Origin of the sequence: Wenjunlia tyrosinilytica, from assembly GCF_014646055.1 — a bacterium.
GTDB lineage: Bacteria > Actinomycetota > Actinomycetes > Streptomycetales > Streptomycetaceae > Wenjunlia > Wenjunlia tyrosinilytica.
On record NZ_BMMS01000005.1, the window covers coordinates 230,687 to 286,750 of the forward strand.

Consider the following 56,064-nt stretch of genomic DNA (forward strand, 5'->3'; position numbering starts at 1 on the left):
TCCGAGGCAGGACCCCGGGTCGCCCCACCCACCGCCCCGGAAGCGGCGACCACTGGATCGGCGGCTTCCGCTGGTTCGGCAGCCTGCGCTTCCCGGGCTCCCGGATCCCCGGCCCATGGCCCCACGGCCCCGGGATCCCAAGTCGCGCAGACGTCACCCGGACCGGGCTCCGCCGCCGACGCGTCGTCCGCTCCCGCCACGGCCACCGTCCCCTCCGCCGCCCGCAGGGCCGCGGCCTGCGGGCTGTGGGCGGCCGCCGCCGCCGTGCTGGTCGCGGGCGCCCCGGGCGCCGGGGCGGTGCTCCAGGCCGAACTCCTGCGCGCCGCCCACACGGCGCGGCTCGCGGGACTCCTGCGCGCCGAGGCCTCGGCACTCCGGGTCGTCCGCGGACTGCGTGCCGCACGGGACCGGCATGACGGCCACCGGCTCGCCGACCTGGTGGCGGCGCTGCATGAGCTGCTGCTGACCACGGCCAGGCTCCGCGCCGCCGATCCCGACCCCTCGCTGATCGGCACCGCCCGCCGCGCCTACCAGCCCGGCGGCGCCCTGAAGGTCTACGGCATCTGCCGGGAGCCGGTCATCAGTGCCACCGGCTACGGCGGCGTTGTCACGCATCTCGTCACGGAGGACGGCCGCCGGTTCACGGTGTCCGACGTCAAGCCCGGGGGGCCCGCCCGCGCACGCGGGGCCGCCACGGCACCCGTCGCCCTCTGCACGGCGCTCGACCATTCCCAGCTCGCCCGCGGGGGCATGCTCGTCTCGGGTTCCACGGTCTCGCCGGACGGCCGTCTCGGCGCGGGCCGCGCGGTCCGCGCCAATCCCGTGCCCGGCCTGCCGTGGTCGTCGGGGCCGCTCGCCTCGCTCTTCGGCCGTCCTCTGGCCGAAGCGGTCGGCGCCCGCCTGGCGGGAGCGGGCGGCGGTGACCCGGAGCGGGCCGAGACGGAGCGTCAGGAACCCCTCGGCTGCGACCTCGTGGTCGTCGGACCCGCAGGGGACCACGTCCTCGCCCATGAGCTGACGCCGGACGCGCCCCTGATCAGGCTCGTTCCCGCCTCCTCGCATCCCGACCTGGCGCACACCGGGAATCTGCGCCTGCTCGCCTCCCGGCCCGGGATCCGGATCCGCGTGGTCGGACGCCCCGATCTCGACCGCACCGCGACCCTGCGCCCGCTGGCCGTGGGGCCGGTGCCCGGTGAGGAGGTGACGCTGCGCCTGCCCGAGGGCTGGCTGGGCCGCGCCGACCTCGGCTACGACCGGCTCCAGGGCTCGCATCTTCCGCCGCGTGACGCGGAGCCGGTGCACCAGCCACCCATCGGTCCGGGGCCGGACCCCCTGGCCGACTCACCGCTGTGGCGGGTGCGCCGGCTCGTGGAACTCGCCGTCACGGGCGGGCGTCGTGCGGTCGCGGAGGCCTCGAGGGGCGGGACCGCCTCCGGCGAGGGCACGGCGCTGCGCGGCGCCGGGTTCCGTTCCTCCGCGGTACTGGCGGGTGCCTTCACGGCCGAGGCCGACCGCCGCGGGCGCGATGCCTTCGGGCGGCTCACCGACCCCGATCCCGGCGACTACGCCAGGGCGTGGCTGGCCGTCACGACCCATCTCGCGGAGGCCGAACGAGCGCTCGTCCGCGCTTCCTGGACATCTTCCGCGACAGCTCTCGGGAGGGCTTCCGGAACACCCGGACCGGCCCTCGCCGCGACCTCCTGGGCCACGGAAGGAGTGGGCCGCTGAAACGAGCGCATAGGAGAAGGTGACGCCGGACGTACGCGGGTTCGGGACAACTTCCGTCCTCAACGGGCGGCGGCCGTCGCGGCGGCGGAGGATGGAGCTGTCGGTTCCGACTCCGTCTTCCTTGGGAGGCAGGTGTTATGAGCTTCTCCTCCGGCGAAACGTACACCGGCTCGCTGGGCGCCCTCGCGAACGCCGCTTGGCAGATGCTGCTGACGGCGGGCATCGCGGCGATCGCCCTGGGTGTCTGCGTCCTGGCCTGGCCCGGCGAGACCCTGCGGGTCGTCGGCATCCTGTTCGGTATCTATCTGCTGATCAGCGGTGTCTTCCAGTTGGTGGGCGCGTTCGGCCACCATGTGCCGACGGGTATGCGAGTGCTCCACTTCATCACCGGCGCGCTGTCGGTGCTGCTGGGGCTGATCTGCTTCCGCGGGGCCGCGGAGTCGCTGCTGCTGCTGGCGCTGTGGATCGGATTCGGCTGGCTGCTCCGAGGAATCGCCATGATCACCGTAGTGGTGTCCTCCGATGACGTTCCGGCCAGGGGATGGCAGGCGTTCTTCGGCGTCATCACCCTGATGGCGGGCATCGTGCTGATCGTCTCCCCGTTCACCTCGCTCGCGGCGCTCACCCTTGTGGCGGGCATCTGGCTGGTCGTCCTCGGCGTGGTGGAGGTGGTCCACGCCTTCCAGTTGCGCAAGCTCGGGACGAGCGCCGTGCCACCGGTCGGCACGGCGCGGGGCACAGGACGCACGCCCGGCACCGGACCGGCAACGGGCACCGGCCCCGCTTCGGCGCACTGACGGGATGGCACGGCGCTCCGCCGTCGCGGAGCGCCGTGCCGTGCCGTGCCGTGCCGTGCCGTGCCGTGCGGGTTGCATCGCGCACGTTGCACAAGGTGCGCCGGATTCAGCGGCTCTACCCGTCCCCCCGGTCGGTGATCTCGACGTGACGGGACTTCGCCTTCTCCACCTTGGGGACGGTGATGGTCAGCACGCCCTCGGACATGTCGGCCCTCACGTCCTCGGCGCGAACCTCTCCCGGAAGCACCACCCGGTACTCGAAGCGTCCGGTGCGGCGCGTACCGCGGCGCAGCACCCCCCTGCCCTCGCGCTCCTTGATCTCACCGGTCACGACGACCTCCTGGCCATTGACCTCGACGTCGACGTCCCTGCTCCCGACTCCGGCGAGTTCGACCTCGACCCGGTAGGCGTCATCCGTCTCGGTCACATCGGCCATCGGCGTCCAGGCGACGGCCGCGGCGCCGCTTTCGACCGTGGACTCGAGCAGTCCGCCGATCTGACCGAGCAGTTCATCGAATTCCGCGAGCGGATTGCGCGTCCAGACGACGCCGCTGGGCCTGCGCTGCATCGTTCCGGCCGACCGGACCCGTCTCACAGGAGTCCCCATCGCGACCACCCCAATCACTTCAAACATCCAGGTACATACAGGGCCATTTCCGGTTACCCGGCACTGGTGTCGCCACACCCACGCGGCGCGTTTTCCTTGGCCCGTGGAGTCGCACGCTCCCCGGTGAACACGCGGCCCGGCAGCCCCGTAACTACTGGGCAGGCGGACGCTCCGCCGCACGGGCCAGGGAGGTCTTCCACGGATGACTGTGCACCGCCACACCGCCGCCGCCACCGTCACCGCGATCACGCCGCTGCTGCTGACCGCCGTGGCGGCGGGCCCTGCCCTGGCCCATGGGGCTCCGACGGATCCGATGAGCCGGGCGGCGGCCTGCGGGCCGGTCGGGGGTGCGAAGGCCGGGTCGGCGGCCTGCCGGGCGTCCGTCGCGGCCAACGGCGGACGGACGTTTGCCGACTGGGACAATCTCAGGGTCGCCGGTGTCGCCGGCAGGGACCGCCAGGTGATCCCGGACGGCAAGCTGTGCAGCGCGGGCCTCGACGCCTACAAGGGGCTGGACATCGCGCGGGCGGACTGGCCCGCGACGACGCTGGGGGCGGGGCGCGCGTTCACTCTCTCGTATCGCACGACCATCCCGCACAAGGGAAGCTTCAGCCTCTACCTGACCAGGGACACCTATGACCCCACGAAGCCCCTCACATGGGCCGATCTGGAGTCACGGCCGTTCCTGACGGTGGCCGACCCGCCGCTCACCGGGGGCGCGTACCGCATCAAGGCGCGCATGCCGCAGGCGCGGGCGGGCCGCCATGTGCTGTACACGGTGTGGCACAACACCGAGACCCCGGACACCTATTACTCGTGCTCCGACATCGTGCTGTCCGGCGGCGCGGACGAGAACCCGGGCAGCACCGGTGCGGGCACCGACGGCAACGGCGGCTCCGACCGGAGCGGTTCGAGCAAGGACAGCACGGCCACGGGCGGCGCGGACACCGGCGGCGCGGGCGATGACGCGGCCGGAAAGGGCGCGTCCGACAACGGTGGCGCGCAGCCCGGCGACGCCGCTCCCCAACCGCCCTCCTCCCCTTCCGCATCGGACGGCTCAGCGGCCTCCCCCGCCGATCCCGTGCCACCCGCCGCCGCCCCGGCCGGCTCGGAGCGCGACTCCATGCCGATGGTCGCGGGGATCGCCGGAGCGCTCGCCCTCGCCGCGTTCGGCGTCTTCGCCGTCGTCCGGCGCCGGCGTTCCTGAGCGGTCCCGCTCACCCAAGTCAGGCCCTTGAACGGCAGTTTGGAGCGCGACCGGCGACTGCCGCGCCCCCGGAAGGAGTCCCGCCGTGTCCCACTCCATCGATACGGCCATGCTGCGCAGTGACGCGCACAGCCCGTCCTGGGCCGCGCTCAACCGCATGGCCCAGGGCGGTTCAGGGGAGGTGTACTCGCGTGTGGAGCCGCTGGAACGGCTGGACTTCTGCATCCCGTGCAACCCCTACTTCCCCACTCCCGAGATGTTCGAGCAGCTACGGGGATCGCTGGAGGGGATCCTCAAGTACTACCCGAGCGACGCCGACACGATCACCGCCGAGCTGTGCGCGCTCGTGGGGCTGAATCCGCAGACGGTCACGATGGGCAACGGCTCGACGGAGCTGATCACGTGGATCGACCGCCTGCTCGTGCACGAGAGTCTCGCGGTGCCGATCCCGACGTTCGGCCGGTGGACCGACCAGCCGCTGGAGACCGGCAAGCGCGTCGACATGTACCAGCTGCGTGAGGACCAGGACTTCGCACTGGACCCCCAGGCGTATGTGCGCTTCATCCGCCGCCGCGGCTCGAAGGTCGCCGTCGTGTGCAACCCCAACAACCCCGACGGCGGCTATCTCCAACGCCAGAAGGTGCTCTGGCTCCTGGACGAACTCTCCGACCTCGACCTGGTGGTGGTCGACGAGTCGTTCATCGACTTCGTCGACGAGGAGCCGGTCACCTCGGTCGCCGACCAGGCCGCCATCCGCCCCAATGTGATCGTGCTCAAGAGCCTGGGCAAGAACTTCGGCCTGCACGGCATCCGATTCGGCTACATGGTCGCCAATCCCGCTCTGGCGGGCACCGTCCGCCGGGCGCTGCCGAAATGGAATCTCAACTCGTTCGCCGAGACCGTGGTGTTCATGCTGAAGGAATACGCGGCGCAGTACCGGCAGAGTCTGACGCTGCTCGCGCGCGACCGCGCGAACATGTCGCTGGCCCTGACCGGGCTGCCGGGGCTGACCGTTTTCCTCTCCCAGGGCAATTTCATCCTGGTGAAGCTCCCCGATGGGGCGGACGGCGTCCGTCTGCGCGACTATCTGCTCGCCGAGCACGGGGTGTTCGTGCGCGAATGCGGCAACAAGCTAGGCAGCAGTAGCCAGTTCATGCGCCTGGTGGTCCGACCGTACGGCGATGTGGAACGCCTTCTGACCGGACTTCAGTACTACTTCTACGGAGCTCCGGCGCCCTCGCCCTACCAGCCGGTAGGCGCCTATCCTCCGCAGCAGGCGGCCCCCCAGGCCGCGGGGTGGATCTGAAGCACGGACGGGGCGGAGGACCGCCGGATCACGAAAAGGGAATTCCACCGGTCCCTTCCGGCGAAACCCATGCGAGAATGTATTGCCGGGCGACCGTCGGACGTTTGCCCGGAGCCGCCGATCCACTCACACACATCCCCGCACATACATCCACGACATGACCAGCACCGGTCCGTACGGGAACGCCGAGGGACCGCCGACGGATTCCGCCGCCCAGAGCGACTCCGCCGCCGCGGTGCTCTCTCTCGACGGCCGTGTCCGAGCTCTCAACGAGCGCATGGCCGCGGCACTGGGAGTCCGCGTCCACGAGAGCGAAGGACGGCTCTTCGGTGACCTGATGGCGTCGGACTTCCAGCGGACGACCGCGGAGTTCCTCGTCCACGCGGCCAGGGAGAGCAGCGACCCGTCCACGATGCGGGTGCTGGAGTTCCCGGGCGCGCACGGCACACCGCTCGCCTGCCTGGTCGAGGCCACCCGGATCACCCCTCCCGGCCAGGAGGCGTTCGTCCAGGTCAGAGAGGTCGACCTGCACGGGAGACTGGGCATGATGCTCGTCGCCTTCCGGCTCGTGGCCAAGCTCGCCGATGTGGCCCTGTGGGTGTACGCCGACAAGGAGCGGCGGCTGGAGTGGCTGGGAGGCTCCTTCACGCTCACCGCACTGGCCCCGGCGGCCGAGTTCTCCCTCAAGGAGATCCTGCGGCGGATCCACCCGGAGGACATCGCCGCGGTACGCGCAGTCATCCGCAGCTCGGAGGGGCAGTCGGACTGGACCCCGTTCCGCTTCCTCACCGACCGGGACGCCTGGCATCAGCTGGCCGTCCAGACCCACCGCGCGCGTCTGGGCCTGGACGGCCCGGAGCGGCTGGTCGGGGTCGTCCGCGACGACACCGAGCGGATCGCGCGCCAGAAGTCGCTCATGGACCAGCTGCGCATCGAACGCGAACGCGGTGAGCAGATCGCCGAGATCTCCTCCGCGCTGATCGGCGCCACCACCGAGGGCGAGCTGCGGCAGGTCGTGCTGGACCGGGTGGCGGCGGCTTTCGGCGGAACGGGCACCCTGCTGGCGTTCACCGACCACGACCGGCTGCGCGTCTCCTCCGGACCCGGCATCGACCCCCGGCTCGCCGCCGCCATGGACGGGATGCCGCTCAACGCGGAACGGCCTCTGACGTACGCCATCCGGACGGGAGAGCCGCAGTTCATCGCCGACCGGGCCGAGTACGCCGTCCGCTGGCCGCGGGCGCAGGAGATCCTGACGCTGACCGACGCCGCGGCCTACTCGATGATCCCGTTCGGCATCGGAGGGCGGCCGCTCGGCGGCTGGGTCGTGGCCTACAAGAACGAGCACCGCCCCTCGTCCGACGAGCGCGCGCTCATCCGGACCCTGGGCCAGCTGACCGGGCAGGCGCTGGAGCGTCTGAAGCTGCAGCAGGCCCGGATCGAGCTCGCCGCGGCGCTGCAGCGCAATATGCTGCCGCCCCCGCTGGACGTGATCCCCGGACTCCAGGTGGCCGCCCGCTACCAGCCCGCCCGCCACGGCCTGGACATCGGCGGCGACTGGTACGACGCGTTCCCCCTGCCCGACGGCACCGTGGCCCTGGTGATCGGCGACGCCGAGGGCCACGACGTGGACGCCGCCGCCTTCATGGGCCAGGTGCGCAGCGCCATCCGCGCCTTCGCCTCCCACGAGCCGGCGCCCGGAACGGTCCTCAGCAGGACCAATGAGTTGCTGCTCGCGATGGGCGCCCCGACGTTCGCCAGCTGCACCATCCTGCGCTTCGACCCCCGGGACGCCACCGTCACGGGAGCCTGCGCGGGCCATGTGCCCCTGCTGTGGACGCGGGCAGACGGCTCGCACGGGGACTTCGAGATCCATGGAGGGCCCGTCCTCGGAGTGCTGCACGGCGCCCACTACCCGGACGAGACCTTCTCGCTCGAGAGGGACACCACTTTGCTCCTGGTCACGGACGGGGTGCTGGAGGGCCCGGACCGCAGCCTCGACGACGGGCTCGAGATGGCCGCCGCACTGGCGGCGCAGGCCCAGCGGGAGGGGCTGGACCCCGAACGGACCGCGGACCGCGTGCTCGGTGCCGCCATCAGCATCGGCCATGTCGACGATGCCGCGGTGCTGGTGGCACGCAGGAGCCCGGCGGCCGTCTCCTAGTCCCGCGCGGGACAGGGACCGGGGACGCCCGGTCGGCCCTGTGCGGGCTCGTTCGTCCCGCGCAGTGGCTGTTCGGTCCAGATGACCTTGCCCTCGGCCGTGTACCTGGTGCCCCACCGCTCGGCGAACTGGGCGACGAGGAACAGCCCCCGTCCTCCCTCGTCCGTGCTGGTGGCCCGGCGCATGTGCGGGGAGGTGTTGCTGCTGTCGCAGACCTCGCAGATCAGCTTGTCGTCCCGCAGCAGGCGCACCCGGATCGGGCCGTCGGCGTAGCGGATGGCGTTGGTGATGAGCTCGCTCAGGATCAGCTCGGTGCTGAAGGCGGTCTCCTCGTCCACCTGCCACTCCTCCAGCCTGCCGGTGACGTCGGCGCGGACACGGCCGACGGCCGCCGGGTCGGAGGGCACCTCCCACTCGGCGATCCGGGACTCGTCCAGCACCCGGGTGCGGGCGACGAGCAGCACCACGTCGTCGCTGGAGCGGGCGGGCTCGAGTGCGTCGAGCACCGACCGGCAGGTCTCCTCCGGAGTGCGGCCGGGGTGGGCGAGCGCCTTGCGCAGGAGTTCGAGACCGGTGTCGATGTCCCGCTCGCGGTGTTCGAGCAGTCCATTCGTGTACAGGACCAGCCGGCTTCCCTCGGGCAGCCGCAGCTCGGCCGTCTCGAAGGGGAGACCGCCCAGCCCCAGGGGTGTGCCGACCGGCAGGTCGGGGAAGTCCACCGACCCGTCGGGGCGCACGAGCGCGGGCAGGGGATGGCCCGCCCTGGCGAAGGTGCAGATCCTCGAGACGGGATCGTAGATCGCGTACACGCAGGTGGCACCGGTGACCTCCACGCCGGTGTGGCCGGGGGCCTCCTCCTGGTCGATACCGGTGACGAGCTCATCGAGGTGGGCCAGGATCTCGTCGGGCGGCAGGTCGAGGGAGGAGAAGTTCTGCACGGCGGTGCGCAGACGCCCCATCGTGGCGGCGGCGTGCAGGCCGTGGCCGACGACATCGCCCACGACCAGGGCGACCCGGCGGCCGGAGAGCGGGATGACGTCGAACCAGTCCCCGCCCACGCCGGAGTGCGCGGGCAGATAGCGGTGGGCGACGTCGAGGGCGCTCTGCTCGGGCGTACCGCGGGGCAGCAGGCTGCGTTGCAGTGTCACCGCCATGCTGTGCTCGCGTGTGTAGCGGCGGGCGTTGTCGATGCACAGGGCCGCGCGGGCGACCAGTTCCTCGGCGAGCGAGAGATCGGCCTCGTCGAAGGGGCGGGGCTCCTGCGAGCGCCAGAAATTGGCCATGCCCAGCACGACGCCGCGGGCGGACAGCGGCACCGTGATCAGTGAGTGCAACCCGAATTCGACGATGCGCTTGGCCCGGTCGGGGTCCTGCTCCTGCCAGCCGGAGAACAGCGTCAGATCGGGCTCGAGCACGGCGCGCCCGCTGCCGAACCCGAACGCCTGAGGCGTGGAGGGCACAAACTTGATCAGCTCGCCCAGCGGGTACAGCGGCTGGTCCTGCCGGATGCCGCTGACCGCCGTGCGGCGCATCGAGGTGCCCGTCGCCGCGGTCGGCTCCCCGCCCTTGAGGACGGTGTCCACCAGGTCCACGGTGACGTAGTCGGCCAGGCGCGGGACGGCGACCGCCGTCAGTTCCTCGGCGGTCCGGACGACATCGAGGGTGCTGCCGATCCGCCCGCCCGCGTCGTACAGCAGCTTCAGCCGTCTGCGGGCCGCCTCCGCCCTGTCGGACAGGGCGCGCAGCTCGGTGGAGTCCCTGATCGTGGCCACGCTGCCCGGCGGGCCGCCGTTGCCGCTGGTCGGCCGGTGGTTCACGGCCAGCAGCCGGTCGCCCGAGGGCTGCACCTCGTCCGTGGCCTCGCGCCCCGAGGCCAGGAGACCGGCCAGGGATGGGGCGAGGCCGAGGTCGGTGACGCTGCGGCCCTCCGCATCCGGCGGCAGGTCGAGGAGCCTGCGCGCCTCGTCGTTGGCCAGCAGGAGGCGGCGCTCGTCCCCGACGATGAGCACGCCCTCGCGCACCGCGTGCAGGACGGCGTCGTGGTGCTCGTACATGCTGGTCATCTCGGCGGGGTCGAGGCCGTGCGTCTGGCGGCGCAGCCGCCGGGTGACCAGGGCCGCGCCTCCGGTGGCCAGGGCGAGGGCGGCCGCCGCGGCGCCGAGGACGACCGGCAGCTGCCGGACGACGACACCGCTCACCTTGTCGACCGTGATCCCGGCGGAGACCAGCCCGGCGACGGACCCATCGGGCCTGGTGACGGGGACCACCGCGCGCACGGACTTGCCGAGGGTCCCGGTGTAGGTCTCCGTGAACGAGCGCCCGGCGGCGGCCGGGGCGGTGGTGCCGAGGAAGTGCTTGCCGATCAGGGCGGGGTTGGGGTGGGTGTAGCGGATGCCGTCGGTGGTCATCGCGACGATGAAGTCGACGTCGGAGTGCCTGCGCGCCTCCTCGGCGCGCGGTTGCAGCACGACGGACGGCTCGGGGCGGTCCAAGGCGGCCACGATGCCCGGGGAGTGCGCGAATGTCTCCGCGACGGCGAGCGAGCGGTTGCGGGCCTCCTGCGTACTGTCGTGGCGGGACTCCAGGACGAGGGCCGCCACGGCGGCCACGACGAGCAGGACAACCACCACCGCCTGCAGGACGAACACCTGCCCGGCAACGCTCCGCACCCCCAGCCGCGCCCGCAGACCCTCCGGCCCACGCGGCACGGACGGCTCACGTCCCTGATGCCGGCCGCGGAGCGAGGGGGTTGGCACAGCCCGGAATCGGCCCACGGATCGGACCATAGGCCATGTCTAACACCGGGGGCCACCCCGAGTCGACCGCGACTGCGAGCCCCGAGCCTCGGTGCCCGGCGGGCGCGCCGGAGATCCCAAGCCGACGCCTCCGGCCGGGGGCATGGCGCCGGCGCCGTGCCCCGTCGACGGCGCAGGTCCGTCGCCGCCTGCGTGCGGGCGTGGCGGTGCCCACTCCCGGGGCACTGGGTGCCCCGGGAGTGGGCACCGTCGGTCAACGAGGTGTTACGCGGCCCATGGCCGCCTCCGCGGTGCGGAGGGGGATCCGTCGGATCAGACCCTGCGAAGGCGCGGTACGTCGTTCCCCGCTCGCGGTTCGCTGCCCGCGGCGATTCGGGAACTCGGGCTCAGCCCTGGCCCGCGCCGTTGTGGTCGGCCGAGCCGCCCGAGGCAGCCGCACCCGCGGCGTCAGCGCCGCCGTAATCCGCACCACCGGCGTCAGCGCCACCGTCATCCGCGCCACCGGCATCGGCACCGCCGACAGCCGCGCCACCGGCATCGGCACCGCCGACAGCCGCGCCACCCGCGTCAGCGCCACCGTCATCCGCACCACCAGCAGCCGCACCACCCACGTCAGCACCACCGGCAGCCGCACCACCGTCATCCGCGCCACCGGCAGCACCGCCAGCAGCCGCGCCACCGTCATCCGCACCACCGGCGTCGGCGCCACCGTCATCCGCACCACCGGCGTCGGCGCCACCGTCATCCGCGCCACCGGCGTCGGCGCCGCCGCCGTTGCCGTTGCCGATTTCGGCGCCCAGTGCCTGAAGCGCCGTGGTCACCGGCTGGAAGAACGTTACGCCGCCCTGCTTGCAGTCGCCGCTGCCGCCCGAGGTCAGGCCCACCGCCGACTTGCCGGAGAACATCGAGCCGCCGCTGTCGCCCGGCTCGGCGCACACATCGGTCTGGATGAGGCCGTTGACGATGTCTCCGTTGCCGTAGTTCACCGTCGCGTTGAGCCCGGTCACCGTGCCGTCGCGCAGCCCGGTCGTGCTGCCGCTGCGCTGGACCTTCATGCCCACGCTCGCCTCGGCGGCCTCGGTGATCTCCTGTGTGTTGCCGTCCTTGAGGTCGACCGTGCTGGACGCAGCGGTTTTGGCGTCGTCGTACTTCACGAGCGAGAAGTCGCTCACGGGGAACTTCGAGTCCACGACGCTGCCCAGCGCGGTGTTGCCCGCTTGGTCGGCGGTCCAGGTCTTCGCGGCGTTGCCGCAGTGGCCCGCCGTCAGGAAGCCCGGGGCCCCGTCGACCGTGACATTGAAGCCGAGCGAGCAGCGCACACCGCCACCGAAGATGGCGTCACCGCCGTCGACACCCGCGGCGTCGCCCGCCGCGAAGGGCTTGAACGCCCCCGCGACCTTTCTGACGGACACCATGCCGCTGAGGGGGTCGGTCGCCCTGTTCAGCCTGGCCATCTTCGCGCCGGTGACCGTGCTGTCGGCGACGACGGCGACCTTGTTCGTCCTGGGGTCGATCGACCAGGCCGTGCCCGGCACCGACGCCTTCGTGCTCAGCGTCCGGGTGACGCTCTTGAGCTCCGCCGTGCTGTTCTCGACGATTCTCGCGACTCCGCCGCGTTCGCGCACTTCCTGCGCGGCCTGCTTGTCCAGCACATTCACGACCAGTCGGTCCTCGGAGCCGTCGAAGTACCAGCCTGCGGCGTCCTCGCCCAGGTCCGTCGCGAGGGTCGACCCGAGCCGAGCGGCCTGCTGGAGGGTCATCGACCGTGGGCTCGGCGTTCTGTCGGAGCTCGCGTTGGCGTTGGGCAGCAGGATCGCCGCCGCCCCGAGCACGGCCACACTCGCTCCGGCTATCGCACCCGTTCGCTTGTTTACCCGTCGGTGACTCAACTCACTGACCTCCAGAGGGGGAAGGTTCGGCGGACGGGACGCGGGACGCGGTCCTGGGGCTCCCGCGTCCCATCCACCGACTCATACGCACCGCGAGCCCCAAGTGCCTCAACGCGTAAGCGTTTTTGTTGGACCGACGGCCGCCCGGACACCCAAGCGAGCACGGTCGCGACCCGGGCAAACCCGGTCGCACCGTCACCCGATTGGCCGCACTCCGCAGGCGAACGGGCACCCCTCTCGCACACGATTGGGGCTGGATGTGGCCTACCCGGTCGTCCGCAGGACCCTCGGGGATTCCGGAGGCGGGAAGCACATGGCTGAACAGACTCGAAAAGCACCTCGACGCTCAACGGGACTCATCCTCGAACTCTCCTCCGAGTTCGCCGGAACGATGGTCCTGATCCTCTTCGGCTGCGGCGTGGTGGCGCAGGTGGTCACCGGCGCGATCGACATCGCCCCCGGTGCGCTGGGCAACCACGACAGCATCGCCTGGGCATGGGGTCTCGGTGTCACGCTGGGCGTCTACACGGCGGCGCGACTGAGCGGCGCGCACATCAACCCGGCGGTCACGCTGTCCCTCGCCATCTTCAAGGGCTTCCCTTGGAGCAAGGTGGCCCCGTACGCCGTGGCACAGACAGCCGGCGCGTTCGTCGCGGCCCTGCTGGTGCGCTGGAACTACACGGAGGCGCTGGCCAAGGCCGACCCCACGCACACCATCAAGACCCAGGGAGTGTTCTCGACCCTCCCCGGCAACGGTGTACTGCCCGTCAGCCAGTGGGGCGCGCTGCGTGACCAGATCATCGGCACGGCGATCCTGGTCCTGCTGATCTTCGCCGTCACGGACCTGCTCAACACTCCGCCGGGTGCCAACCTCGCCCCGTTCATCATCGGTCTGATCGTCGTGGCGATCGGTATGGCGTGGGGCGCCGACGCGGGATACGCCATCAACCCGGCCCGTGACTTCGGGCCCCGCCTCGCCAGCTACTTCACCGGATACGGCGGAGCATGGCGAGATCAGTACGGCGACATCTACTTCTGGGTGCCCATCGTCGGCCCCCTGATCGGCGGCCCCGTCGGTGCGGCCTTCTACAAGATCTTCGTCGGCCGCCTGATCCCCATGGCCGGCGCGCCGGAGGTCGGACGCACCCCCGAGCCGGAGGCCGAGGCCTGATCCGGACCGCGGAGTCCGCAACCTCGAAGGCGCAAGCCCGCAGGCAACCCAGGAGAGGCGGCAGCGATGCCGGAATTCGTCGGAGCGGTGGACCAGGGCACCACCAGCACTCGCTTCATGATCTTCGACCACGACGGCAACGAAGTGGCGAAGGCCCAGCTCGAACACGCCCAGATCCTGCCGCGCTCCGGATGGGTCGAGCACGACCCGGTGGAGATCTGGGAACGCACCAACACCGTGATGCAGAACGCCGTCCGGGAAGGGGGCCTGTCGGCCTCCGACCTGACCGCGGTCGGCATCACCAACCAGCGGGAGACGACCGTCGTCTGGGACCCGCGTACCGGCCGTCCCTACTACAACGCGATCGTCTGGCAGGACACGAGGACGGACTCCATCGCGGCCGCCCTGGAACGCGAGGGCCATGGCGAGGTCATCCGCCGCAAGGCGGGCCTGCCTCCGGCCACGTACTTCTCCGGCGGCAAGATCAAGTGGATGCTGGAGAACGTCGACGGCCTGCGGGAGGCCGCCGAGCAGGGCCACGCGATCTTCGGCAACACCGACTGCTGGGTGCTGTGGAACCTCACCGGCGGCCCCGACGGCGGAATCCACGCCACCGACGTCACCAACGCCAGCCGCACGATGCTGATGAACCTCGAAACCCTCGACTGGGACGACGAGCTCCTCGGCATCTTCGGCATCCCACGCGCGATGCTGCCGACCATCAACCCCTCCTCCCACGCGGAGGCGTACGGTCAGGCACGCACCTCCCGACCACTGCGGTCCGCCGTCCCCATCACCGGGGTGCTCGGCGACCAGCAGGCGGCCACCGTGGGCCAGGTCTGCTTCGCGACCGGTGAGGCCAAGAACACCTACGGCACCGGTAACTTCCTGGTCCTCAACACCGGCACCGACCTGGTCCGGTCCGAGCACGGTCTGCTGACCACCGTGGCCTACCAGTTCGGAGACAGCCCGGCGATCTACGCCCTCGAGGGCTCGATGGCCGTCACGGGCTCCGCGGTGCAGTGGCTGCGCGACCAGCTGAAGATCATCACCACGGCGGCCGAGAGCGAACGGCTCGCGAGCACGGTCGAGGACAACGGCGGCATGTACTTCGTGCCCGCGTTCTCCGGCCTGTTCGCGCCGTACTGGCGCTCGGACGCCCGAGGGGCGATCGTGGGCCTGTCCCGCTTCCACACCAACGGCCACTTGGCGCGGGCGGCTCTGGAGGCCATCTGCTACCAGAGCCGGGACGTGGTGGAGGCCATGGAGCAGGACTCGGGTGTCCATCTGGACGTGCTCAAGGTGGACGGCGGTGTGACCGCCAACGACCTGTGCATGCAGATCCAGGCGGACGTCCTCGGCGTACCGGTCAGCCGTCCGGTCGTGGCCGAGACCACGGCGCTCGGCGCCGCCTACGCGGCCGGGCTCGCCACCGGCTTCTGGCGGGACACCGATGAACTGCGCTCCCACTGGCAGGAGTCCAGGCGCTGGGCGCCGCAGTGGAACGACGAGCAGCGCGACGAGGGTTACGCCGGCTGGAAGAAGGCCGTCGAACGGACCTTGGACTGGGTCACGGTCACCTGACCACGGCCTGCCGGCACCGGGCTTCTTGGACAGGAGGTTAGGCCGTGATCTTCGCCGACCGTCGGGAAGCCGGGCGCCAACTGGCCGGCCGGCTGCGGCACCTGCGGGACGAGGACGTGGTCGTGGTCGGCCTCCCCCGGGGCGGTGTCCCGGTGGCCGAACAGGTCGCACGAGCCTTGCGGGCCCCGCTGGACGTCAGCGTGGTCCGCAAGCTCGGCGTTCCCGTCCAGCCCGAGTTGGGCATGGGAGCCGTCGGAGAGGACGGCGTACGGGTGATCAACGACGAGGTGGTGCGCCTCGCCCATGTCTCCGATGCCGAGCTGGCCGAGGTCGAGGAGCGCGAACGCGCCGAACTCGACCGGCGGGCCGCCCGGTACCGGGGCGGGCGAGGCCCCACGCAGGTCCGGGGTCGGACCGTTGTCGTCGTCGACGACGGCATCGCCACGGGTTCGACGGCTCTGGCCGCCTGCCGGATCGCCCGGGAGCGGGGAGCGGCCCGGGTGGTGCTGGCGGTACCGGTGGCGCCGCCCAGATGGTCCGCCCGGCTCGGCCCGGCGGCGGACGAACTGGTGGTCCTGGAGACTCCGGCCGACTTCATCTCCGTCGGGCAGTTCTACGTCGACTTCGCGCAGACCACGGATCAGGACGTGCTCGCCTGCCTGGAACGGGCGGCGGCACGGGAGCGGGGATCCGGGCGCTCCGAGCCCACGTCGCGCGATCCCGGGGAGCCCCACCCGGCGGACGCCGGCACGGAGGATCCCACGCCGGAGGACATCGAGGTCGAGGTCCCGTTGGGCACCGTGCGCCTCGGCGGGCGCCTCACCGTGCCCCGAGAGGCAAGAGGCGTCGTGGTGTTCGCCCATGGCAGCGGCAGCAGCCGTCGCAGCACGCGCAACCGCTATGTCGCCGTCAAGCTGAACCGGGCCGGGCTGGCCACGCTGCTGTTCGACCTGCTCACCGAGGACGAGGCGCGTGAGCGGACCAATGTGTTCGACACCGAACTGCTGGCCGGCAGGCTGTCCGCGGCCACCGAGTGGGTCAGGGGGATGCCCGAATGCCTCGGCCTGCGCCTGGGCTGGTTCGGTGCCAGCACGGGGGCGGCGGCCGCTCTGTGGGCGGCCGCCGAGCCGAGCGCGGGTATCGTCGCGATCGTCTCCCGCGGCGGGCGCCCGGACCTGGCCGGTCCAAGGCTGCCCGAGGTGAGCACCCCCACCCTGCTGATCGTGGGCAGCCAGGACCAGGTGGTGCTCGATCTCAACCGCGAGGCACAGGCCCGACTGCGCTGCGAGAACCGTCTCGTCGTCGTCCCCGGCGCCTCGCACCTGTTCCAGGAGCCGGGCACGCTCGGCGCCGTCGCCGACCTGGCCCGCGACTGGTTCCTCGACCATATGACCTCTGACTGAACGACCTCTGACTGACACGCCCCGGTCCGGCGGCGGGCCGCACGCCTGCGGTCCATCCGCTGTCCATCCGCTGGTCCATCCGCTGCGCGACTTCGGCAACACTGTTGCTCAAGTCCCGGGTGACCGCACCCCGGACCGCCCCCGCGGGCCTGCCGGAGCGGGGCCTCGAGGCAGGCCCCGACAGCCGAGATCGACGACCAGGACAGGCCGCTGCGCCTGCGCGGCCTCCACTGCCGGTCACCGTGCGGCGAACAGCACCCAGACCGGCCCCCGGGCGAACGCCATCCGGTCCCCCGAGGCCGTGGTGAACTCGGTGCCCTCCTGCGCGCTCCCCCGCTTCCAGCGCACGTCGTAGCCCTTGCCGTCGCGCAGGACGAACGCCGTGCCCGATCCGACCGACTCCGTGTAGGGGGAGACGGCGCCCCACCGGTCGTGGAACCGCGAGGGGCGGACCTTGACGTACTGGACCACGACCGTCGCGGCGCCGAGCCGCCCTCCGTCCGTCGTCCGCGCGGCCTGCCCGTCCATGGACACCAGCCATCGGTGCTCGTCCTGCGACCAGGTGAAGCCGTAGCGCCCCACGGGGAAGCGCACGGTGCGCTCGGCGACCGGATGCCCGCCCTTGGGCATGTCGCCGAAGCGGAAGCCGATGTCCGGGGCATCGCTCGCCGAGGGCGGGACGGCCAGGACACGCCCGGTGTCCACATAGAGGTTGTGCGGCGCCGGGCGGCTGTTGTCCCGCGAGTACGCCGAGGGCACCTTCTCCGGGGGACGCGCGTGGAGCGGGGCCGCCTCCAGCAGCGGTTGCAGCTTGCTCTGCACTCCCGAGTACGCCAGGTCCGGCTCGCCGAACTGCCGCAGCAGTTCCAGATCCGACTCCCGCGCACTGCGGACGGGCCCGGCCTTCGCCGGCGTGTGCGAGGAGAAGACAGCCAGGATGCGGGTCTGCCCTGCCTCGACCTGCTCGACGTAGACGATGTCCGCCTTCCCGAGCCCGGTCTGCGGACGGGCCGACGGAACATTGTCGATCTTCACCGCGAGCACCGGGGCCGGACGGCCGGGAAGCCCGGTGAACGTGGACACCGACGAGGCCCGGCCGCTCGAGTCCTGGTTGCCGGAGCCGTCGCAGGCACCGAGACCGAGGGACAGGAGCGCGGCCGACGCCACCGCGACGAGCGCCCCGCGCCTGCGCGAGCGGCGCCCGAACCCGTTCAAGTCGCTCATACATCCCAGCTCACCACGGAAGCCGCCCCGGGAACAGGGGGCACGCCCCGCGCCGGACCCGGACGCCCGTCCCACGCCCGGCCCCTTCCCCGCCCTGTCCCGAATGGCACCGGCCAAGGCGGCACAAAAGGCGTCAATCCCCCTTCTCCGCAGCGCCATCCGGGCGACGGGGGCCATGGACGCGGCCGCCGGGGGAAGGCGCGCCATCGGGAAGGCCCCCCGTAGCTGACCGGAGGTGCAACCGCGATGTCGCCCCTACACCGTTCCGGCACGGCGTCCACCGACGTCGAGGAGCCGGGCTCCGACACCGGCCTCAACGAGCCCAGGACCCCGCAGCGCCACCCGTCCCGCTCACGTGCGCGTCTGACCCGTGTGCCGTGGTGGATCGGGCTGCCGGGCGCCGTCGCCGTTCTGGTGGCGCTGCTCCTGCTGGCAGGCCGGCTGAGCCTGCTGCCCGGCCTCGGCGACATCTTCGGCGAGAGGACCCACGACCGTTCCGGCCCGGCGCTGCTGAAGTCCATTCAGGACATGAGCCGCTACGAGGCCGCGTCCGGCAGCTTCCAGGTCGTGGTGGATCTGGACAAGGACGCCAGGTTCCTGCCCGATTCGGTGCGCGGCAGCCGCACCCTGTATGTGGGCGTGGGCAGCGTCAGCGCCGGCGTGGACCTCGGGAGCGTCGGCAAGAGTGCCGTGACCGTGAACGACGACCGCACCCGTGCCACCCTGCGCCTGCCCCATGCCTCGCTCGGCAGGCCCGCCCTGGACGCGGACCACTCCTACACGGTCTCCAAGCAGCGGGGACTCTTCGACCGGCTGGGCGACTTCTTCTCCGACAACCCCGCCGACGAGCACCAGGTGAACAAGCTGGCGGTCGAGCACATCGCGAAGGCGGCCAAGGAGAGCGGGCTGACGGCGCAGGCCGAGAAGAACACCACCAGCATGCTGCGGGGCCTGCTCCGGTCGCTCGGCTTCACCGATGTGACGGTTCACTACGGCGCGGCGGCGCGGTAGGCATCACCAACGCCGGGCACCGCACACGGCAGGCATTCCACACGGCAGGCCAGCGCGGCAGGGGCACACACGGCAGGGAGACGGCCCGGACGGGCCGGTCAGTCGGGCGGCCCGAGGAGCAGACCGATCCCGTAGTCCGCCCGCTCGGTGGCGACGGGCAGCGCCGCCAGGGAGTACTCGTACGGCAGGGCCAGCGCGATTCCGGGGTAGCGGCGGGCCATCGCACTTGAAAGTTACGGAATAGATAGCTAGATGAGTCAAAATCCACTGGATGAGCGCCATAGTTGCCTGATCACAACGGATTCCATCGCCTGGAGGGCCTTGACGCCACGTTCACGTCAAGGGTTTCATTCCGTCACCGGGATGCCGGTCTTCATTTGCCTGTGCCCCACACCTCAGAGGTGCTCCCACCAGAGGCGATACCCCTCCCGCAAGCCCGATCGGACCCTGCATGACCGACACGCTCCGCCCGCCCGGCATCGACACGCCCGGCGCCCAGTCCCCGGCCACAGATGGCTCCGCCCCCAAGCTCACCCGCTCCATCGGAGTGGTGGGCGGCACGCTCCTCACGCTGTCCTGCCTCACCCCGGCGTCCTCCCTGTTCGTGATCGTCCCGGACTCGTTCGGCGCGCTGGGCACGGGGACGGCCCTCACCATCGTCGTCGCCGCCCTGCTCTGCGTCGGCGTCGCCTTCACCTACTCCGAGCTGGGGACCCTGATCCCGAGCTCCGGTGGCGAGTACGCCATGGTGGGCACGCTCATGGGCCGACTGGCGGGCTGGCTGGTCTTCGTCCTGTCGCTGATCGTGGTCATGATCGTGCCACCGATCATCGCGCTCGGGACGGCCGACTACCTGGCCCCGATCATCCATCTCGATCCGCAGCTCACCGCCGCCGCGGTCATGCTCCTGGCCACCGCCATGGGCCTGCTGGACCTGAGGGCCAACGCCTGGATCACCGGCGTCTTCCTGGTGCTGGAGGTCGTGGCCTGCGCGGTCGTCGCGTTCCTCGGCTTCACCCACACCAGCCGCTCCGCCTCCGTACTGGTGCACCCGGTGATGGACGCGGGCCACGGGCACACCTCGGCGGTCACCGCCGGACTGGTCGTGACGGGACTGGCCACGGCCCTGTTCATCCTTCAGGGCTTCTCCACCGCCGTGTACCTGGCGGAGGAGATGGAGAACCCGCGCCGCAACGTCTCGCGCACCGTGCTGTGGACCCTCGCCATCGGCGCCGCCGTGGTCATCGTTCCGGTCGTCGCCATCACCCTGGGCGCGCCGGACCTGAAGACGCTGGCCGCGGGTGATGTTGCCGCGATGGTGACGGCCTGGAGCGACTCGGCCGTCGGGACCTTCGTGAGTCTGTGCATCGCGCTGGCGATCGTCAATGCCGCGATCGTCATGGTGATCCAGAACTCGCGGGTGGTCTTCGCCTCCGCCCGCGATGCCGCCTGGCCGGGGCCGGTCAACCGCGCCTTCTCCCACCTGGGCCGCCGCTTCGGCTCCCCATGGGTGGCCACGCTGGTGGTGGGTGTGCCCGGCGCCGCGCTGTGCTTCGTCAACCTGGACACGCTGAGCGAGGTCACCGGTGTCGCGGTCGCGGCGATGTACGTCTTCGTCGCCCTCGGAGCGCTGGTCTCGCGGCGCGGAGCCCACAAGCACCGCTCCGCCTGGCGGATGCCGCTGTGGCCGGTGGTCCCGGCCCTGCTGATCGGCGTCCTGGTCTGGGTGCTGTTCCAGCAGAGCACGCACAGCCTCGCCGTCACCGGCGGCATCGTCGCCGCCGCGGCCCTGTACTGGGCGGTCTACCTGCGGCCACGCCAGTCGACGCACTGGGTCATCGAGGTGCCCGAGGAGCGGGCGGCGACCGTCCCCGAGCAGGCCACGGTGCCTCAGCAGGCATGACGAATCGGCGCGCGTGACCGGTCGGGCGCCGCGTTCTTCACCTCGTCGGAGAGGGAGAGGGCGCGTCCCGCAGGCGCGGTCGACTGCTCGGCCATGCGCCGCTCCTGACGCTCTCGCCGCGGCCAATTCATCGTTTGTCCCCGCAGTCGTCGTGTGAGTTACCGTCCGCGGGAAAGACGCACCCGATCGGATGATGATCGCCCTCTGTGCAGGAAGCCGGGATTCCCTGACACTGGTGGCTCGCCGCGATGGGAGGAGCTCGATGACGCCAGGCATCGGCCTGTGGTCCGGGTGGAGGCGGCATGTGCTGACCTGCCTGTCGGGGGCGGTGCCGGCGCTCTCGTTCCCCGATCCGGCGCTGTGGTGGCTGGCGTACGTCGCTCTGGTGCCGTGGATCCTGCTGGTGCGCTCGTCGGCGGACGGCGCCGAGGCCGCGCGCTCGGGATGGATCGGCGGCGCCGGGTTCCTGCTGGCCGTCCACCACTGGCTCCTGCCCGACCTGCACGTCTTCATCGTTCTGCTGGCCGCGCTGCTGGGGCTGCTGTGGGCGCCGTGGGGCTGGCTGGTGTGGCGGCTGCTGCGGGATTCGCCGGGCCCCGGCCGGGCCCTGGCGGCGGTGGTCCTGCTGCCCTCCGGCTGGCTGATGATCGAACTGGTCCGGTCCTGGCAGGGGCTCGGCGGCCCCTGGGGACTGATGGGCGCCAGCCAGTGGCAGGTCCGGCCGGCCCTGGTGCTGGCCTCGGTGGGCGGGGTGTGGCTGGTCTCCGTGGTCGTGGTCGCCTTGAACGTCGCTGCGGCCCTGCTGGTGGCGGTGCCCGGGGCACGGGTGTCGGCGGTGGCGGCGCTGGCCACGGTCGCCGCGAGCGGCAGCGCGATATGGGAGTGGGCGCCGCAGCCGGGCCGTTCCGGGACGGTGCGCGTGGCCGTGGTGCAGCCGGGTGTGATCGACGGACAGCAGGCCCGTTTCGACCGCGGCGAGAAGCTGACGCGGACGCTGGTGGGCCGCAAGGACATCGACCTGGTCGTGTGGGGGGAGAGCAGCGTCGCGTTCGACCTGTCCGGCCGCACGGACCTCGCGGACCGCCTCGGCGCCCTGTCGCGCTCGCTCGGCAGCGACGTCCTGGTGAATGTGGACGCCCGACGGCTCGACGGCCACGGCATATACAAGACGTCCGTGCTCGTGGGTCCCCAGGGACCGACGGGGCAGCGCTACGACAAGACCCGCCTGGTCCCGTTCGGTGAGTACATCCCGGCGCGGCCGATGCTGCGGTGGGTGACGGGGGTCAGCGCGGCGGCCACGGAGAACCGGCGGCGAGGCAGCGGCCCGGTGGTCATGGAGGCGGGCGGGGTGCGGCTGGGGCCGCTGGTGTGCTTCGAGTCGGCGTTCCCCGACATGAGCAGGGCGCTGACCCGGCGGGGGGCGCGGCTGCTGGTCACGCAGTCGTCGACCTCGTCGTTCCAGCGCAGTTGGGCGCCCGAGCAGCACGCGACACTGGCCGCGCTGAGAGCGGCGGAGACGTGGCGGCCGGTCGTGCATGCCACGCTCACCGGGGTGAGCGCGGTCTACGACGCCCACGGGCACCGGGTGGGGCGGTGGCTGGGCACGGACGAGAGCACGGTCGGCGTCTACGACGTTCCGCTGGCCACGGGCACCAGCCCGTACACGCGCTACGGCGCCTGGGTGCCGTGGCTGGCCTTCGACATACTGGGGGTGGCGGCGCTGGGGCTGGGCGCGCGGGCCGTCAGAAGGCCTGCTCCAGCGCGGCGATGACGACGCGTTCGCACAACTGGTGGGTCAGCAGGGCGTCCTCGGCGGAGAGCACCTTGTCCGCGCGCACGGCGTCGAGGAAGGCGCGGGCGACCTGCTCGATGCCGCGCTGTCGGGCCACCGGCACCCAGTCGCCGCGGCGGCGCACCGACGGCTGGCCCTTGTGGTCGACGATCTCGGCGAGGTTGAGGATCTGCCGCTTGGTGTCCTCGCCCATCACCTCGAGGGTCTCCTCGGTGGAGCCGCTCATCCGGTTCATGATGCCGAGTGCGGTGAAACCGTCGCCCGACATCTGGAGAACCACGTGGTGGAGCAGGCCGCGGCGCAGCTTCGCGCGGATGTCCACGTGCTCGGCGGTGCCGGGCAGCAGGAAGCGCAGAGTGTCGACCACGTGGATGAAGTCGTCGTAGACGACCTCACGGGGGTCGGCGGCGAGGCCCACCCGGTTCTTCTGCATGACGATCAGATCGCGCGGGTGATCCAGGGCCTGGGCGTACCCGGGCGCGTAGCGGCGGTTGAAGCCGACCATGAGGGTGCGCCGGCGCTGCTCGGCGAGGCGGACGAGCCGCTCGGCGCCCTCGAGGTGGTAGGCGAGGGGCTTGTCGACATACACATGGATTCCGGCGTCGAGGAGCTGCTCGACGATGGGCACATGCTGGTCGGTGGGCGCGTGGACGAACGCGGCCCCGATCCCGCCGTCGTGGATCAGCCCGTCCAGGGTGGTGTGCCGGTGCGGGGTGCGGTACTGGTCGCCGACGCGGTCGAGCGTGGCGCGGGTCCTGGTGTACAGGTGCAGCTCGATCCCGGCTTCGCCCGCCAGCACGGGCAGATAGGCCTTCTGGGCGATGTCGCCGAGGCCGATGACGCCCACCCTCACAGTCATGTGCTTCCCCTCCACGCCGCTCACCTGCGGCTGTCAGCATACGGGGGCCGCCAGTCGGCCACTGCGCCCGGACCGCGCGGGGCCGTATCCGGGGCGAGTCAGCAGACGGCGGTGATGAGCAGGTCACGCACGGCCACGGCGGCCGCGAGGTTGGGGCGGTCGCCCCGGCGATCCGCTGGGAGCGGCGCACCAGGTCGGCGGGGCGGTACGGGCGGCGGGGCGGGGGTCATGGCGTGGGCGGCGTCGCCCAGCAGCGCGGTCCGTGCCCGGTGGAAGGCGGGCAGCGATCGGGCCCGGCCACTCACCCATTGAGACGCACCTGGTCAGCTTCGTGGACGCGACAGCACCCTTGAGGGGAATTCCCGGACCGGCGCCCGGGCGGCAGAGTGGCCAGGTGCGGCGGATGACAGCGACAACGATGACAGCCACGACGATGACAGCCACGACGATGACGGTGGCGGCGATGACGGTGGCGGCGATGGGATGCCTGTCGGGGTGCATGACCGTGGCCCCGCAGCAGGACGGGCACAGACCGTCCCGCCCGTCCCGGCCGTCCGCCTCGTTGGTCGAGCCCACCCGGGGTCCGGCGAACGACGCCCTGGCCTCGGTGGCGCCCGAGGGCGGCGGCAGGAAGGCCAGGCCGAAGAAGGCCGAGGCGCGGGAGGCCGAGTCCCACCCGAAGCCCTCCCACACCGGCGTGAGCGCCCCACGGCTGCTGCCGCCCCTGCCCGCACCTCCGGCGCCCCCCGGCGGCAAGGCCCAGGGCCGGCCGAGTGAACGCCCGGCCCTGCGGCCCACCGTGCGCTTCCCCAGTGGCTCCGGTGTGTGCGAGCTCGGCCGGGAGTTCGGGCACTGGCCCAAGGACAGCCCGGCCAACCGGCTCTGCGGCGCCGCCTACGGCAACTGAACCGGCTCGCGGCCGGCGGGCGAAGCGCCCCGCCGACTCGGCGCCGCGTGCTCCTGCACCTCGAGTTCGTCGGCCGTCGAACGCGAAGGACATCGGCCCCCGGTTCCGCAGCGGCGGGAGCGGGAGCGGGCAGAGAAGTCGGGCGGCGCGCCGGACCGGACTCGGCTCCGTCAGACCGCGAGGTCGGGGACGCGCCAGTCGATGGGGTCGTGGCCCTGCGCGGCCACGGCCTCGTTGATCCGGGTGAACGGGCGGCTGCCGAGGAACAGCCGCGCGGACAGCGGCGAGGGGTGCGCCCCCTGGACCACGGTGTGCCGCTCGGTGTCGATCAGGCGCAGCTTCTTCTTGGCGTAGTTCCCCCACAGGACGAACACCGCCGGATCCGACCGGTCGGCGACGGCCTTGATGACGGCGTCGGTGAACTTCTCCCAGCCCTTGCCCTTGTGGGAGTTGGGCTCGCTCTCACGGACGGTCAGCACCGCGTTGAGCAGGAGGACGCCCTGCTGGGCCCACGGCATCAGATAGCCGTTGTCCGGGACCGGGAGGCCGAGTTCGTCGTTGAGCTCCTTGTACATGTTCCGCAGGGAGGGCGGGGTCTTGACGCCGGGTCGCACGGAGAAGCAGAGCCCGTGTCCCTGGCCCTCGCCGTGATAGGGGTCCTGGCCGAGGAGAAGGACCTTCACCTGGTCGTACGGGGTCGCCTCGAGCGCGGCGAACACCTCGTCACGAGGCGGGAAGACCTTGTGCTCCTCACGCTCCTGCTCGACGAACTCCGTGAGCTCCTTGAAGTACGGCTTGGACACCTCCTCGCCGAGGACGGGCAGCCACGAATCGGGCAGGGTGTACGACACGGCACGGACCTCCGGTACGGCTGACAGGCGGGTGGGCCGGTGCGCTCCCCCGCTTCTGGGAAGAACGTACCGGCCCCCACCGACAGCGCGTTCAGCGCGTGGCGTCGAGCTGTTGCTGCACCCGGCCGAGACCGCGCAGCCACCGGTCCGTGTCGGTGGCCCGGTGCTGGTACATCTGCGCCGTCTCCGGGTGCGGCAGGATCAGGAACCGCCCGTCCGCGAGCGCCTCGACCACAGTTTCGGCCACCTGCGACGGCTCGATCGCGGTGGGCCGCAGCAGCAGGTCCCCGGCCGCTCCCGTGCCCCCGAGCATGTCCGTGCGCACGCCCTGCGGGCACAGCGCCTGCACGGTGATGCCCCGGTGCTGGTAGGTGACGGCGAGCCATTCGGCGAACGCCAGCGCCGCGTGCTTGGTCACGGCGTACGGCGCCGCGTCCAGCATGGTCAGCAGGCCCGCCGCCGAGACGGTGCTGATCCAGTGCCCCCGCCCGCGCTCGAGCCAGGGGCCGGTGAGCATCCTCGAGGCCCGCACGTGCGACATGACGTTGACCTGCCAGGAACGCTCCCAGTCGGCGTCGGCCGCCTGTTCCGAACCGCCCACCGCTGTCCCGGCGTTGGCGCAGTACAGATCGATCTCGCCGAGCGCGGCGCGGGCGCCGGTGATCAGCGCCTCGACGCCGTCGGGGTCGGCGGCGTCACCGGGAAGCGCGCCTGCGCCGATCTCCTCGGCGACCGCCTCGGCCGCCTTCGCGTCGAGGTCGTTGACGACCACGCGCGCACCCGCGGCGGCGAAGCGGCGGGCCAGCGCCTCACCGATGCCGTGCCCGGCTCCGGTCACGACCACCCCCGCGCCTGCGAGTTCGAAGCCTCCGTTGCCGCTCATGACACCCCCGCGTTCAGCAGCAGCCCGCCGTCCACCACCAGCGTCTGGCCGGTGATCCACCCCGCCTGGTCGGACAGCAGGAACGCGGCGGCCCCGGCGACGTCCTCCGGGACCCCGAGGCGCCCCATCGGGTAGGAGGAGGCGGCCTCCTCCTCCCGGTCCTCGTACAGCGCCGCCGCGAACTTCGTCTTGACCACGGCCGGGGCGATCGCGTTGACCCGTACCTTCGGCGCCATCTCGTGCGCGAGCTGCGTCGTCAGATTGATCATCGCGGCCTTGCTGACGCCGTACAGTCCCACGAACGGGGAGGCGCCGAGACCGGCGATCGAGGCGATGTTGACCGTAGCGCCGCCGTTCTCCTTCTGCCAGACCCGGTGCACCTGCTGGGCGAAGCCGAGGGCGGAGACGACATTGGTCTCGAAGACCTTGCGGGCCACCCCCAGGTCCATCTCCGCGATCGGGCCGAAGACGGGGTTGGTGCCGGCGTTGTTCACCAGGTAGTCGATGCGGCCGAACGCCGCCATGGCGCGCTCGGCGGTCTCGGCCTGGTGCTCCTCGTTGGCCGCCTTGCCCGCGACGGCCAGCGCGCGGTCGGGGCCGCCGAGGCGCTCGACGGCCTCCTTGAGCGCGTCCTCGTTGCGACCGGTGATGCACACCCGGTCGCCGCGGGCGACGAGCGCCTCCGCGATGCTGTAACCGATGCCGCGGCTGGCCCCAGTGACGAGGGCTACCCGGCCGGTGTCCGTGGTCATGTGCTTGCTGCTCCAGAAGGTGAGGGAAGGAGGGGGAGGGACAGGCCCCGGGGCCGGGCCCTAGTCGAGCGGCCCGCCGGCGACGTAGACGACCTGGCCGGAGACGAAGCCCGCAGCGTCACCGCTGAGGAACGCGATGGTGTTGGCCACGTCCTCGGGCGTGCCGACGCGCGCCACGGGGATCTGCGACGCGGCCGCCTTCTGGAAGTCCTCGAAGCCCATGCCCACACGGGCGGCGGTGGCTGCGGTCATGTCGGTGGCGATGAAGCCGGGGGCGACGGCGTTGGCGGTGACGCCGAACTTGCCGAGCTCGATCGCGAGGGTCTTGGTCAGTCCCTGCATACCGGCCTTGGCGGCGGAGTAGTTGGCCTGGCCCCGGTTGCCGAGGGCGGAGCTGCTGGAGAGGTTGACGATCCGGCCGAACCCGGCGTCCAGCATGTGCTTCTGCACCGCGCGGGTCATCAGGAAGGCGCCCTTGAGGTGCACTCCGAGGACCGTGTCCCAGTCGCCCTCGCTCATCTTGAACAGCAGGTTGTCGCGCAGCACACCCGCGTTGTTGACCAGGATGGTGGGCGGGCCGAGCTCCTCGGCGACACGCGCGACGGCGGCCTCGACCTGAGCGGCGTCCGAGACGTCCGCGCCGACGGCGAGAGCCCGGCCGCCCGCCTTCGTGATCTTCTCGACGGTCTCCTTGCAGGCCGCCTCGTCGAGGTCGAGCACGGCCACCGCGCGGCCCTCCTCGGCCAGTCGCTGGGCGGTGGCCGCGCCGATCCCGCGGGCGCCCCCGGTGACGATCGCTACGCGCTGCTCGGTGGTGGACATCGTTGTGCCTCCTCGGTTCGGAAGATGACTCGGTGCTGTCGGCTCTGGCGGTGGTTCAGCGGTACTTCTTCAGTTCCTGGCGGGCCAGGGAGCGCCGGTGGACCTCGTCCGGGCCGTCCGCCAGGCGCAGTGTGCGGGCCTGCGCCCACAGCTGGGCGAGCGGGAAGTCCTGGGAGACTCCCCCTCCGCCGTATGCCTGAATCGACTTGTCGATGACCCATTCGGCCATCAAGGGGGTGATGATCTTGATGGCCTGGATCTCGCTGTGGGCGCCCTTGTTGCCGACGTTGTCCATCAGCCACGCGGTCTTGAGCACCAGCAGCCTGGCCTGCTCGATGCGCACCCGCGACTCGGCGATCCACTCCTGCACCACGCCCTGCTCGGCGAGCGGCTTGCCGAACGCCACCCGGTCCACAGCTCGGCGGCACATCAGCTCCAACGCGCGCTCGGCCATACCGATCAGCCGCATGCAGTGGTGGATCCGGCCGGGGCCGAGACGGGCCTGGGCGATGGCGAAACCGGTGCCCGGCTCGCCTATGAGGTTCCCGGCGGGAACCCGCACGTCCTGGAAGTCGACCTCGGCGTGGCCTCCGTGCGGTCCGTCGTCGTAGCCCATGACGGTCATCCCGCGGCGCACTGTGACCCCGGGGGTGTCACGGGGGACGAGGACCATGGACTGCTGGCGGTGCCGCTCGGCGCCGGGGTCGGTCTTGCCCATGACGATGAAGATCTCGCAGGCGGGGTCCATGGCACCGGAGGACCACCACTTGCGGCCGTTGACGACGTAGGAGTCGCCGTCGCGCTCGATGCGGGTGGTGATGTTCGTGGCGTCGGAGGAGGCGACGTCGGGCTCGGTCATGCAGAACGCCGAGCGGATCCGGCCCTCGAGCAGCGGGGTCAGCCAGCGCTCCTGCTGTTCCTGGTTGCCGAACTCGGCGAGCAGCTCCATATTGCCGGTGTCCGGGGCCGCGCAGTTGAGCGCCTCGGGGGCGAGCATCGGGCTGCGGCCGGTGATCTCGGCGAGCGGGGCGTACTGGAGGTTGGTCAGCCCCGCCCCGTGGCGCTTGTCGGGGAGGAAGAGGTTCCACAGCCCTCGGGCGCGTGCCTCCTCCTTCAGCTCCGCGGTGACGGGCGGGCGGGACCAGCCCTTTCCCGCGGAGTGCAGTCCCGCGACCTGCTCGGCGAAGACCGGCTCCGCCGGGTAGACGCGCTCGTCCATGAAGGCGAGCAGTTCCTTCGACAGCTCCTCGGTGCGAGCGTCGGGTGTGAAGTCCATGGCTGAACCTTTCACGACAAGCCCGAAAGGCCGCGGGAGGCGAGCGGTGCGACCATCGTCCCGATCTGGTCGAAGCCCTCCCCCACGGTCAGGCCCTGCAGATAACGGAAGTGGATGCCCTCGGCGATGACGGCGAGCTTGAGGCAGCCGAACGCCACGTACCAGGCGAGCGGCTCCAGATCGAGGCCGCTGCGCCGGGCGTACTGCTCGACCAGCTCGGCTCCCGGCGGGAAGCCCGCCTTGTCGCTGATGCCCTGGGCGACGGGGTTGTCCGGCAGCAGTTCGCGGATGACGTCCCAGTAGACGAGGAACAGACCGAGGTCGGCGAGCGGGTCGCCGAGCGTGGCCATCTCCCAGTCGAGGACGGCGGCGATCCGGCCGTCCTCGCCCACCACCGCGTTGTCCAGGCGGAAGTCGCCGTGGACGATCCCGGTGCGCTGAGTCGCGGGGACGCTGTCGAGAAGACGCTTGTGCAACGAGTCGAGTTCGGGCGTGTCGCGGCTGCGCGAGGCGGCGAGCTGCTTGCCCCAGCGCACGACCTGCCGGTTCAGATAGCCCTGCGGCCTGCCGAAGTCGGCGAGCCCGACCTCGGCGGGATCGACCGTGTGGAGGTCGGCCAGGACGTCCATCAGATGCCCGGACAGCTCCCGCGCCCGCTCCCGGCCCAGCCGCGCGGTCTGCCCGGCGCCGCGCAGCACCTGCCCCTCCACGTGCTGCATGACGTAGAACGGGGCGCCGAGAACCTCGGGGTCCTCGCACAGCAGGTGGGTGACGGGCACGGGCACGGGGGTGGGTGCCAGGGCGGAGATGACCCGGTACTCACGGGCCATGTCGTGCGCGGTGGCGAGCACATGGCCCAGCGGGGGCCGGCGCAGCACCCAGCGTCGGGCGCCGTCGGTGACGGTGTACGTGAGGTTGGAGCGCCCGCCCGCGATCAGCTCTCCGGTGAGCGGCCCCTGGGCGAACCCGGGATGCCGGGTGTCCAGCCAGTCGCGCAGCACGGCCAGGTCGAGACCCGGCAGAGCCGTCTCCGCAGTGCCCTCCATCGGTGTCCTCTCCATCGAGCTGACCGACCAACCGGTATGTCGGGGATCCCGAACTACCAGCGGGTAATGTGACGACACGCGAAACCGTAGGAGGAAGTCGGTCCGGTGTCAACGGCCGATGCACGCCATTCGGCTGTTCTTTCGGCCACTGTTCGGCGATGACCGACCAGCTGGTATGTTGTCCCCGCGTCCCAAGGTGGAGGAGGTCGACGAGATGGCGGACCAGGTCGCCCGGAAGGCCACCGCAACCGACCGCCCGGTGCCCGACCGGCTGCTCGCGGTGGCGACCAGGCTGTTCGCGGCCAGGGGCTTCGAGCGGACCTCCGTCCAGGAGATCGTCGACGCGGCCGGGGTCACCAAGGGGGCGATGTACCACTACTTCGACTCCAAGGACGACCTGCTCCACGAGATCTACCGCAGGCTCCTGAGCATGCAGACAAAGGCACTGGAGCGCATTGCCGACGGGCCGGGAACGGCGGTGGACCGGCTTCGTGAGGCCGCCGCCGACGTGGTGGTGAGCACACTCGCCCACCTCGACGACGCGGTCGTGCTGATGAATTCGCTGCACCTGCTCGCACCCCACACCAGGGCCCGGGTGCGAGCGGAGCGCAGGCGCTACCACGAGCGGTTCCGCGCGCTCGTCGACGAGGGCAGGCACGAGGGATCGGTGCGCTCCGACGTCTCGGCCGATCTGGCGACCCACCATTTCTTCGGCGCGGTGCACCACCTCGGGTCGTGGTACCGGGCCGAGGGGAGCCTGCGGCCGAGAGAGGTCGGCGAGGGGCTCGCGGAAATGTTCCTCACCGGAATCGCACGGACGGAAAAGGGCGCACAGCCGGACGCCGGGAAGAAATCACCGGCGGGTGCGGCGGGGACGTTCGGGAATTCGGGCACTTCTCCCGAGCCCGCATGAATTCCTTTTGAATTCCCGAGACCTTCCATGGCTCCCTGGGCTGCCCGGCGTCCCGCGCCCCTCCAACCTCTCCCGGCTACCCCCGGCTGCCCTGCCGGAGGGGTCCGGCAGGCGCTCGGCACATCAGGGGAAGCTCAGCGCACGAGCAGGTCGAGCAGCCGTTCGGTCTCGGCCAGCGGATCGCTCGTCAGACCGGTGTGCACCGGCCCCGGCTGGACGACGGTGCTGCGCGGCGCGGTCAGCCAGCGGAACCTGCGGCCGGGCTCGTCGCCCGCCGCCTGTCCGGCGCCGTCCCCACCGCCGCAGACACCCTCGACGGCACGCAGCGCGGCCCGCACGCCCTCGACATCCGCCTGCGGGTCCAGGCAGCGCAGCCGGGTCTCGTCCAGATGGGTCCTCGCCGCCACGAAGCCCTTGGCGCGGCAGTAGACCAGCACACCCGCGTTGATCAGCTCTCCGCGCTCGACGCGGGGGACGACACGCAGCACCGCGTACTCGAAGACATCGCGCCGCGCGCCGCCCGGCGGGTTCCCAGGTGCCGTCGTCATTTCGACTGCCGTCCCTTCAGCCAGGCCGGGGCGTTGCCGACGCCGGGCTTCTCGGGGCGCCGGTAGTCGGCGGGCACGCTCGGCCGCCAGGCGTCGGCGGCGCGGGCACGGGCGAGCAGTTGCCGTGTGTAGGCCGCCCGGACGGCTTCGGGACCGCCGAACCCCGGCTCGTCGGTGATCCACTCGTCCGGGACGAGAGCGACGACCTCACGCAGCAGTTCCTCGGTGACCTTGGGGGCGAGCTCCTCCCGCGCCGACGCGATGTCGGGGGTGAAGGGCGCCAGCGCGTGGTCGGAGGCGTCGTAGGGCTTGGTGACGGACCGGTCCGCGGTGGGCCAGTTGTGGTGCCAGATCATCGTGGCGCCATGGTCGATCAGCCACAGGTCGCCGTGCCAGAGGAGCATATTGGGATTGCGCCAGGAACGGTCCACATTCCCCACCAGGCCGTCGAACCAGACGACCCGCCCGGCTTCGCGCGGCTCCACCTCGAACGCCAGCGGGTCGAAACCCAGGGAGCCCGGAAGGTAGTCCATCCCGAGGTTGAGCCCACCGCTGGCCTTGAGCAGATCCTGGACCTCCTCGTCCGGCTCGCCGAGGCCGATCACCGGATCGAGTCGCACCCGCACCAGCACGGGGACGCGCAGACCGAGGCGCCGGGCGAGTTCACCGGCGACGACCTCGGCCACGAGGGTCTTGCGGCCCTGCCCCGCGCCGACGAACTTCGTCACATACGTCCCCAGGTCGTCCGCCTCGACGATTCCGGGCAGTGACCCGCCTTCACGCAGGGGTGTCACATAGCGGGTCGCTATCACCTCGGTCAGCACCGGCCCAGCCTAGCGGGGGTGTCACAGGCCCCCAGGCCAGCCGACGCGTGTCAGGCTGAACACTCACATCGCCGCCCGCGTATCACTACGGTGAGCGCAGTATTCCGTTGAACCGTTTCAGGAGTATGCAATGGCCGACACTGCAGGTATCCCCACCCGGCGCACCGTGGTCGCAGCGGCAGGAGCGGCGGGTCTCGTCGCCACCCTCGCGGCGTGCGGCGACGGCTCCAATGACAGCTCCAAGGACGCCGGCTCTCCCGGGGCCAGCGGGGGCGACCAGTCCCAGTCCAGCGGCGGGGACACCGGCGGGGACACCGGCGGGGACACCGGCGGCGGCACGGGCGGCAAGGACCTCGGGAGCGCCGCGGACATCCCCGTGGGCGGCGGGAAGGTCATTGACAAGAAGGTCGTGGTCACCCAGCCGACGAAGGGCGACTTCCGGGCCTTCTCGGCCATCTGTACCCACCAGGGCTGCCCGGTCTCCGCGGTGGAGGGCGGCACCATCAACTGCCCGTGCCACGGGAGCAAGTACAGCATCGAGGACGGCAGCGTGAAGGGCGGCCCGGCACCGAAGCCGCTGTCGAAGCTGAATGTGAAGGTGGAGGGCGGCTCGATCAAGCTGGCCTGATGAGGCAGGAGCAGGCGCGGACCCTCCTCGTCCCGCGGGCGGGAGGGGGTCCATGCCTTGCCGTGCCTTCGGTGCGCCTGCGCCCCTCTCGGGCCTGGGCGCCCGCCTCCCGTGCCCCCTTTCCGTGCCCGCCTGCCGTGCCCGCTTTCCGCGCCCCCCTTTCCGTGCCCGCCTTCCGCGCTCGCCTGCCGTGCCCGCCTTCTGCGCCCGACGGGCATGTCCAAGGGCCGCCGGCCCTTCAGGCTCCTTGCGGGCTCCTTCTGTGCCATCCGGCTCCTGTGCCCTCCAGCTCCTGGGCCCCAGTTCCTAGGCCGTCCAGCAGGACAGGATCTCGCCGGTGGTGGCGACGGTCGCGACCAGGGACAGGGTGTTCGCGACCATCGCACGCCTGTACTCGGCGGGGACGGACGCGATGGCGTCCTCGGGCACGACCGCCTCGTAGCCCAGGTTGACGGCGTCGAAGACGGCGTTGGGCACGGCGACGTTGGCGGACACGCCGGTCACGACGAGCGTGCGGCAGCCGAGGTTGCGCAGCACGGGATCGAGCCCCGTTCCCGCCAGCGGCGACAGACCGTGCAGGCGGCGGGCGTAAAGGTCGGTGTCCGCGACGGGGATCTCCTCGGCGACGTCGGCCATCGGCGAGCCGGTGAGCTGCTGGACGGGCAGACGGGCGGCGGCATGGAACAGGCGTGCGTTGCGGTTGGCGCCCCTGCCGTCCGAGCGCCGCTCGGCGATGGCGTGGACGACGGTCGCTCCCACCCCGTGGGCAGCCGCCACCAGCGCCGCGACATTCGCGAGTGCGCCTTCGGCGCGTACGGCCTCGGCGAGCTCCGGCAGGGCGCCGTCCCGGCCGATGACCCCGCGCTGGCATTCCACGGTGAGCACGGCGGTCGTGGCGGGGGCCAGCCGTGCGGCGAGGCGTTCCACCCGAGTCGTCATGACCGCCCGCCTCCCCATGATGCGCGGGTTCCGCGCTTGGACCCCGTTCCGGCGGGCACACTATCTGACAATGCGTCAGATCAATAGGATCCGGCAGCAGGGCCGGGCGGTGGGGGTGCGGGAGATGGCGAGCGGCGCACAGCGGCGGGGCCGCAGGATCATGATGACGGACGCCGAGGTCGACGCCTTCCTGGCCGGCGCACGCACATGCCGGGTGGCGACCGTGGGCGCGGACGGCGGACCGCATGTGAGCGCCCTGTGGTTCGCGTGGGACGGGACGTCGCTGTGGCTGTATTCGATCGTGCGCAGCCGCCGCTGGACGAACCTGCGCGACGATCCACGGATCAGCGTGCTCGTGGACGACGGGGACGGCTACGACGAGCTGCGCGGGGTGGAGCTCAGCGGTGTCGCCGTACCCGTGGGCGAGGCGCCCCGCACCGGCGAGCCGAATGACGAGCTGAACGCGGTTGAGCGGCTGTTCGCGGGGAAGAACTTCGGTCTGGACGCGATGCCGCACGATGGACGGCATGCCTGGCTGCGGCTGACGCCGGAGAGCGTCGTGTCCTGGGACTTCCGCAAGATGGCGGATGCTCAAGACCGCGCAAAGTGATGCTTTTTTGGCCATTCTCCTTAGAATCGGCCACGTGACTTCTCGAAGCCCCCGGCGGCTGGTGATCGCCGCGACCATGACCAGCGGCCTGCTGATGGCCGCCGGGCTGGCCGCCGCCTCCCATGTGCACTCCGAGGAGCTCGGATCCGATGGCTACCGGCGGCCCGGACAACTCGCCGAGGCCGAGCCACGCCGCCCCGCCTACCCGACGGCGGCACGTGTGCAGGGGGCACGCACCATCGGGGCCGTGCGCTACACGGCGCGGGACAGCGACCACTTCTGCACCGCGAGCGTCGTCGACAGCCCGCACCGCAATCTCCTGCTGACCGCGGCGCACTGCGTGTACGACAGCGAGGACGGGCCCGCGCGGGGTCTGGCCTTCACTCCCATGGCCGAGGACGGCAGGACTCCGCTCGGCGTGTGGAAGCTCGGCCGGGTCTTCGTCGCACAGGGGTGGAAGGATGCCGAGGACGAGGACGAGGACTTCGCCTTCGTCACCGTCGAGCCGCTGGGCGGCAGGAACGTCCAGGACGTCACGGGTGCCAACCGCGTCGCCGTCGATCCCGGCTACACCAATCAGGTGCGGGTGATCGGCTACCCCAACTCCTCCGACTCCCCCATCGGGTGCGATGTGACCGGCCGCAGGGCGATGCCCCACCAGATGCGGTTCGACTGCAACGGGTACTCCGAGGGCACCAGCGGGTCCCCCTGGCTGCGCGACTACGACGCCCGGTCGGGCTCGGGCACGGTGGTGGGCGTCCTCGGTGGCCACCAGGCCGGCGGTGACATCCACTGGACCTCGTACGGCGCCTATCCGGGCCGGGAGTTGGACAGGGTGTACAGCGAGGCCAAGCGGGGCTAGCGACAACTGGACGGCCATTGCCGAGGGAACGTTTCACCAGACCCCCGTCCGGGTGCGTTGCGGCCGGGGCTGCCGCTCAGGGTACGGAAGGCGTAGCAGGATCGCTGGTCGGGGGCCGGTCGCGGACCGCGACCGGCCGCAGCTCGGCACACTCCGGAGGCCCGGCCATGAGCACCATCCCGAACGACCGCAAGTACAGCAAGGACCACGAGTGGGTACTGCCGATGGGCAAGGAACGGGTGCGGGTGGGCATCACCGACCATGCGCAGCGGCAGTTGGGTGACGTCGTCTACGTGGAGCTTCCGAAGGCCGACGACCGGCTCGAGGCCATGGAGCCCTTCGGCAGTGTGGAGTCCGTCAAGGCGGTCTCCGAGGTGTACATGCCCGTCGCCGGCCGGATCACCGCCGTGAACGAGGCGCTGAACGACGATCCGGAGCAGGTCAACACCGACCCCTACGGCGACGGCTGGATGATCGAGATCGCCGTGCCCGACTCGGGGAAGCTCGACGGCCTGCTGTCCGCCAAGGAGTACGAGGACTACATCAAGGAGGAGGCGGCCGAATAGCCCGCGGCGGCAGCCGAGTGGTGGGCCCCGCCGACGCGGTCCGGTTTCCGGCCGGGCGGCGCCGTTCCCGGCCGGTTCGTCCTCCTCAGGCGTCACCGAGGGAGGCGGGCAGGGCCGCTCCGGCCGCCTGAAGGGCGCTGACGGCGGCGCGGATCGCCGGACGGCGGGCGGCGTCCGCCCGCCACACGGCGTAGATGTGCCGGGTGAGCGTCGACCTGACCGGCACCGCCCGCACTCCCTGGGGCATGGGGTCGCGGCCGAGCCGGGGCGCGACCGCCACCCCCAGCCCCGCCGCCACCAGCGCCAGTTGGGTGTGGTGCTCGGACGCCGTGTGGGAGATACGGGGCTCTATCCCCTGGGAGCGCAGGGTCAGCAGGAGCCACTCCCGGCAGAAGCCGCCGCTCGGCCAGCAGATCCACTCCTCTTCGGCGAGGTCGGTGAGGTCCACCGCCTCGGCCGCGGCCAGCGGATGGCCCTCGGGGACCACGACGTCGGCGGTGTCGTCGCACAGCGGCGCCTTCATCAACCCGCCGGGCAGCGCCAGCGGTGCGTTGAACCAGTCCAGGACCACGGCCATGTCCAGGTCGCCCCGGCCGACCCTGGGCAGGGACTCGACCGGCTCCATCTCGTACAGGCTCGCCGCCAGCAAGGGGTGGTCGGAGCGCAGTGAGGCGACGGCCTGCGGGCCGAGTCCTCGGGCGGCCGTGGGGAACGCGCCGATGGCCAGGTCGCCGACCACGGCCCCCCGGTGCGCCTCCAGCTCGGACTGCGCCTCCTCGACCTGGGACAGGATCCGCTCGGCATGCTTGACCAGCAGGTCGGCGGCGTCGGTGAGCCGCACCCCGCGGCCGCTGCGGGCGAGCAGCTGCTGGCCCGTCTCGCGCTCGAGCTTGCCCATCTGCTGGGAGATGGCGGACGTGGTCACGCGCAGGACGTCGGCGGCGGCGCTCACCGATCCATAGGTGGCGATGGCGTGCAGGATACGGAGCCGCTCCAGGTTCAACATGTAAGTGATGCTACGCCTTCTCGCTTACTTTTTATCGCTTGTGCTACGACTTCGTTTCGGTCACGCTGTGGCCATGAGCCCCTCCTCGTCCGCGCGATCCGCCGTCCCCATCGATGCCGCCCCCATCGATGCCGTCCCCATCGAGCCCATCCCCATCGGCGCCGCCCCCGACGATGCCGCCCCCGTCGATCCCGCCGCATCCCTGCCCTCGGGCGCGCCCGCCGTCGCCGATGCCCCGGTCCGCCGCCGAACAGCCTTCAACTGGCAGGACTGGCGGCTGAAGTTCGTGGCGCTGGGGCTCATCTGGGGCCTCAGCTTCCTGTTCATCAAGGTCGGCACCCAGGCGTTCGCTCCCTTGCAGGTCACTCTGGGGCGGATGGCGTTCGGCGCGGTGGTCCTGATCGGAGCGGCGGCTTTCAAGCGGGAGGGCCTGCCGCGCGACCTGCGCACCTGGGGACACCTGACGATCGCGGCGGTCCTGCTCAACGCCCTGCCGTTCTCCCTGTTCGCCTACTCCGAGCTGTACATCCCGTCGACGCTGGCGGGCATCTGCAACGCGACCACACCCCTGTTCAGCCTGCTGGTGGCCCTGGTGGCGCTCAGGGACGAGCGCCCCACCGGCCGCCGCACGTTCGGCATGGCACTGGGCTTCGCGGGAGTGCTCGTCGTCCTCGGCGCCTGGCAGGGCTTCGCCGGGGTGGACATGGGCGGCACGGCGATGGCGCTGATCGCCTCCGCGAGCTACGCGATCGGCTGGGCCTATGTGCGCCGCTTCCTGTCCGGGACGGGCCGCTCGAGCCTGTCGCTGTCGTCGGCTCAGCTCCTCATCGGTACCGCCCAGCTCGCCGTGCTGACCCCGCTGTTCACCAGCGCTCCCACCTCGTTCCCGCTGGACGCCACGCTGAGCGTCTTCGCCCTGGGCGCGCTCGGCACGGGGCTGGCGTTCCTGCTGCAGTACGGACTGGTGCGCGACGCGGGCGCGACCGTCGGCACGATGGTCACCTACCTGATCCCGATCGTGGCGACCGTCGCGGGAGTCGTCCTCCTCGACGAGCGGCTCACCTGGAACCTCCCGGTCGGCGCCGTCATCATCCTCTCCGGCGCCTTCCTGGCCCAGAACCGCAAGGTGTAGTCGCCGTGGCCCCGGCCGCGGTCACGCGTACCGGCGGGCGGCGGGCGGACGGACGGCCGCCGCCACATCGTCGGCCAGGGTCTCGACCTCCTCCTGCCGCAGCGGCGAGACGGTGATGCGCACGCCCTGCGGCGAGGACATGCGGAAGCAGGCGCCCGGGGCCACCGCCCATCCGGACTGGAGCAACCGGGTGACCGCGCCCGTCTCGTCCGGCACCGGCACCCACACATTGAAGCCGCTGCGCCCGTGCGCCTCGACCCCCCGCCGCCTCAGCCCCTTCACGAGCGCGTCGCGCCGGTCCGCGTATCCGGCGGCGATGTCGGCGGGGCGCACGGCCTCCGATTCCCACAGCAGCGCCACGGTGGTCTGCAGCAGATGGCTCACCCACCCGGGGCCCAGCCGGTGGCCCCCGAGCACCCGGTCCACGGTGACCGGGTCGCCGGTGAGGACGGCCAGGCGCAGATCGGGGCCGTAGGCCTTGGCGACCGAGCGGACGAGGGCCCAGTTCCTGGCCGCGGGCGCCAGCGGATGCAGCGGCAGGTCGACGATGCCGTGGCCGTGGTCGTCCTCGATCAGGAGCACCTCGGGGTGGGCGGCCAGGACCGAGCGCAATTGTGCCGCGCGCCGTGCGCCGACGGCTGCCCCCGTGGGGTTCTGGGCCCGATCAGTGACCACGAGGGCGCGCGCCCCCGACGTCAGCGCTCTGCCCACGCCGTCGGGGAGGGGGCCGTCGTCGTCCACGGCGACGGGCATCGCACGCAGCCCCAGCCCGGGAACGAGGTCGAGGAGGCTGCCCCAGCCGGGGTCCTCGACGGCGACGGCGTCACCGGCGCGCAGATGGGCGCGCAGCACCCTTTCGATGGCGTCCAGCGAACCCGAGGTCACCGCGATCGGGCCGGGCGGAACGCCGTCGGCGTCCAGCGCCCGGCGGGCCAGCCGCTCCAGCTCGGGATCGACCGCCGGGGCTCCGTAGAGGACCGGGCGTTCGGCGTTGCGGGCCGCGGTCGCGGCCAGAGCCGCCTCCAGCGAGGGCAGCAGGGAGGGGTCGGGGTTGCCGGTGGCCACATCGCGCACGCCGGCCGGGGCCTCGACCCGGATCTCCTCGCGCGAGGTGCTGGCCGGACGAGACCTCACCCTGCTGCCGCGGCGGCCCCCCGTCTCGATCACACCCCGGTCGCGCAGCAACCGGTAGGCCGCCGCGACGGTGTTCGGGTTGACACCCAACTCCCCCGCCAGCTCTCGCAGAGGGGGCAGCGCCTGCCCGGGTTCGAGCCTGCCGTCGCCCACGGCCCGTTCGACGTCGGCCGCGATTTCCGATGCGCCACGCCCGGTGATCCGATACTCTCCTAGCACAAACAATATTATGCACTAGTGCAATGGAGTTGTCCATGTCGACCGAGGCCATGTCCACCGAGGGCACGTCCACCGAAGCGACGTCCACCGAAGCCGCGCGGCCCGAGGACTCGCAGCCGTCCCCGTACCCGGCCACCGAGCGCACCGTCCCCACCCGCGCCCGCGAGCGCGCCTCGTACGACCGCGAACTCGTGCACTCGATACTCGACGAGGCGTTTGTCTGCCATCTCGGCTTCGTGGCCGACGGCGCGCCGGTGGTCCTGCCGACCCTCTACGCCCGCGTCGGCGAACGCCTCTATGTGCACGGCTCGACGGGCAGCCGCCCGCTGCGCGCCGCGGGCGGCGACCCGGGCCTTCCGGTGTGCCTGACCGTCACCCTCGTCGACGGCATCGTGCTGGCCCGCTCGGCCTTCCACCACTCCGTCAACTACCGCTCGGTGGTCGTCCACGGCACGGCCCACGACGTCACCGACCCCGAGGAGCGCGCCCTCGCGCTGGACGCCCTGGTCGACCACACCGTGCCGGGCCGCTCCGCCGACTCCCGCCGCGGCAACGCGAAGGAACTCGCCGCCACCGCCGTCGTCCGCCTCGATCTGCGCGAGGTCTCCGCGAAGGTGCGCACCGGCGGCCCCAACGACGAACCCGAGGACGTCTCGCTGCCGCACTGGTCCGGGGTCCTTCCCGTCACCACCGGATTCGGCACTCCCATACCCGCCGACGACCTGGACCCCTCGTTCGCCGTCCCCGGCTACCTCGGCTCCCGGCGCTGAGCGGAGGAGGCACCGATGCTCATCCACCCCTGGGACGCCGCTCTCGACGAGAAGGAGTGGCAGGACTGGCTGGACGCCCACGACTTCGGTGAACTCGCTGTCAACGGCCCTCCCGGCCAGGGACCGTTGGTCCAGCCGCTGCACTTCGCCTACGACCACGAGCGGCGCGAGGCCGTCACCCACCTCGCCCGCCCCAACCCCCTGTGGGCCGCCGTCGAGGCCGACCCGCGGGTGACCCTCAGCGTTGTCGGCGACCACGCCTTCATCCCCACGTACTGGACCGCCCCCGAGGGCGCCCACCCCGACCACGGCACCGCCACCAGCTACTACGCTGCGGTCCAGCTCTCCTGCCTGGCACATGTCGTGGACGACGCCCGGGAGAAGTCGGCGCTCCTGCACCGGCAGCTCGCCCACTTCCAGCCCGAGGGCCGCTATGCCCGGGTCGCTCCCGGGGAGGCTCCCTACGGCCGGATGCTCCCCGGCATCCGAGGGCTCCGTCTGGAAGTCACCGAGGTCAGGGCCAAGTTCAAGTTCGCCGGGAACAAGTCCGACGGGATCCGCGCCGGCCTCGCCGGACACCTCACGGAACGGTCGGGGCCCGGCGACAGCGAGGCGGCCGCGCACATGCTGCGCCGCCACCCGGTGGACGGCGGCGACTGACCCGTATGACCGCCGGTGGGCCGGGGCACCGCGACGGGGGTACGGCGCCCTGCCCCGCTGGGCCACGGCCGGACGGCGCTCGGGCCGGACCGCTCAGCGGTCGGCCAACTCCTCGGCCGACACGCGGTCCTGTGCCCGGTGGACGTCGGGATCGGCCTCGATGCCACCGGGCAGGCTCGCCACGGGGCCCTCCCGCTTGGCGGACTGGGCGACGAAAGCTCCCAGGAGCACGACGAATCCGCCCACCAGCTGAGGGCCGGACAGGTGCTCGCCGAGCAGGAACCAGGCCAGCACCGTGGCGATGACCGCCTCCAGGCAGGCGACCACACCGGCGATCTGGGGCGAGAGCCTGCGAACGGAGACCACACCGGTGAGGTAGGCGAGCACGGTCGCCACAAGCACGAGCCAGCCCAGGAGGAGCACCGCGGGCACCGCGTGGTCCCCCATGGCCACCTGCCGCCCCAGCGCACCCCATTCCATGCCCCACGGCCGGGCCACCACGGTGAGCACGGCGGCGCCGATCATCAGGCCGAAGGCGCTGACGCCGAGCGGGTCGGCCCGGTCGTCGCCCGAGCTGCCGTGGTCGGCGAGGATGAAGTACCCGGCCTGGCAGCAGGCCGCGCCCAGCCCCAGCAGGAGTCCGAGCACGTCGAAGGCAAGCCCGGACCAGATCTCCACCACGCAGGCGAGGCCGCTGACGGCCAGCACCACGCCGACGGCCGCGCTGCGGGAGATCGGCTTGTGCTGCACGAAGCGCACCCAGCCGAGCACGAGCGCCGGGCCGAGGTATTCAATCAGGAGGGCGACGCCCACGGGGATGCGGGATATCGCGGCGAAGTAGCAGGCCTGCACACCGGCCACGGCGAGGAGTCCGAACCCCAGCAGAAGGGCGGGGCGGCGCACGACCAGGTCCCGGTGGCGCCAGGCCAGCGGCAGCATCACCAGCGCCGCGCCCGCGGCCCTGAGCCAGACCACGTGCAGCGGGTCGAGCCCGGCCTCGATCAGCGGTTTGGCCGCCACCCCCGAACCACCGAACGCCAACGCCGATATCAGGGCCAGTGAAAGCCCCGCGCTCCTGCCGGTGACGCCGGCCTTCTCAACCTGGTGCATCCCGCCATCGTCGCACCTGGCCGCGACATTGTGTCCATCGGGGTTTCAGCAGGTGGTCGGCGCTCTCACACGCCGCGTTCGCCCGGCGGCCCGGCGCCGGGATCGGGGTCCGCGTCGAGGGCGGGACCGGGTCCGGGAACAGGGCCGGGTCCGGGAGCAGGGCCGGGTCCGGGAGCGGGGCCGGAACAGCGGGCGGGACGGGCCGGGCTCACCCCGGCCGAGCGCAGGACCTCCACGGCCCTGCTGTCCCCGTCCTCAGTCAGCGCGGCCAGCAGATCGGCGCCGTCCGCCTGCTCGCTCCCGCGGGCCCGCGCCAGTGCGACCGCCCGCCGCAGGGCAGTCGCGGCGGCCGGGCTCCAGCCGGGCTGGGTGCGTGTCCCGGCCTCACCGGCCGGCTCCGGGATGGCGCGGGCGCCGCCGGCCGCGGCCGACAGACCGCCCGAATCCTCCACCGAAGCCTGCCACTGGAGGCCGAAACCGATGCTGCGCTGCACCAGATAGCCGAGCAGCCGGGCGATCTGCATGCTGTCGAAGAGCTCCCGCACCCCGGGGTCGGCCTCGATGAGGGAGTGGAGCAGGTGAGCGGTGTCGACCTGCCGATCGGCGTCCCGGGCGGCACGCCTTCGGGCGCCCGCGACAGCGGACCGCAGCTCGCGGGTCAGCCTCGACTCCAGTTCGGCCGACGGCGGCGGATCGGCCGTCGCACGGGTATTGCTCTGCACATTCCCACCCCATCAGCCCCGCTCCGCGGCGGCGTCCGCGCGGCGGGCCATATGTGCATCAGCCCTCAGAAGGGGACAGATGCGCGTCTTCTCATCCTCTAGGAAGATACGGGCTGGAAAGCGCTTGCTCCAATCGGCGCTGGAAGCGAGCTCGGCCACCCCTGCCCGCACGAAGGCGAACCGCGCGCTCGAGCGGTCACCGGCGCTTCCCGATCGCCTTCGCAGTGACCACCGCCAGTGGCCGAGTCAGCAGTGCAGCACACTAAGGTCATGTCGTCAGCAATGGAGCTGAGGAGACCGCAGTGACCGACCCCGTGTACGTCATCGACACCGCTCGCACCCCGATAGGGCGGTTCAACGGCGCGCTGGCCCACGCCCGGCCGGACGACCTCGCCGCCGCGGCCCTGCGGGGCGTGGTCGACCGCAACCCGCAGATCACCGACGCCATCGACGACGTGATCCTCGGCAACGCCAACGGGGCGGGTGAGGAGAACCGCAACGTCGCCCGCATGGCCGTGCTCCTCGCGGGGCTGCCCCTGCGCACCCCGGGCACCACCGTCAACCGGCTGTGCGGTTCCGGGCTCGAGGCCGTCATCCAGGCGCGCCGCGCCATCGCGGTCGGTGACGCGGACCTGATCGTGGCGGGCGGTGTGGAGTCGATGACCCGCGCACCGCTGGTCATGCTCAAGCCGGACAGGGCATTCGCGCACCGCGACCAGACGCTGCACTCCACGAGCATCGGCTGGCGGATGGTCAACCCGGCGATGCCCGAGGAGCACACGGTCTCCATGGGCGAGGGAGCGGAGATCCTCGCCGAGCGCTACGGCATCGGCCGCGAGCGCCAGGACGCGTTCGCCCTCGCCAGCCACCGCAAGGCCCACGCGGCGTGGGAGAGCGGCCGCCTCGCCCGCGAGACCGTCGCCGGGCCGTGGGAACTCGAGCGCGACGAGTCGATCCGGCCGACGACCGACGAGGTCTCGCTGGGCAGGCTCGAGCCGGCCTTCCGCCGCGAGGGCGGCACCGTGACGGCGGGCAACTCCTCCCCCATCAACGACGGCGCCTCCTGCGTCCTGCTCGCGAGCGAGCGCGCGGTCCGCGCCCATGGCCTCGAACCGCTGGCCCGTGTCGTCGCCGGAGGCGTCAGCGCGCTGGAGCCGCGGCTGTTCGGCCTCGGGCCGGTCGAGGCGACCGCGTCCGCGCTCGACCGCATCGGCCGCTCGCTCGGGGACCTGGACGCGGTCGAGCTCAATGAGGCGTTCGCGGCCCAGGCGCTGGCGTGCCTCGACGAGTGGAAGGCCGTGGACCCGGAGATCGTCAACCCGCACGGAGGGGCCATCTCCATCGGCCACCCCCTCGGTGCCACCGGCTCACGGATGGTGGGGTCACTGGCTCTCACCCTGGCCGACCGGGGCAGCGGACTCGGCGTCGCCACTGCCTGCATCGGCGTGGGCCAGGGCCTCGCGGTCGTGCTGGAGCGCTGAGCGTTCCCCGCGGGGTGCCGGCCGCGACTGCGGCGAGCACCCCGCGGGTGGCCCTTCAGGGCCAGAGGAGTTCCTTTCGCCAGCCGTCCGCCGCCCCCTCGTCGACCCGCTCGTACCTGAGCCGGATGTGGCGGCGCTCCGGATCGCCCTGCCAGAACTCCACCTCGTCCGCCCACAGGGTGTACACGGTGAAGTCCGGCGGTACCGCCTCGGGATGGCCCCGAAGGAGCTCTCGCGCCTCGCGGTCCGCCGCGTCGAACTGAGCGAGGTCCGCCATGGGCGCGCTCTGCCGCCCGATCAGGCCCGCCAGCCGCGCGGGCTCGGGCCGTTGCAGAAACGCCCGTCTGCCGGTCTCCGGGTCGGCGGCCTCCACCCGGCCGCTCACCCGCACCTGACGCCCCTGCTCGGTCCAGTACATGGTCATCGCGGCCCAGGGGTTGCGCGACAGCTCGACGCCCTTGCGGCTGAGCGCGCTCGAGGCGAACACCCATCCCGCCCGCTCGGCGTCCACGTCCCGCAGCATGAGCACCCGCGACGACGGCCGCCCCCGCTCGTCCGCCGTGCTCAGCGTGACGACGTGCGGCTCGACGACGTCCTCCCGCACCGCCTGCGCCAGCCACTGGACGAACAACTCCCCCGGCCGCTCGGGCGCGCCCTCCACGTCGAATCGCGGAAACGGCCCCACCATCACCGCCAGCCCCCGCAACAACTCCGCCACCTCCATACCCACCTCCACCAGGATCGTGGCACACCGGCTGGCGACGTGGGCCGCCGCGGACGACCGGATGCGGGGTCAGTGGCGGGCCAGGTGGAAGATGGGGCCGGCTTCGGCCTCGAGGACGCAGCGGTTGGGGAAGAGCGCGCGGTAGTGGACCTGGCGGCCGCGCCATTCGCCCATGGCCTCGGCGATGACCGGGGCGTAGTTCTTGACGCAGAAGCGCTCGTCCGCGGGCAGGGTGGTGATGCGTCCGTCCACGGACCGCAGCGTGTCGCAGGCCGTCTCGGCGTGCGGGTGGGTGCCTCCGTCGGGGGAGCAGGTCAGCACCGCCCATTCACGGTCCGGGCCGTCGGCGTCCTCACCGCGGACGACGCTCAGCCACAGCCGTCCCTCCGGTGCCCCGAGCGCGGTGGGCCGCTCCCGTGCCGCGACCGGCGCCGAGGGCGCGGCCGCCGCTGCCGCCAGGGTTACGACCAGTGCCACCATCCGCGCCGCACGGGCGCCCCGGTTGCTTCGCATGCCGCGTACTCCTGATCCGGGCGGACCTGCGCCGCCCCCTTCCTCATATCGGCACGACGGCGCCCGGCAACATCCCCGACCACCCGATCGGACCATCAAGCCATAAAAACTGACGTTCCGTCAGTCTTGAATGTTCTCCCCGCCGTCGCTACGGTCCCCCGGACCGCCGCCGGGGCCTCCGCGCGGCGCCCGACGAAGGAGGACCGATGGCCGAGGTCCACGCTCAGGCGCACATCACGGCTCCGCCCGAGAGGGTCTGGGACCGGCTGACCGACTTCGAGTGCTACGGCCAGTGGAACGCCACGCACACCGGCTTTCCCAAGGGCGTTCCCGACGCCCCGGCGAAGGGGGAGTCGTTCCAGGAGAACATGAGGCTGATGGGCTTCCCCGCCGAGGTCACCTGGACCGTGGAGGAGTGCGAGGCACCGCGGGTGCTGTCGCTGTCCGGCAACGGCCCCATGGGCGTCGCGCTGAGGCAGGTGTACCGGCTGGTGCCCGGCGCGGACGGGGGCACGGACGTGGCGGTCCACAGCTCGTTCACCGGCGCCGCCGTCTCCCTGATGGCGAGCAAGCTCGAAAACGCGGGGACCTCCGCCCTGGCCCAGTCCCTGAGCCGGCTCGCGGATGTGGTGCGCGCGAGCGCTTGAGGGATCGTGCGGTCGCGCGACGGCGAGTACGGCGAGCCGGTGTGCGGGCGGTTGCAGCCGCCCGCACACCGGATGTCTCAACGGACCGTGAAGTCCGCGCTCTTCTCCCCCGCCGTCAGACGGTAGACACCGGCCTCGACCCGGGGCGTTCCGGCGCCGTCGAGGTCGCCCGGGGTGACGGCGAGCCGGGACAGCGGCACGGACAGTTCCACCTGCCTGGTCCGGCCCGCCTTGAGGGTCACCTTGGTGAACGCCGCCAGCCGCTTCGGCGCAGCGAGCACCGCGCTGCCGACCGGCCGGGAGGCGTAGACCGGTACGACGAGCCGGCCGTCGCGGCCGCCGGTGTTGGAGACGGTGACCTTCACCTTGACCGTGCCGTCCGGTCGGACCGAGTCGCCGGCCACGGTGACCGCGTCGAAGCTGTAGTCGGTGTAGGACAGTCCGGCTCCGAAGGCGAACAGCGGCTCGTAGCCGGAGCCCGGCCCGCCATTCGTCCCCGGCAACTGCTGGTAGTGGAACGGCTCGTTTCCGATCGCCTTCGGCCAGGAGACGGTCAGCCGCCCACCGGGGTTGGCCTTGCCGAACAGCACATCGGCGACCGCGTGCCCGCCCTCGGTGCCGGGCAGCCACGACATCAGCAGGCCCTGGGTGCCGTCGGCGTCGCCGAGGGCAAGGGGACGTCCGGCGATGACGACGGTGACCACGGGCTTGCCGCTCGCCTTGACCGTCTTGACCAGGGACTGCTGGTCGGCGGCGAGTTCGGGCCTCGGGCTGTCGGCCTCGCCCTCGGCCGCGGCCCGCTCCCCCACCACGGCCACGACGAGGTCGGCATCCGCCGCCTCGGCCGCCGCCTCCTCAGCGGTCCTGGCGTGGACGATCTCGGTGCCCTGCGGCGCCGCGTCCTTGAGCCCCTCGAGCACCGTGGTGCCCGGCAGTTCCACCCCGTCCGGGACCCGCTGCCAGCCGATCGTCCAGCCGCCCGCCTGGTCGTCGATGTTGTCGGCCTTGGGACCCGTTACGACGATCTTCTTGGCGGATTTGGCGATGGGCAGAACGTTGCCGTCGTTGCGCAGCAGCACCTGCGACGCGGTCGCCGCCTTCCTGGCGAGGTCGGCGTCGGCGCCGAGCACGGCCTCGTCCGCCTTGGAGGCGTCCACGTAGGGGTGTTCGAAGAGCCCGAGCTCGATCTTGAGCCGGAGCACCCGGCCCGCGGCCTGGTCGATGCGGCGCTTGGAGACCAGCTTGTTGTCGACGGCCTCACGCAGCGCCTCGGTGAACCCCTTGGCGCTGTAGGGCTCCATCGCCATGTCCAGACCGGCGTTGACGGCGAGCGCGACGGCGTGGGTGTAGTCGGGGGCGAGGTGGTAGCGGGTCTGGAGTGCGCGCACGTCCTCCCAGTCGCTGACGGTGACGCCGTCGAATCCCCACTTGTCCCGCAGGACCTTGGTGAGCAGGTACTTCGAGCCGGTGGCCGGTACCCCGTTGACCGCACCGGAGTTGATCATCACGGTCTTGGCACCCGCCTGGACCGCCCGGTGGTACGGCGGCAGCAGGGTGTCCTGGAGGTAGCGCATGGACACGTCGGCGGGCACCCGGTCGTGCCCGTTGGACGGCTCCGAGTAGCCGCCGAAGTGCTTGACGGTGGCGGCGACCTGCTTGGCGCCGTGCGCGTTCTCGATGCCCTTGACGCTCGCGGCGGCGAGCGTTCCCGTCAGCAGCGGGTCCTCGCCGTAGGTCTCGTAGTAGCGGCCCCAGCGCTGGTCGCGGGCGAGGTCGGCGACGGGGGCGAAGTTCCAGTCGATACCGGTGGCCGCCACCGCGGTGGCCGTCGAGGCGCCCGTCCTGCGCACCAGCGCCGGGTCCCAGGTCGCGCCCAGGCCGATCTGGTGCGGGAAGACGGTGGCGCCGAGAATGTTGTTGTGGCCGTGCACGGCGTCCACGCCGTACAGGATCGGGATGTGCAGCCGGGAGTTGTCGACGGCGTACTTCTGGACCGCGTTGACCATCTCGGCCCAGTCCTTGGGGGTGTTCTTCGACGGCCCCATGCCGCCGCCGGACAGGATCGAACCCGCGGCGTAGTCCTTGAGGACGGTCTTCATGCACGCGTCGTTGAGCGCGCCACCGCTCCATTCGCAGTCACCCTGAATCCGGGTGACCGCGATCTGGTCCATTTGTCCGATCTTCTCGTCCAGTGTCATCCGCCGCAGCAGGTCCTTTACCCGTTCGGCGGTGGGTGCCTTGGCGTCGCGGTACAGCGGCCCCTTGTGGGCCGCGGGCGGCACGGCCGCTACCGCGGCCACGCAGGCGATGACGGTCGCCACGGTCACGGCGCCTCTTCTTCGGCGACGGCCGGACGGCATGTGGGATGCGGAACCACGTGGGAGCGATCCGTGCGAGGCAAGCGGCATACGGGTGTCCCGTCCTCATCGAGCCCCTCGGGGGCCGGTGGCACCGGTGCGGGAGCAGCCCCGATGCCTGGCGCGGCAGATTCCGCAAACGTCCACGGCCAACTTTCCGTAAACGTTTACGGCACGTGCTCACGCCACTCGGGTCACGCCCGTACCGTCTGTTGGGCACGGAGTCTGTCCGTACGGTGACAGATCGTCAAGACTGTGCGCAGAAAGGTCCACGGCGCGTCTTCACGCGCTCCCGGTTCCCGAGGTGACAGGACGGTCCATGTGAACATCCGCGAACTCGCACGCCTGTCCGGCGTGTCCACGGCCACCGTCTCCCGTGCGCTCAACGGCCGCGGCGAGGTGAGCGAGGTCACGAGGCGACGGATAAGCGAGCTGGCCCGCGAGATGGGCTATGCGCCGAACGAGCCCGCCCGCACTCTGGTCAGACGGCGTTCGGACACGATCGGGCTGGTGTGGGACAGCGGGTACGAGCGCCGCGGCCTGCACCACCCGTTTCTTCAGGGCCTGCTGAGCGGGGTGCGCGCCGCCCTCCAGGACGCCGGCTACCACTTGATGCTCCTGACCACCGCCGGGGACAAGGACGACGACGACACCTATCTGCAGGCGGTGCGGCGGCACAACCTCGAGGCGGTGGTCGTCATGGGCGTCCAGTCCGACGACCGGGCGGTGCGTGCGCTGGCCGACTCTCCGGTGGTGTGCGTCGGGATCGACCTGGCGCTGTCGGGTCCCCATACCGCCCGGGTCACCTCGGACAACGAGGCGGGAGCGGCGGCAGCGGTCAGGCACCTGTTCGAGCTGGGCCACCGCCGGCTGGCCACGATCACCGGTCCGGTGCACATGCCTCCCGCCGCCGACCGGCTGAAGGGATTCCTCACCGCCTGCGCGGAACTGGGCGTTCCCGTGCCCGACAGCCATGTCCGCGAAGGAGACTTCTTCCTGGCCGGCGGCCAGCAGGCGATGGCGGAGCTGCTGGCGCTGCCCGAGCCGCCGACCGCGGTGTTCGCCGCCGGGGACCAGATGGCGATAGGCGCCCTGCACGCCGCCGCGCAGGCCGGGCGCGCGGTGCCCGCGGACGTGGCCGTCGTGGGCTTCGACGACATAGACGCCGCATCCCTGGTGCGGCCCGCGCTGACAACGGTCGCGCAGGACGAACGGGCACTGGGCGCCGCGGCCGTCGCCGCGTTGCGGAGGATGCTGGAGCGCAGACACGAAGGCGACGGCACCGCGGACGGCAGCGGCGCCGCCGACCCGGGTACGCATGTGGTGTCGACGCGGCTCGTGGTGCGTGAGTCGTCGGCACCTCGGTGACACTTCGCCAAAGACGAGCGAGGAAGTTGCGCTTGCGCGGCCCATGCCGGGCGGTCGGGCCGAACCGGGTGGCAGGCCACCCGAGGGGGACTCCCGGAAGGAGGAACGGTCATGGGACGCCACCACCGGACACGGCTGCCCGTCCGGGCCACCTCCGCGGTCGCCGCGCCGGCGGTCGGATGCGACTCGAACGAAGCGGGTGCGGACCGGCAGGGAGCGAAGGACACCGCGGCCACGGCGGCGCCGTCGCGCACAGCGCACACGGGGGCGCCGCACCCGACCCGCTCGGGTGCGGCGAAGGACACCCGGGGCACGGCCGACGTCAACGGCACCGCTGACGCGGACGGTACGAACGGCGGCACGCCCACGGCCGGTACCGGCGCGAAGGCGGCGCCGGGGTCGGGCGCCCCTGGCAATGATCCGCCGGCGGTTGCAGGCACGGCCCCGGAGGGGGCACCGGCCTCCGGTCCGGGGATCAGTCCTCTTCGGCGAGGATCAGATACAGCTTCTTGCGCGCCTCGTTGACCACGGCGACCGCCTTGGTCCGCTGCTCCTCACTGCCGCCGGCCATCACCTGGCCGAAGGCCGTGAACAGCCCGCTGGCGGCCTGCTTGACCTCACGCAGGGCCTCCCAGTCGACGTCCCTGCCCGCCTGCTCCCACGGAGCGTCAGGGCCGGAGTCGGCCTCGGTACGGCCTTCCTCGGTGAGGGTGAACAGGCGCTTGCCCCCGGACTCCTCGCTGGTGATCAGACCCTCGTCCTCCAGCAGTTGCAGGGTCGGGTAGACCGAGCCCGGGCTGGGCCGCCAGGCCCCTCCGCTGCGCTCGCCGATCTCCTGGATCATCTCGTATCCGTGCATGGGACGGTCCTTCAGCAGCGCCAGGATCGAGGCGCGCACATCGCCGCGCCGAGCCCTGCCGCGGTGCCCGCGCCCGCGCGGGCCTCCACCCCAGGGTCCACCGCCCCAAGGGCCTCCCCCGCCGGGTCCGGGGCCGAACGGCCCGAATGCCGCACGCCTCTCCCAGCGCCCTTCACCGTCACACGGTCCATGCCTGTGGGAACGCATCGTACGTTCTCCCTTCTCATGACTATCACGATGCCTCAACGATATATCGGAATCTGTCGCATGACAAGGCCCTCACGACAAGGCCCCGAAGAATCCGCGGCTCAAGCCCCGAGGGGCGCACCATCCACCCGTGGGCAAACCGTCCGCGCCGCGGGCACACCGTCCACGCCGCGCGCACACCAGGCCACCGTTGCCGGATTGGCCATGCCCAAGCGCCGGTTCCACCGCCTAGAGTCGGCGGCATGCGCATCAGAATCGTCGACGCCTTCAGCGACCGTCCGTTCGCCGGGAACCCCGCCGGTGTCGTCCTGCTCGACGGATCGGCCGGCTTCCCCGACGCGCCGTGGCTCCAGCAGGTGGCCGCCGAGGTGAACCTCTCCGAGACCGCGTTCGCCCATCCCGTCGCCGACGACCCCGACGCCGACTGGGCGCTGCGCTGGTTCACCCCCGCGACCGAGGTGAACCTGTGCGGCCACGCGACCCTCGCCACCGCGCACATCCTGCGCAGCACGGGGGCGGCCGAGGGTACGGTCCGCTTCCGCACCCGCGGCGGAATCCTCACCGTGCTTCCCGCGGCCGGTGGCGCGCTGACCCTGGACTTCCCGTCCGCGCCCGCCGACCCGGTGGCGACGCCGCCGGAACTCGTGCGGGCCCTGGGCGCCGAGCCGCTGTCCTCGTACGACACCGGGGCCCTCGGGGACCTGCTCGTGGAGGTCGCGGACGAGAAGACCCTGCGCGGCCTGGCCCCCGACCTCGCCGCCCTCGCCCGGCTCGAGCACCGGGGTGTCGTGGTCACCGCGCCCGCCGAGGTCCAGGACGCGGACTACCAGTACGTCTCCCGCTTCTTCGCCCCGGCCGTGGGTGTGGACGAGGACCCGGTGACCGGCAGCGCGCACACGGCCCTGGCTCCCTACTGGTCCGCCCGGCTCGGCCGCCCCGAGCTGGTGGGCTACCAGGCGTCGGCCCGCGGCGGCCTTGTGCGCACCAGGCTCGTGGGCGACCGGGTCCACATCACCGGCCGGGCCGTCACCGTGATCGACGGCGAGCTCCTGACCCAGCCCTGACTCAGCCCCCGGCGACGCTCACGCCGCCCACTGGCTCGCGGCTTCCGCGGCCCACCCACGAGCCCGGCTACCCGGTCGGCAGCCAGCTCACCTTGCCCGCCAGCAGGGCGTAGCCGACGAACGCGACGGTGTCGATCAGGGCGTGCGCCGCCACCAGCGGTCCCACCCGCCCCCATTTGCGGTAGAGCAGGCAGAAGATGACGCCCATCGCCATGTTCCCGACCATGCCGCCGAGCCCCTGGTAGAGGTGGTAGGTGCCGCGCAGCACGGAGCTGAAGGCCACGGCGGCGGGCCAGGACCACCCCAACCGGCCGAGTCTGCGCAGGACGTAGCCGACGACGATCACTTCCTCGAGCACCGCGTTCTGCACGGCGGAGAGGATCAGGACGGGAATCCTCCACCACACGTCGGGCAGCGACTCGGGGACGACCGTGAGGTTGAACCCCGCCGCCCTGGCCCCGAGGTACAGACCGAGCCCGGTTCCCCCGATGCACGCGGCGACCACGGCGCCCCAGCCGAGGTCGAACCAGCGTCTGCGCAGGTCGAAGCCGATCGTCCGCAGCGAGGCTCCCTCGCGCAGGAGCAGATGCGCGACCAGCGCCACCGGCACCAGCGCGGTCGCGATCCCGAACAGCTGCCACGCCAGGTCCAGCCACGGCCGCCCGGGGGCCTGCGAGCCCACCAGGGTCGCCGACTGGTTCTTCAGCCCGCCGGGCTTCGTCACCGACCCGGCGAAACTGATCACCGCCGCGACGGCCCTGGCCCCCAGCGACAGGGCCAGTACCAGCATGAGTTCGGAGCGCAGCATCCGCCGCGACAGCCCGGTTCCCTGAAGTCCCTCAACCGAAGTGCTTGTCACAGCCATCCCAACGCGGCACGGGCGCCCCAGGTGCCGCGCACGACCCACCGTCACCCTGAGCGCGGGTGCGATCACGGCGGGTTCGGGCGGCGCCCGACGCCGCGCTCAACGGCCCAGGGCCGCACCCGACGGCTCAGGATCGCACTCAGCGGCACCCAGGCCGTACTCAGCAGCCCCAGGCCGTTGCTCAGCGACTCGGCGCCCCGTACTCACCCGATGGGCCAGGTGTGCACCGGGTCGCCCTCGCGCATCAGTTCGCCGTAGCGCCGGGTCATCCCCGCGAGCGCCTCCGCCCGGCTGAGGTCTCCCTTGTCGCGCAGGTGGTGGAACATCCGCGTCTGCCACTCGGCGCCATTGACCTCCAGCCGGCAGCGGCCCTCGATGACCGACAGATAGTGATCGCGGTCCACCGGCTCCACGCCCCAGGCGTCCAGTCCCGCGCCGGCCAGAGGCAGCAGTTCGTCGAGAACCAGACGGGTCACCGGCACCTGCGTCAGGCCGCCGCGTCGGGGCCACCGGATCGTCGCGCCGATACCGTCGCGGGCGGCCGCGTGGAAGTTCTCGGCCGCCACCTCGAACGGGAGCCTGGACCACACCGGGCGCGCCTCCTCGGCGAGCGCGCGCACCAGCCCGTAGTAGAAGGCGGCATTCGCCAGGACGTCGGCCACGGTGGGTCCGGCGGGAAGCACCCGGTTCTCCACCCGCAGATGCGGCACCCCGTTGACGACCTCGTACACCGGCCGGTTCCAGCGGTAGATCGTGCCGTTGTGCAGGACCAGCTCACGCAGCGAGGGCACCTCCCCGGCGTCCAGGACGCGCTGGGGATCCTCGTCGTCGCAGATGGGCAGCAGCGACGGGAAGAACCGCACATTCTCCTCGAACAGGTCGAGCGCCGAGTCCACCCAGCGCTCACCGAACCACGCCAGCGGCCGCACGCCCTGGGCTTTGAGCTCCTCGGGGCGGGTGTCGGTGGCCTGCTCGAACAGCGGGGGCCGGGTCTCGCGCCACAGCTCCCGGCCGAACAGGAACGGCGAGTTCGCCCCGACGGCGACCTGCACGGCCGCCATCGCCTGAGCGGCGTTCCACACCTGCGCGAACCGGGCCGGGGTCACCTGGAGATGCATCTGCAACGAGGTGCAGGCGGCCTCGGGAGCGATGGTGCCCGAGGTCATCGCCAGTTCCTCGACGCCCCCGATGTTCAGGGTGAAGTCCTCCCCGCGCGCGGCGACGATCCGGTCGTTGAGCAGTTGGTAGCGCTGCGCGCGGGACAGACTGGAATGGACGAGGTCCCGCGCGCCGAGCGTCGGCAGGATGCCCACCATCACGATGCGGGCGTCCTCCTCCTGCGCCTTGCGGTCCGCGTAGGCGAGTCCGGTGCGCAGTTCCTCCGCCAGCTCGTCGAAGACACGTCCGCGAATCCGGTGCGGGGCGACGTTGACCTCGAGATTGAATTGCGCAAGCTCCGTCTGGAAATCCCGGCTCGCTATCCTCTCCAGCACCTCGTCGTTCACCATCCGCGGCAGTCCCGCGGAGTCCACGAGGTTCAGCTCTATCTCCAGCCCCATGAGGTTGCGAGGGCGGTCGAATCGCTTCTCTTCCAACAGCTGGGCCAAGGCCGACAGGCATCGCTGGAGTTTCTCCCGGTACCGCTGCCGGTCGGACAGGTCGAACCCGCTGACGGCGACCTTCTCCCCCATCGAAGCCCTCCCTCTCGTGTGGGCGTGCCCCGATGATGCCCAGTCGATAAGATCCATAACGCGCCTGGGGCGGCGCCGCGTCCCGGTACGCTGCTACCCATGGCGGTCCGGCACATTCCCCTGGCATAGGAGACTTTCGGCACACTGCCGACACGTGTGGTCGAAAACACCGACCGGAACTGGCCGTCCCATACATGTGGGAACCCGCAGGTCACCCCTTCGAGGCAACGGCCCGTCCTGGAAATATGTCACCGCACAACGGCCGGAAATGCCCTTGTGGGCAAAACCGGCGGGCGATAGCCAAAACAGTGGGTGAACAAATGTCGTATAAACTCGCTACACGGCAGAGAGCCCGCGATCCACCCCCCGCAAGCGCCCTCGGCGCCACGCAGCCAAGGGAAGGGATCCGCATGCCACCGCCACACGGCCCAGCAACCGCCGCCCCATGGGCGCTGCGGTCGGCCTGCCGCGCTCCGCTGCTCTGAACCACCGCACGCTCCCCCCGCACCGCCCATCTCCGAGCGAGAGGCGACCCTCCATGCCGCTGCACACCGTCCCAGCCCCCGCTCCCGCCCTCCAAGCGGTGCTGGCGGCCCTCAACTCCCCTTCCGCCACCCGTGGGGCGCCCACCCTGCACAACTCCCCCGGGCCGGTCACGACCACACTTGCGCACCCGGTCCATGTGCTCGACGTCCCCGACGAGGCGGTCGGCTCCCGCTGCGCCCTGACGTCGACCCGCTGCACGGGATGGAGGTTCCTGATCAACGCCGGCGAGACACCGATCGCCAGCGCCGAGACCGTCCGCACACCCGACGGCTGGGCCTTCTCCCATTTCAGCCAGGGCCCGTTCGTCACCTCCACCCATCTGGCGATGCGCCAGGCCCACACCCTTCCGACGCGGTACCAGCCCCGCCTGCTGTCGGTACCCGGCCTCTACATGCTCGCCCTGTGGCTACACAACGACTCGAGCGCGGACAGTGCCAACGACCTCCTCATACCGCTCGCCCCGGCACCGCTCGGCATCCCGGCCCACCACCCGCACAAGGCGACGGAGCTGCTGTCGGCGCTCACCCGCCGACTGACGCACCGGATCACGCCCTCCCCGGCCGTGCTCACCACGACCGCTCTGACCAGCACCGCCTGACCGCCCACCGCGGCGGCTGTCACCGAACGGCACCAGGGCCCGCCCCGGCCTATGCCCAGGGCGGGCCCTAGCCATGTCCGGCCATGCACAAATAGCCCGAACGGGTGGGGGTGTGACAAGCAACCGCCCGCCCGGGTAACGCGTCCTGATTGAGCAAGAACTCCTCATCAGAAATCCATGCGGAAACGAGCCGAGCGGGCAACACTGGGACTCGGCAGTACCACCGCTCAGCGGACACCGCAAGACCACATCGAACGGGGGAAGCGGCATGAACACACCGTCAAGCCGCTCGCAGACCACATCCCAGCGAAAGACACCATCCATGTGCCAGCACCAGCCGACGTGCCCCACCGCAGACTCTCCCGACCGGGAGGCCGCCCACACCGTGGCGCACCACCCGGAGCAGGGCTGGAGCCTGCTCTGCAACGGCGTCCTGCTCTTCGAGGACACCGGGGAACTCCTGCCCGACGGGCAGATCATCGCCCCGCACAGGCCGTTGAGCCATCGCCTGGTCACCGCGGCCTGAGCCCCGCCGCAGCACCCGAGCACGGCGAACACGAGTC

Annotated in this window: 52 protein-coding genes (1 of these 52 running past the window's edge); 26 read left to right on the forward strand and 26 right to left on the reverse strand. The window is 71.7% G+C overall.

The features are described 5' to 3' along the window. Together IEY86_RS07815 and IEY86_RS07820 are read left to right on the forward strand one after the other, a co-directional pair. Positions 1-1,728: the 3' portion of a hypothetical protein gene (locus IEY86_RS07815; RefSeq protein ID WP_373286974.1), read on the forward strand. It extends 306 nt beyond the left edge of the window; only the last 1,728 of its 2,034 coding nucleotides appear in the window; its start codon lies beyond the left edge, outside the window; the stop codon is at positions 1,726-1,728. Positions 1,729-1,865: 137 nt separating this feature from the next. Then, entirely contained in the window at positions 1,866-2,525 is a 660-nt protein-coding gene (locus tag IEY86_RS07820) for an HdeD family acid-resistance protein (protein ID WP_189130791.1), read from the forward strand. Between the two features lie 115 nt (positions 2,526-2,640). Here IEY86_RS07820 and IEY86_RS07825 read toward each other — a convergent pair whose 3' ends face one another. Further along, positions 2,641-3,120, reverse strand: a complete 480-nt coding sequence (locus IEY86_RS07825; protein WP_373286971.1) for an Hsp20/alpha crystallin family protein — start codon at positions 3,118-3,120, stop codon at positions 2,641-2,643. Positions 3,121-3,334: 214 nt separating this feature from the next. On the opposite strand from IEY86_RS07825, the gene IEY86_RS07830 reads away from it, so the two are divergent. The 3 genes from IEY86_RS07830 (at position 3,335) to IEY86_RS07840 (ending at position 7,809) form a co-directional block, all read left to right on the forward strand. Beyond that, complete coding sequence (locus IEY86_RS07830; protein WP_189130793.1) at positions 3,335-4,339, forward strand: lytic polysaccharide monooxygenase auxiliary activity family 9 protein; 1,005 nt, start codon at positions 3,335-3,337, stop codon at positions 4,337-4,339. A gap of 85 nt (positions 4,340-4,424) precedes the next feature. After that, positions 4,425-5,645, forward strand: a complete 1,221-nt coding sequence (locus IEY86_RS07835; RefSeq protein WP_373286972.1) for a pyridoxal phosphate-dependent aminotransferase — start codon at positions 4,425-4,427, stop codon at positions 5,643-5,645. Positions 5,646-5,802: 157 nt separating this feature from the next. Continuing rightward, positions 5,803-7,809 carry a SpoIIE family protein phosphatase gene (locus IEY86_RS07840; protein ID WP_189130794.1) on the forward strand — a complete coding sequence of 669 codons (2,007 nt, stop codon included), beginning with the start codon at positions 5,803-5,805 and terminating at the stop codon, positions 7,807-7,809. Here IEY86_RS07840 and IEY86_RS07845 read toward each other — a convergent pair. Both IEY86_RS07845 and IEY86_RS07850 read right to left on the reverse strand, forming a co-directional pair. Continuing rightward, on the reverse strand, positions 7,806-10,595 hold the full coding sequence (locus IEY86_RS07845) for a SpoIIE family protein phosphatase (RefSeq protein WP_189130795.1): 2,790 nt from the start codon (positions 10,593-10,595) through the stop codon (positions 7,806-7,808). The two genes, IEY86_RS07840 and IEY86_RS07845, sit on opposite strands and share 4 nt — an antisense overlap. A gap of 356 nt (positions 10,596-10,951) precedes the next feature. Continuing rightward, the gene (locus tag IEY86_RS07850; protein ID WP_189130796.1) at positions 10,952-12,454 is read right to left on the reverse strand and encodes a S1 family peptidase; all 1,503 of its coding nucleotides are present in this window, start codon (positions 12,452-12,454) and stop codon (positions 10,952-10,954) included. A gap of 313 nt (positions 12,455-12,767) precedes the next feature. Between IEY86_RS07850 and IEY86_RS07855 the strand changes: the two genes are divergently transcribed. The 3 genes from IEY86_RS07855 to IEY86_RS07865 all read left to right on the forward strand — a co-directional run bounded on the left by IEY86_RS07855 (position 12,768) and on the right by IEY86_RS07865 (position 16,612). Next, complete coding sequence (locus IEY86_RS07855; RefSeq protein WP_189130797.1) at positions 12,768-13,625, forward strand: MIP/aquaporin family protein; 858 nt, start codon at positions 12,768-12,770, stop codon at positions 13,623-13,625. Between the two features lie 66 nt (positions 13,626-13,691). Beyond that, positions 13,692-15,209: a glycerol kinase GlpK gene (glpK, locus tag IEY86_RS07860; protein ID WP_189130798.1), complete on the forward strand. Its 1,518-nt coding sequence runs from the start codon at positions 13,692-13,694 to the stop codon at positions 15,207-15,209. Between the two features lie 44 nt (positions 15,210-15,253). Next, positions 15,254-16,612, forward strand: coding sequence for a phosphoribosyltransferase family protein (locus IEY86_RS07865; protein WP_189130799.1), 1,359 nt, complete (start codon positions 15,254-15,256; stop codon positions 16,610-16,612). A 237-nt stretch (positions 16,613-16,849) separates the two neighbouring features. Here IEY86_RS07865 and IEY86_RS07870 read toward each other — a convergent pair whose 3' ends face one another. Continuing rightward, the gene (locus tag IEY86_RS07870; protein ID WP_189130800.1) at positions 16,850-17,836 is read right to left on the reverse strand and encodes a DUF3048 domain-containing protein; all 987 of its coding nucleotides are present in this window, start codon (positions 17,834-17,836) and stop codon (positions 16,850-16,852) included. A gap of 246 nt (positions 17,837-18,082) precedes the next feature. On the opposite strand from IEY86_RS07870, the gene IEY86_RS07875 reads away from it, so the two are divergent. Continuing rightward, a complete protein-coding gene (locus tag IEY86_RS07875; RefSeq protein WP_189130801.1) occupies positions 18,083-18,847 on the forward strand; it encodes a DUF4230 domain-containing protein in 765 nt (254 codons plus the stop codon). Between the two features lie 98 nt (positions 18,848-18,945). On the opposite strand, the gene IEY86_RS37530 is transcribed toward IEY86_RS07875, so the two are convergent. Next, positions 18,946-19,068: a hypothetical protein gene (locus IEY86_RS37530; RefSeq protein ID WP_265803960.1), complete on the reverse strand. Its 123-nt coding sequence runs from the start codon at positions 19,066-19,068 to the stop codon at positions 18,946-18,948. A gap of 230 nt (positions 19,069-19,298) precedes the next feature. Here IEY86_RS37530 and IEY86_RS07880 point away from each other — a divergent pair, with 230 nt between their 5' ends. Further along, positions 19,299-20,750, forward strand: a complete 1,452-nt coding sequence (locus IEY86_RS07880) for an APC family permease (protein WP_189130802.1) — start codon at positions 19,299-19,301, stop codon at positions 20,748-20,750. Between the two features lie 262 nt (positions 20,751-21,012). Further along, positions 21,013-22,521 carry an apolipoprotein N-acyltransferase gene (gene lnt, locus IEY86_RS07885; protein ID WP_189130803.1) on the forward strand — a complete coding sequence of 503 codons (1,509 nt, stop codon included), beginning with the start codon at positions 21,013-21,015 and terminating at the stop codon, positions 22,519-22,521. On the opposite strand, the gene IEY86_RS07890 is transcribed toward lnt, so the two are convergent. Beyond that, the gene (locus IEY86_RS07890; RefSeq protein ID WP_308425114.1) at positions 22,493-23,395 is read right to left on the reverse strand and encodes a Gfo/Idh/MocA family protein; all 903 of its coding nucleotides are present in this window, start codon (positions 23,393-23,395) and stop codon (positions 22,493-22,495) included. The genes lnt and IEY86_RS07890 overlap by 29 nt on opposite strands. A 104-nt stretch (positions 23,396-23,499) precedes the next feature. After that, the gene (locus IEY86_RS07895) at positions 23,500-23,706 is read right to left on the reverse strand and encodes a hypothetical protein (RefSeq protein ID WP_189130805.1); all 207 of its coding nucleotides are present in this window, start codon (positions 23,704-23,706) and stop codon (positions 23,500-23,502) included. A gap of 98 nt (positions 23,707-23,804) precedes the next feature. Here IEY86_RS07895 and IEY86_RS07900 point away from each other — a divergent pair, with 98 nt between their 5' ends. Further along, positions 23,805-24,308 carry a hypothetical protein gene (locus tag IEY86_RS07900; RefSeq protein ID WP_189130806.1) on the forward strand — a complete coding sequence of 168 codons (504 nt, stop codon included), beginning with the start codon at positions 23,805-23,807 and terminating at the stop codon, positions 24,306-24,308. Between the two features lie 170 nt (positions 24,309-24,478). Here IEY86_RS07900 and ung read toward each other — a convergent pair whose 3' ends face one another. The 6 genes from ung to IEY86_RS07930 form a co-directional block, all read right to left on the reverse strand. Further along, a complete protein-coding gene (gene ung / locus IEY86_RS07905; protein ID WP_189130807.1) occupies positions 24,479-25,159 on the reverse strand; it encodes a uracil-DNA glycosylase in 681 nt (226 codons plus the stop codon). 91 nt (positions 25,160-25,250) lie between these two features. After that, positions 25,251-26,042 (reverse strand): SDR family NAD(P)-dependent oxidoreductase, encoded by a 792-nt coding sequence (locus IEY86_RS07910; RefSeq protein WP_189130808.1) that lies wholly within the window; start codon positions 26,040-26,042, stop codon positions 25,251-25,253. After that, the gene (locus IEY86_RS07915; protein WP_189130809.1) at positions 26,039-26,794 is read right to left on the reverse strand and encodes an SDR family oxidoreductase; all 756 of its coding nucleotides are present in this window, start codon (positions 26,792-26,794) and stop codon (positions 26,039-26,041) included. The genes IEY86_RS07910 and IEY86_RS07915 overlap by 4 nt, the downstream gene beginning before the upstream one ends. A 60-nt stretch (positions 26,795-26,854) precedes the next feature. After that, on the reverse strand, positions 26,855-27,616 hold the full coding sequence (gene fabG, locus IEY86_RS07920; RefSeq protein WP_189130810.1) for a 3-oxoacyl-ACP reductase FabG: 762 nt from the start codon (positions 27,614-27,616) through the stop codon (positions 26,855-26,857). 55 nt (positions 27,617-27,671) lie between these two features. Further along, positions 27,672-28,892 carry an acyl-CoA dehydrogenase family protein gene (locus IEY86_RS07925; RefSeq protein WP_189130811.1) on the reverse strand — a complete coding sequence of 407 codons (1,221 nt, stop codon included), beginning with the start codon at positions 28,890-28,892 and terminating at the stop codon, positions 27,672-27,674. 11 nt (positions 28,893-28,903) lie between these two features. After that, on the reverse strand, positions 28,904-29,938 hold the full coding sequence (locus IEY86_RS07930; RefSeq protein ID WP_189130812.1) for a phosphotransferase family protein: 1,035 nt from the start codon (positions 29,936-29,938) through the stop codon (positions 28,904-28,906). A gap of 214 nt (positions 29,939-30,152) precedes the next feature. Between IEY86_RS07930 and IEY86_RS07935 the strand changes: the two genes are divergently transcribed. Next, entirely contained in the window at positions 30,153-30,851 is a 699-nt protein-coding gene (locus IEY86_RS07935; RefSeq protein ID WP_189130872.1) for a TetR/AcrR family transcriptional regulator, read from the forward strand. A gap of 134 nt (positions 30,852-30,985) precedes the next feature. Here IEY86_RS07935 and IEY86_RS07940 read toward each other — a convergent pair whose 3' ends face one another. Both IEY86_RS07940 and IEY86_RS07945 read right to left on the reverse strand, forming a co-directional pair. Continuing rightward, positions 30,986-31,399, reverse strand: a complete 414-nt coding sequence (locus IEY86_RS07940) for a DUF3037 domain-containing protein (RefSeq protein WP_189130813.1) — start codon at positions 31,397-31,399, stop codon at positions 30,986-30,988. Beyond that, positions 31,396-32,223, reverse strand: coding sequence for a HipA family kinase (locus IEY86_RS07945; RefSeq protein ID WP_189130814.1), 828 nt, complete (start codon positions 32,221-32,223; stop codon positions 31,396-31,398). Before IEY86_RS07945 ends, IEY86_RS07940 begins: the two co-directional genes overlap by 4 nt. A 130-nt stretch (positions 32,224-32,353) precedes the next feature. Between IEY86_RS07945 and IEY86_RS07950 the strand changes: the two genes are divergently transcribed. Further along, a complete protein-coding gene (locus IEY86_RS07950) occupies positions 32,354-32,851 on the forward strand; it encodes a Rieske (2Fe-2S) protein (RefSeq protein WP_189130815.1) in 498 nt (165 codons plus the stop codon). Positions 32,852-33,157: 306 nt separating this feature from the next. On the opposite strand, the gene IEY86_RS07955 is transcribed toward IEY86_RS07950, so the two are convergent. Next, positions 33,158-33,790 (reverse strand): cysteine hydrolase family protein, encoded by a 633-nt coding sequence (locus tag IEY86_RS07955; protein ID WP_189130816.1) that lies wholly within the window; start codon positions 33,788-33,790, stop codon positions 33,158-33,160. Between the two features lie 124 nt (positions 33,791-33,914). On the opposite strand from IEY86_RS07955, the gene IEY86_RS07960 reads away from it, so the two are divergent. The 3 genes from IEY86_RS07960 (at position 33,915) to gcvH (ending at position 35,828) form a co-directional block, all read left to right on the forward strand. After that, positions 33,915-34,400 (forward strand): pyridoxamine 5'-phosphate oxidase family protein, encoded by a 486-nt coding sequence (locus IEY86_RS07960; RefSeq protein ID WP_189130873.1) that lies wholly within the window; start codon positions 33,915-33,917, stop codon positions 34,398-34,400. A gap of 34 nt (positions 34,401-34,434) precedes the next feature. Then, positions 34,435-35,262, forward strand: a complete 828-nt coding sequence (locus IEY86_RS07965; protein ID WP_189130817.1) for a trypsin-like serine peptidase — start codon at positions 34,435-34,437, stop codon at positions 35,260-35,262. Positions 35,263-35,429: 167 nt separating this feature from the next. After that, positions 35,430-35,828, forward strand: a complete 399-nt coding sequence (gcvH, locus tag IEY86_RS07970) for a glycine cleavage system protein GcvH (protein WP_189130818.1) — start codon at positions 35,430-35,432, stop codon at positions 35,826-35,828. A gap of 85 nt (positions 35,829-35,913) precedes the next feature. Here the strand turns inward: gcvH and IEY86_RS07975 are convergent, their stop codons facing one another. Continuing rightward, entirely contained in the window at positions 35,914-36,834 is a 921-nt protein-coding gene (locus tag IEY86_RS07975) for a LysR family transcriptional regulator (protein ID WP_189130819.1), read from the reverse strand. Positions 36,835-36,907: 73 nt separating this feature from the next. Here IEY86_RS07975 and IEY86_RS07980 point away from each other — a divergent pair, with 73 nt between their 5' ends. Further along, the gene (locus IEY86_RS07980) at positions 36,908-37,966 is read left to right on the forward strand and encodes a DMT family transporter (protein WP_189130820.1); all 1,059 of its coding nucleotides are present in this window, start codon (positions 36,908-36,910) and stop codon (positions 37,964-37,966) included. 21 nt (positions 37,967-37,987) lie between these two features. Here IEY86_RS07980 and IEY86_RS07985 read toward each other — a convergent pair whose 3' ends face one another. Next, positions 37,988-39,319, reverse strand: a complete 1,332-nt coding sequence (locus IEY86_RS07985) for an aminotransferase class I/II-fold pyridoxal phosphate-dependent enzyme (RefSeq protein ID WP_189130821.1) — start codon at positions 39,317-39,319, stop codon at positions 37,988-37,990. 35 nt (positions 39,320-39,354) lie between these two features. Between IEY86_RS07985 and IEY86_RS07990 the strand changes: the two genes are divergently transcribed. Both IEY86_RS07990 and IEY86_RS07995 read left to right on the forward strand, forming a co-directional pair. After that, positions 39,355-40,089, forward strand: coding sequence for a pyridoxamine 5'-phosphate oxidase family protein (locus tag IEY86_RS07990; protein ID WP_229698229.1), 735 nt, complete (start codon positions 39,355-39,357; stop codon positions 40,087-40,089). Between the two features lie 15 nt (positions 40,090-40,104). Beyond that, positions 40,105-40,749, forward strand: a complete 645-nt coding sequence (locus tag IEY86_RS07995; RefSeq protein ID WP_189130822.1) for an FMN-binding negative transcriptional regulator — start codon at positions 40,105-40,107, stop codon at positions 40,747-40,749. Between the two features lie 93 nt (positions 40,750-40,842). Here IEY86_RS07995 and IEY86_RS08000 read toward each other — a convergent pair whose 3' ends face one another. Next, the gene (locus IEY86_RS08000; RefSeq protein WP_189130823.1) at positions 40,843-41,859 is read right to left on the reverse strand and encodes an EamA family transporter; all 1,017 of its coding nucleotides are present in this window, start codon (positions 41,857-41,859) and stop codon (positions 40,843-40,845) included. A 65-nt stretch (positions 41,860-41,924) separates the two neighbouring features. Beyond that, complete coding sequence (locus tag IEY86_RS08005) at positions 41,925-42,581, reverse strand: Clp protease N-terminal domain-containing protein (protein ID WP_189130824.1); 657 nt, start codon at positions 42,579-42,581, stop codon at positions 41,925-41,927. Between the two features lie 302 nt (positions 42,582-42,883). Between IEY86_RS08005 and IEY86_RS08010 the strand changes: the two genes are divergently transcribed. Further along, on the forward strand, positions 42,884-44,062 hold the full coding sequence (locus tag IEY86_RS08010; RefSeq protein WP_189130825.1) for a thiolase family protein: 1,179 nt from the start codon (positions 42,884-42,886) through the stop codon (positions 44,060-44,062). A 55-nt stretch (positions 44,063-44,117) separates the two neighbouring features. Here the strand turns inward: IEY86_RS08010 and IEY86_RS08015 are convergent, their stop codons facing one another. Both IEY86_RS08015 and IEY86_RS08020 read right to left on the reverse strand, forming a co-directional pair. After that, positions 44,118-44,786 carry a pyridoxine/pyridoxamine 5'-phosphate oxidase gene (locus IEY86_RS08015; RefSeq protein WP_189130875.1) on the reverse strand — a complete coding sequence of 223 codons (669 nt, stop codon included), beginning with the start codon at positions 44,784-44,786 and terminating at the stop codon, positions 44,118-44,120. 69 nt (positions 44,787-44,855) lie between these two features. Beyond that, a complete protein-coding gene (locus IEY86_RS08020) occupies positions 44,856-45,299 on the reverse strand; it encodes an SSI family serine proteinase inhibitor (protein WP_189130826.1) in 444 nt (147 codons plus the stop codon). A 206-nt stretch (positions 45,300-45,505) separates the two neighbouring features. Here IEY86_RS08020 and IEY86_RS08025 point away from each other — a divergent pair, with 206 nt between their 5' ends. Next, positions 45,506-45,946 carry a type II toxin-antitoxin system Rv0910 family toxin gene (locus tag IEY86_RS08025; protein WP_189130827.1) on the forward strand — a complete coding sequence of 147 codons (441 nt, stop codon included), beginning with the start codon at positions 45,506-45,508 and terminating at the stop codon, positions 45,944-45,946. Between the two features lie 77 nt (positions 45,947-46,023). Here IEY86_RS08025 and IEY86_RS08030 read toward each other — a convergent pair whose 3' ends face one another. After that, the gene (locus IEY86_RS08030; protein WP_189130828.1) at positions 46,024-48,273 is read right to left on the reverse strand and encodes a glycoside hydrolase family 3 N-terminal domain-containing protein; all 2,250 of its coding nucleotides are present in this window, start codon (positions 48,271-48,273) and stop codon (positions 46,024-46,026) included. A gap of 351 nt (positions 48,274-48,624) precedes the next feature. Here IEY86_RS08030 and IEY86_RS08035 point away from each other — a divergent pair, with 351 nt between their 5' ends. After that, a complete protein-coding gene (locus tag IEY86_RS08035) occupies positions 48,625-49,671 on the forward strand; it encodes a LacI family DNA-binding transcriptional regulator (protein WP_189130829.1) in 1,047 nt (348 codons plus the stop codon). Between the two features lie 475 nt (positions 49,672-50,146). Here the strand turns inward: IEY86_RS08035 and IEY86_RS08040 are convergent, their stop codons facing one another. Beyond that, on the reverse strand, positions 50,147-50,737 hold the full coding sequence (locus IEY86_RS08040) for a PadR family transcriptional regulator (RefSeq protein WP_189130830.1): 591 nt from the start codon (positions 50,735-50,737) through the stop codon (positions 50,147-50,149). 242 nt (positions 50,738-50,979) lie between these two features. On the opposite strand from IEY86_RS08040, the gene IEY86_RS08045 reads away from it, so the two are divergent. Continuing rightward, complete coding sequence (locus IEY86_RS08045) at positions 50,980-51,801, forward strand: PhzF family phenazine biosynthesis protein (protein ID WP_189130831.1); 822 nt, start codon at positions 50,980-50,982, stop codon at positions 51,799-51,801. 67 nt (positions 51,802-51,868) lie between these two features. On the opposite strand, the gene IEY86_RS08050 is transcribed toward IEY86_RS08045, so the two are convergent. Together IEY86_RS08050 and IEY86_RS08055 are read right to left on the reverse strand one after the other, a co-directional pair. Next, complete coding sequence (locus IEY86_RS08050; RefSeq protein ID WP_189130832.1) at positions 51,869-52,666, reverse strand: CPBP family intramembrane glutamic endopeptidase; 798 nt, start codon at positions 52,664-52,666, stop codon at positions 51,869-51,871. Positions 52,667-52,869: 203 nt separating this feature from the next. Further along, complete coding sequence (locus IEY86_RS08055; protein WP_189130833.1) at positions 52,870-54,357, reverse strand: glutamate-cysteine ligase family protein; 1,488 nt, start codon at positions 54,355-54,357, stop codon at positions 52,870-52,872. 538 nt (positions 54,358-54,895) lie between these two features. On the opposite strand from IEY86_RS08055, the gene IEY86_RS08060 reads away from it, so the two are divergent. Further along, complete coding sequence (locus IEY86_RS08060; protein ID WP_189130834.1) at positions 54,896-55,501, forward strand: hypothetical protein; 606 nt, start codon at positions 54,896-54,898, stop codon at positions 55,499-55,501. Positions 55,502-55,823: 322 nt separating this feature from the next. Beyond that, the gene (locus tag IEY86_RS08065; protein ID WP_308425112.1) at positions 55,824-56,027 is read left to right on the forward strand and encodes a DUF5999 family protein; all 204 of its coding nucleotides are present in this window, start codon (positions 55,824-55,826) and stop codon (positions 56,025-56,027) included. Positions 56,028-56,064: the final 37 nt, after the last annotated feature.

Excerpts from the sequence above, each read along its gene's own strand:
- IEY86_RS07830 (WP_189130793.1), top strand. The coding sequence starts at position 3,335 with ATGACTGTGCACCGCCACACCGCCGCCGCCACCGTCACCGCGATCACG.
- IEY86_RS07955 (WP_189130816.1), bottom strand. The coding sequence starts at position 33,790 with ATGACGACTCGGGTGGAACGCCTCGCCGCACGGCTGGCCCCCGCCACG.
- glpK (WP_189130798.1), top strand. The coding sequence starts at position 13,692 with ATGCCGGAATTCGTCGGAGCGGTGGACCAGGGCACCACCAGCACTCGC.
- IEY86_RS07925 (WP_189130811.1), bottom strand. The coding sequence starts at position 28,892 with ATGGACTTCACACCCGACGCTCGCACCGAGGAGCTGTCGAAGGAACTG.
- IEY86_RS08025 (WP_189130827.1), top strand. The coding sequence starts at position 45,506 with ATGGCCGAGGTCCACGCTCAGGCGCACATCACGGCTCCGCCCGAGAGG.
- IEY86_RS07840 (WP_189130794.1), top strand. The coding sequence starts at position 5,803 with ATGACCAGCACCGGTCCGTACGGGAACGCCGAGGGACCGCCGACGGAT.
- IEY86_RS08015 (WP_189130875.1), bottom strand. The coding sequence starts at position 44,786 with ATGGAGGTGGCGGAGTTGTTGCGGGGGCTGGCGGTGATGGTGGGGCCG.
- IEY86_RS07940 (WP_189130813.1), bottom strand. The coding sequence starts at position 31,399 with ATGACGACGGCACCTGGGAACCCGCCGGGCGGCGCGCGGCGCGATGTC.
- IEY86_RS07995 (WP_189130822.1), top strand. The coding sequence starts at position 40,105 with ATGCTCATCCACCCCTGGGACGCCGCTCTCGACGAGAAGGAGTGGCAG.
- gcvH (WP_189130818.1), top strand. The coding sequence starts at position 35,430 with ATGAGCACCATCCCGAACGACCGCAAGTACAGCAAGGACCACGAGTGG.
- lnt (WP_189130803.1), top strand. The coding sequence starts at position 21,013 with ATGACGCCAGGCATCGGCCTGTGGTCCGGGTGGAGGCGGCATGTGCTG.
- IEY86_RS07900 (WP_189130806.1), top strand. The coding sequence starts at position 23,805 with ATGACAGCGACAACGATGACAGCCACGACGATGACAGCCACGACGATG.
- IEY86_RS08050 (WP_189130832.1), bottom strand. The coding sequence starts at position 52,666 with ATGGCTGTGACAAGCACTTCGGTTGAGGGACTTCAGGGAACCGGGCTG.
- fabG (WP_189130810.1), bottom strand. The coding sequence starts at position 27,616 with ATGTCCACCACCGAGCAGCGCGTAGCGATCGTCACCGGGGGCGCCCGC.
- IEY86_RS07990 (WP_229698229.1), top strand. The coding sequence starts at position 39,355 with ATGTCGACCGAGGCCATGTCCACCGAGGGCACGTCCACCGAAGCGACG.
- IEY86_RS08020 (WP_189130826.1), bottom strand. The coding sequence starts at position 45,299 with ATGCGAAGCAACCGGGGCGCCCGTGCGGCGCGGATGGTGGCACTGGTC.
- IEY86_RS07875 (WP_189130801.1), top strand. The coding sequence starts at position 18,083 with ATGTCGCCCCTACACCGTTCCGGCACGGCGTCCACCGACGTCGAGGAG.
- IEY86_RS08060 (WP_189130834.1), top strand. The coding sequence starts at position 54,896 with ATGCCGCTGCACACCGTCCCAGCCCCCGCTCCCGCCCTCCAAGCGGTG.
- IEY86_RS07915 (WP_189130809.1), bottom strand. The coding sequence starts at position 26,794 with ATGACCACGGACACCGGCCGGGTAGCCCTCGTCACTGGGGCCAGCCGC.
- IEY86_RS08045 (WP_189130831.1), top strand. The coding sequence starts at position 50,980 with ATGCGCATCAGAATCGTCGACGCCTTCAGCGACCGTCCGTTCGCCGGG.
- IEY86_RS07820 (WP_189130791.1), top strand. The coding sequence starts at position 1,866 with ATGAGCTTCTCCTCCGGCGAAACGTACACCGGCTCGCTGGGCGCCCTC.
- IEY86_RS07975 (WP_189130819.1), bottom strand. The coding sequence starts at position 36,834 with ATGTTGAACCTGGAGCGGCTCCGTATCCTGCACGCCATCGCCACCTAT.
- IEY86_RS07845 (WP_189130795.1), bottom strand. The coding sequence starts at position 10,595 with ATGGTCCGATCCGTGGGCCGATTCCGGGCTGTGCCAACCCCCTCGCTC.
- IEY86_RS07880 (WP_189130802.1), top strand. The coding sequence starts at position 19,299 with ATGACCGACACGCTCCGCCCGCCCGGCATCGACACGCCCGGCGCCCAG.
- IEY86_RS07910 (WP_189130808.1), bottom strand. The coding sequence starts at position 26,042 with ATGAGCGGCAACGGAGGCTTCGAACTCGCAGGCGCGGGGGTGGTCGTG.
- IEY86_RS37530 (WP_265803960.1), bottom strand. The coding sequence starts at position 19,068 with ATGGCCCGCCGCTACCCCGGAATCGCGCTGGCCCTGCCGTACGAGTAC.
- IEY86_RS07870 (WP_189130800.1), bottom strand. The coding sequence starts at position 17,836 with ATGAGCGACTTGAACGGGTTCGGGCGCCGCTCGCGCAGGCGCGGGGCG.
- IEY86_RS08065 (WP_308425112.1), top strand. The coding sequence starts at position 55,824 with ATGTGCCAGCACCAGCCGACGTGCCCCACCGCAGACTCTCCCGACCGG.
- IEY86_RS08000 (WP_189130823.1), bottom strand. The coding sequence starts at position 41,859 with ATGCACCAGGTTGAGAAGGCCGGCGTCACCGGCAGGAGCGCGGGGCTT.
- IEY86_RS07935 (WP_189130872.1), top strand. The coding sequence starts at position 30,153 with ATGGCGGACCAGGTCGCCCGGAAGGCCACCGCAACCGACCGCCCGGTG.
- IEY86_RS08040 (WP_189130830.1), bottom strand. The coding sequence starts at position 50,737 with ATGCGTTCCCACAGGCATGGACCGTGTGACGGTGAAGGGCGCTGGGAG.
- IEY86_RS07980 (WP_189130820.1), top strand. The coding sequence starts at position 36,908 with ATGAGCCCCTCCTCGTCCGCGCGATCCGCCGTCCCCATCGATGCCGCC.
- IEY86_RS07930 (WP_189130812.1), bottom strand. The coding sequence starts at position 29,938 with ATGGAGGGCACTGCGGAGACGGCTCTGCCGGGTCTCGACCTGGCCGTG.
- IEY86_RS08055 (WP_189130833.1), bottom strand. The coding sequence starts at position 54,357 with ATGGGGGAGAAGGTCGCCGTCAGCGGGTTCGACCTGTCCGACCGGCAG.
- IEY86_RS07950 (WP_189130815.1), top strand. The coding sequence starts at position 32,354 with ATGGCCGACACTGCAGGTATCCCCACCCGGCGCACCGTGGTCGCAGCG.
- IEY86_RS07855 (WP_189130797.1), top strand. The coding sequence starts at position 12,768 with ATGGCTGAACAGACTCGAAAAGCACCTCGACGCTCAACGGGACTCATC.
- IEY86_RS07960 (WP_189130873.1), top strand. The coding sequence starts at position 33,915 with ATGGCGAGCGGCGCACAGCGGCGGGGCCGCAGGATCATGATGACGGAC.